55 protein-coding genes (2 of these 55 only partly in view) are annotated in these 57,671 nt (G+C 49.6%); 27 read left to right on the top strand and 28 right to left on the bottom strand.

Annotated elements, in window-relative coordinates:
• The 5 genes from HRM2_RS04960 to HRM2_RS04940 all read right to left on the bottom strand — a co-directional run.
• Positions 1–912, bottom strand: the 5' portion of a protein-coding gene (locus HRM2_RS04960) for a M24 family metallopeptidase (RefSeq protein ID WP_015902907.1). The gene continues 288 nt to the left of window position 1, outside the view; only the first 912 of its 1,200 coding nucleotides appear in the window; its start codon is at positions 910–912; its stop codon lies off the left edge, out of view.
• A 26-nt stretch (positions 913–938) separates the two neighbouring features.
• Positions 939–1,787 carry a 3-hydroxybutyryl-CoA dehydrogenase gene (locus HRM2_RS04955; protein WP_015902906.1) on the bottom strand — a complete coding sequence of 283 codons (849 nt, stop codon included), beginning with the start codon at positions 1,785–1,787 and terminating at the stop codon, positions 939–941.
• 510 nt (positions 1,788–2,297) lie between these two features.
• The gene (locus tag HRM2_RS04950; RefSeq protein WP_015902905.1) at positions 2,298–3,473 is read right to left on the bottom strand and encodes an acetyl-CoA C-acetyltransferase; all 1,176 of its coding nucleotides are present in this window, start codon (positions 3,471–3,473) and stop codon (positions 2,298–2,300) included.
• Between the two features lie 82 nt (positions 3,474–3,555).
• Entirely contained in the window at positions 3,556–6,831 is a 3,276-nt protein-coding gene (icmF, locus tag HRM2_RS04945; protein WP_015902904.1) for a fused isobutyryl-CoA mutase/GTPase IcmF, read from the bottom strand.
• Positions 6,832–6,908: 77 nt separating this feature from the next.
• Entirely contained in the window at positions 6,909–7,562 is a 654-nt protein-coding gene (locus HRM2_RS04940) for a TetR/AcrR family transcriptional regulator (protein ID WP_015902903.1), read from the bottom strand.
• 258 nt (positions 7,563–7,820) lie between these two features.
• Between HRM2_RS04940 and HRM2_RS04935 the strand changes: the two genes are divergently transcribed.
• From HRM2_RS04935 to HRM2_RS04900, 8 genes are all read left to right on the top strand, one after another.
• Positions 7,821–8,969, top strand: a complete 1,149-nt coding sequence (locus tag HRM2_RS04935) for an acyl-CoA dehydrogenase family protein (RefSeq protein ID WP_015902902.1) — start codon at positions 7,821–7,823, stop codon at positions 8,967–8,969.
• 29 nt (positions 8,970–8,998) lie between these two features.
• Positions 8,999–10,669 carry an AMP-binding protein gene (locus HRM2_RS04930; RefSeq protein ID WP_015902901.1) on the top strand — a complete coding sequence of 557 codons (1,671 nt, stop codon included), beginning with the start codon at positions 8,999–9,001 and terminating at the stop codon, positions 10,667–10,669.
• Positions 10,670–10,716: 47 nt separating this feature from the next.
• Positions 10,717–11,481, top strand: coding sequence for an enoyl-CoA hydratase-related protein (locus HRM2_RS04925; protein ID WP_332306307.1), 765 nt, complete (start codon positions 10,717–10,719; stop codon positions 11,479–11,481).
• A gap of 3 nt (positions 11,482–11,484) precedes the next feature.
• Positions 11,485–13,074 carry an acyl-CoA carboxylase subunit beta gene (locus HRM2_RS04920; RefSeq protein ID WP_015902899.1) on the top strand — a complete coding sequence of 530 codons (1,590 nt, stop codon included), beginning with the start codon at positions 11,485–11,487 and terminating at the stop codon, positions 13,072–13,074.
• A gap of 92 nt (positions 13,075–13,166) precedes the next feature.
• Positions 13,167–14,300, top strand: coding sequence for a beta/alpha barrel domain-containing protein (locus tag HRM2_RS04915; RefSeq protein WP_015902898.1), 1,134 nt, complete (start codon positions 13,167–13,169; stop codon positions 14,298–14,300).
• A gap of 103 nt (positions 14,301–14,403) precedes the next feature.
• Positions 14,404–15,039 carry a helix-turn-helix domain-containing protein gene (locus HRM2_RS04910; RefSeq protein ID WP_015902897.1) on the top strand — a complete coding sequence of 212 codons (636 nt, stop codon included), beginning with the start codon at positions 14,404–14,406 and terminating at the stop codon, positions 15,037–15,039.
• 213 nt (positions 15,040–15,252) lie between these two features.
• Entirely contained in the window at positions 15,253–17,202 is a 1,950-nt protein-coding gene (locus HRM2_RS04905; RefSeq protein WP_015902896.1) for an acetoacetate--CoA ligase, read from the top strand.
• A 72-nt stretch (positions 17,203–17,274) separates the two neighbouring features.
• On the top strand, positions 17,275–18,054 hold the full coding sequence (locus HRM2_RS04900) for an enoyl-CoA hydratase/isomerase family protein (RefSeq protein ID WP_015902895.1): 780 nt from the start codon (positions 17,275–17,277) through the stop codon (positions 18,052–18,054).
• 272 nt (positions 18,055–18,326) lie between these two features.
• Here the strand turns inward: HRM2_RS04900 and HRM2_RS04895 are convergent, their stop codons facing one another.
• Together HRM2_RS04895 and HRM2_RS04890 are read right to left on the bottom strand one after the other, a co-directional pair.
• Positions 18,327–19,112: a hypothetical protein gene (locus HRM2_RS04895; protein WP_015902894.1), complete on the bottom strand. Its 786-nt coding sequence runs from the start codon at positions 19,110–19,112 to the stop codon at positions 18,327–18,329.
• 203 nt (positions 19,113–19,315) lie between these two features.
• Positions 19,316–19,549, bottom strand: a complete 234-nt coding sequence (locus HRM2_RS04890; RefSeq protein WP_015902893.1) for a hypothetical protein — start codon at positions 19,547–19,549, stop codon at positions 19,316–19,318.
• Positions 19,550–19,951: 402 nt separating this feature from the next.
• Here HRM2_RS04890 and HRM2_RS04885 point away from each other — a divergent pair, with 402 nt between their 5' ends.
• Positions 19,952–20,143 carry a hypothetical protein gene (locus HRM2_RS04885; protein WP_041273054.1) on the top strand — a complete coding sequence of 64 codons (192 nt, stop codon included), beginning with the start codon at positions 19,952–19,954 and terminating at the stop codon, positions 20,141–20,143.
• Between the two features lie 89 nt (positions 20,144–20,232).
• Here the strand turns inward: HRM2_RS04885 and HRM2_RS26925 are convergent, their stop codons facing one another.
• The 3 genes from HRM2_RS26925 to HRM2_RS04875 form a co-directional block, all read right to left on the bottom strand.
• Complete coding sequence (locus tag HRM2_RS26925; protein WP_187149333.1) at positions 20,233–20,409, bottom strand: hypothetical protein; 177 nt, start codon at positions 20,407–20,409, stop codon at positions 20,233–20,235.
• Positions 20,410–20,598: 189 nt separating this feature from the next.
• Positions 20,599–22,464 (bottom strand): sodium:proton antiporter NhaD, encoded by a 1,866-nt coding sequence (nhaD, locus tag HRM2_RS04880; RefSeq protein ID WP_015902892.1) that lies wholly within the window; start codon positions 22,462–22,464, stop codon positions 20,599–20,601.
• A gap of 398 nt (positions 22,465–22,862) precedes the next feature.
• Positions 22,863–24,257 (bottom strand): sigma-54 interaction domain-containing protein, encoded by a 1,395-nt coding sequence (locus HRM2_RS04875; RefSeq protein WP_015902891.1) that lies wholly within the window; start codon positions 24,255–24,257, stop codon positions 22,863–22,865.
• 257 nt (positions 24,258–24,514) lie between these two features.
• On the opposite strand from HRM2_RS04875, the gene HRM2_RS04870 reads away from it, so the two are divergent.
• Positions 24,515–25,873 carry an FAD-dependent oxidoreductase gene (locus HRM2_RS04870; RefSeq protein ID WP_015902890.1) on the top strand — a complete coding sequence of 453 codons (1,359 nt, stop codon included), beginning with the start codon at positions 24,515–24,517 and terminating at the stop codon, positions 25,871–25,873.
• 31 nt (positions 25,874–25,904) lie between these two features.
• Here HRM2_RS04870 and HRM2_RS04865 read toward each other — a convergent pair whose 3' ends face one another.
• From HRM2_RS04865 to HRM2_RS04845, 5 genes are all read right to left on the bottom strand, one after another.
• Positions 25,905–26,366, bottom strand: coding sequence for a GNAT family N-acetyltransferase (locus HRM2_RS04865; RefSeq protein ID WP_015902889.1), 462 nt, complete (start codon positions 26,364–26,366; stop codon positions 25,905–25,907).
• Positions 26,367–26,413: 47 nt separating this feature from the next.
• Complete coding sequence (gene modC, locus HRM2_RS04860) at positions 26,414–27,502, bottom strand: molybdenum ABC transporter ATP-binding protein (RefSeq protein WP_041273053.1); 1,089 nt, start codon at positions 27,500–27,502, stop codon at positions 26,414–26,416.
• On the bottom strand, positions 27,489–28,211 hold the full coding sequence (gene modB / locus HRM2_RS04855; protein ID WP_015902887.1) for a molybdate ABC transporter permease subunit: 723 nt from the start codon (positions 28,209–28,211) through the stop codon (positions 27,489–27,491). The genes modC and modB overlap by 14 nt, the downstream gene beginning before the upstream one ends.
• On the bottom strand, positions 28,211–29,002 hold the full coding sequence (modA, locus tag HRM2_RS04850; protein ID WP_015902886.1) for a molybdate ABC transporter substrate-binding protein: 792 nt from the start codon (positions 29,000–29,002) through the stop codon (positions 28,211–28,213). The genes modB and modA overlap by 1 nt, the downstream gene beginning before the upstream one ends.
• Before the next feature lie 366 nt (positions 29,003–29,368).
• Positions 29,369–29,614, bottom strand: coding sequence for a Nif11-like leader peptide family natural product precursor (locus HRM2_RS04845; RefSeq protein WP_015902885.1), 246 nt, complete (start codon positions 29,612–29,614; stop codon positions 29,369–29,371).
• 456 nt (positions 29,615–30,070) lie between these two features.
• Here HRM2_RS04845 and HRM2_RS04840 point away from each other — a divergent pair, with 456 nt between their 5' ends.
• From HRM2_RS04840 to HRM2_RS04830, 3 genes are all read left to right on the top strand, one after another.
• Entirely contained in the window at positions 30,071–30,949 is an 879-nt protein-coding gene (locus HRM2_RS04840; protein WP_015902884.1) for an NAD(+)--dinitrogen-reductase ADP-D-ribosyltransferase, read from the top strand.
• A gap of 20 nt (positions 30,950–30,969) precedes the next feature.
• Positions 30,970–31,896, top strand: coding sequence for an ADP-ribosyl-[dinitrogen reductase] hydrolase (gene draG, locus HRM2_RS04835; protein ID WP_015902883.1), 927 nt, complete (start codon positions 30,970–30,972; stop codon positions 31,894–31,896).
• A 74-nt stretch (positions 31,897–31,970) separates the two neighbouring features.
• Entirely contained in the window at positions 31,971–33,044 is a 1,074-nt protein-coding gene (locus tag HRM2_RS04830) for a galactose-1-phosphate uridylyltransferase (protein ID WP_015902882.1), read from the top strand.
• 124 nt (positions 33,045–33,168) lie between these two features.
• On the opposite strand, the gene HRM2_RS04825 is transcribed toward HRM2_RS04830, so the two are convergent.
• A complete protein-coding gene (locus HRM2_RS04825; protein ID WP_015902881.1) occupies positions 33,169–33,765 on the bottom strand; it encodes a LysE/ArgO family amino acid transporter in 597 nt (198 codons plus the stop codon).
• A gap of 108 nt (positions 33,766–33,873) precedes the next feature.
• Here HRM2_RS04825 and HRM2_RS04820 point away from each other — a divergent pair, with 108 nt between their 5' ends.
• From HRM2_RS04820 to HRM2_RS27545, 4 genes are read left to right on the top strand one after another with little or no spacing between them, the layout of a single operon-like run.
• Entirely contained in the window at positions 33,874–34,770 is an 897-nt protein-coding gene (locus HRM2_RS04820) for a LysR family transcriptional regulator ArgP (RefSeq protein ID WP_015902880.1), read from the top strand.
• Positions 34,771–34,799: 29 nt separating this feature from the next.
• Positions 34,800–35,141: a ribbon-helix-helix domain-containing protein gene (locus HRM2_RS04815; RefSeq protein ID WP_232364200.1), complete on the top strand. Its 342-nt coding sequence runs from the start codon at positions 34,800–34,802 to the stop codon at positions 35,139–35,141.
• Positions 35,141–35,464, top strand: a complete 324-nt coding sequence (locus HRM2_RS04810) for a type II toxin-antitoxin system RelE/ParE family toxin (protein WP_015902878.1) — start codon at positions 35,141–35,143, stop codon at positions 35,462–35,464. Before HRM2_RS04815 ends, HRM2_RS04810 begins: the two co-directional genes overlap by 1 nt.
• 38 nt (positions 35,465–35,502) lie before the next feature.
• Positions 35,503–35,652 carry a hypothetical protein gene (locus HRM2_RS27545; RefSeq protein WP_232364199.1) on the top strand — a complete coding sequence of 50 codons (150 nt, stop codon included), beginning with the start codon at positions 35,503–35,505 and terminating at the stop codon, positions 35,650–35,652.
• 22 nt (positions 35,653–35,674) lie between these two features.
• On the opposite strand, the gene HRM2_RS04805 is transcribed toward HRM2_RS27545, so the two are convergent.
• From HRM2_RS04805 to nifH, 10 genes are all read right to left on the bottom strand, one after another.
• A complete protein-coding gene (locus HRM2_RS04805; protein ID WP_015902877.1) occupies positions 35,675–36,829 on the bottom strand; it encodes a homocitrate synthase/isopropylmalate synthase family protein in 1,155 nt (384 codons plus the stop codon).
• A 197-nt stretch (positions 36,830–37,026) separates the two neighbouring features.
• Positions 37,027–37,353: a (2Fe-2S) ferredoxin domain-containing protein gene (locus tag HRM2_RS04800; protein ID WP_015902876.1), complete on the bottom strand. Its 327-nt coding sequence runs from the start codon at positions 37,351–37,353 to the stop codon at positions 37,027–37,029.
• 52 nt (positions 37,354–37,405) lie between these two features.
• On the bottom strand, positions 37,406–38,680 hold the full coding sequence (locus HRM2_RS04795; RefSeq protein ID WP_015902875.1) for a radical SAM protein: 1,275 nt from the start codon (positions 38,678–38,680) through the stop codon (positions 37,406–37,408).
• Positions 38,681–38,756: 76 nt separating this feature from the next.
• Positions 38,757–40,175 carry a nitrogenase component 1 gene (locus tag HRM2_RS04790; protein WP_015902874.1) on the bottom strand — a complete coding sequence of 473 codons (1,419 nt, stop codon included), beginning with the start codon at positions 40,173–40,175 and terminating at the stop codon, positions 38,757–38,759.
• A 6-nt stretch (positions 40,176–40,181) separates the two neighbouring features.
• Entirely contained in the window at positions 40,182–41,558 is a 1,377-nt protein-coding gene (gene nifE / locus HRM2_RS04785) for a nitrogenase iron-molybdenum cofactor biosynthesis protein NifE (RefSeq protein WP_015902873.1), read from the bottom strand.
• Between the two features lie 95 nt (positions 41,559–41,653).
• Positions 41,654–43,036, bottom strand: coding sequence for a nitrogenase molybdenum-iron protein subunit beta (nifK, locus tag HRM2_RS04780; RefSeq protein ID WP_015902872.1), 1,383 nt, complete (start codon positions 43,034–43,036; stop codon positions 41,654–41,656).
• Between the two features lie 68 nt (positions 43,037–43,104).
• On the bottom strand, positions 43,105–44,769 hold the full coding sequence (locus HRM2_RS04775; RefSeq protein ID WP_015902871.1) for a nitrogenase component I subunit alpha: 1,665 nt from the start codon (positions 44,767–44,769) through the stop codon (positions 43,105–43,107).
• A gap of 27 nt (positions 44,770–44,796) precedes the next feature.
• On the bottom strand, positions 44,797–45,177 hold the full coding sequence (locus HRM2_RS04770; protein WP_015902870.1) for a P-II family nitrogen regulator: 381 nt from the start codon (positions 45,175–45,177) through the stop codon (positions 44,797–44,799).
• The gene (locus tag HRM2_RS04765; protein WP_015902869.1) at positions 45,174–45,524 is read right to left on the bottom strand and encodes a P-II family nitrogen regulator; all 351 of its coding nucleotides are present in this window, start codon (positions 45,522–45,524) and stop codon (positions 45,174–45,176) included. Before HRM2_RS04765 ends, HRM2_RS04770 begins: the two co-directional genes overlap by 4 nt.
• 28 nt (positions 45,525–45,552) lie before the next feature.
• A complete protein-coding gene (nifH, locus tag HRM2_RS04760; protein ID WP_015902868.1) occupies positions 45,553–46,374 on the bottom strand; it encodes a nitrogenase iron protein in 822 nt (273 codons plus the stop codon).
• 413 nt (positions 46,375–46,787) lie between these two features.
• Here nifH and HRM2_RS28285 point away from each other — a divergent pair, with 413 nt between their 5' ends.
• The gene (locus tag HRM2_RS28285; protein WP_202944689.1) at positions 46,788–47,024 is read left to right on the top strand and encodes a putative zinc-binding metallopeptidase; all 237 of its coding nucleotides are present in this window, start codon (positions 46,788–46,790) and stop codon (positions 47,022–47,024) included.
• A gap of 25 nt (positions 47,025–47,049) precedes the next feature.
• Here the strand turns inward: HRM2_RS28285 and HRM2_RS04755 are convergent, their stop codons facing one another.
• The gene (locus HRM2_RS04755) at positions 47,050–48,108 is read right to left on the bottom strand and encodes a DMT family transporter (RefSeq protein WP_015902867.1); all 1,059 of its coding nucleotides are present in this window, start codon (positions 48,106–48,108) and stop codon (positions 47,050–47,052) included.
• Positions 48,109–48,355: 247 nt separating this feature from the next.
• On the opposite strand from HRM2_RS04755, the gene nadN reads away from it, so the two are divergent.
• The 6 genes from nadN to HRM2_RS04730 all read left to right on the top strand — a co-directional run bounded on the left by nadN (position 48,356) and on the right by HRM2_RS04730 (position 52,478).
• On the top strand, positions 48,356–50,173 hold the full coding sequence (nadN, locus tag HRM2_RS04750; RefSeq protein WP_015902866.1) for an NAD nucleotidase: 1,818 nt from the start codon (positions 48,356–48,358) through the stop codon (positions 50,171–50,173).
• Positions 50,174–50,250: 77 nt separating this feature from the next.
• Positions 50,251–50,475 (top strand): hypothetical protein, encoded by a 225-nt coding sequence (locus HRM2_RS04745; RefSeq protein WP_041273052.1) that lies wholly within the window; start codon positions 50,251–50,253, stop codon positions 50,473–50,475.
• A 1-nt stretch (position 50,476) separates the two neighbouring features.
• On the top strand, positions 50,477–50,962 hold the full coding sequence (locus HRM2_RS27350) for a chromate transporter (protein ID WP_015902864.1): 486 nt from the start codon (positions 50,477–50,479) through the stop codon (positions 50,960–50,962).
• Positions 50,959–51,348 (top strand): chromate transporter, encoded by a 390-nt coding sequence (locus HRM2_RS27345; RefSeq protein WP_202944688.1) that lies wholly within the window; start codon positions 50,959–50,961, stop codon positions 51,346–51,348. Before HRM2_RS27350 ends, HRM2_RS27345 begins: the two co-directional genes overlap by 4 nt.
• A 16-nt stretch (positions 51,349–51,364) precedes the next feature.
• The gene (locus HRM2_RS26920; protein WP_187149332.1) at positions 51,365–51,514 is read left to right on the top strand and encodes a hypothetical protein; all 150 of its coding nucleotides are present in this window, start codon (positions 51,365–51,367) and stop codon (positions 51,512–51,514) included.
• A 7-nt stretch (positions 51,515–51,521) separates the two neighbouring features.
• Positions 51,522–52,478, top strand: a complete 957-nt coding sequence (locus HRM2_RS04730) for a DMT family transporter (RefSeq protein ID WP_015902862.1) — start codon at positions 51,522–51,524, stop codon at positions 52,476–52,478.
• A gap of 84 nt (positions 52,479–52,562) precedes the next feature.
• On the opposite strand, the gene HRM2_RS04725 is transcribed toward HRM2_RS04730, so the two are convergent.
• Positions 52,563–53,033, bottom strand: a complete 471-nt coding sequence (locus tag HRM2_RS04725) for a MarR family winged helix-turn-helix transcriptional regulator (RefSeq protein ID WP_015902861.1) — start codon at positions 53,031–53,033, stop codon at positions 52,563–52,565.
• 274 nt (positions 53,034–53,307) lie between these two features.
• On the opposite strand from HRM2_RS04725, the gene lon reads away from it, so the two are divergent.
• The 3 genes from lon to HRM2_RS04710 form a co-directional block, all read left to right on the top strand.
• On the top strand, positions 53,308–55,704 hold the full coding sequence (gene lon / locus HRM2_RS04720; RefSeq protein WP_015902860.1) for an endopeptidase La: 2,397 nt from the start codon (positions 53,308–53,310) through the stop codon (positions 55,702–55,704).
• A gap of 296 nt (positions 55,705–56,000) precedes the next feature.
• A complete protein-coding gene (locus tag HRM2_RS04715; protein ID WP_015902859.1) occupies positions 56,001–57,347 on the top strand; it encodes a class II 3-deoxy-7-phosphoheptulonate synthase in 1,347 nt (448 codons plus the stop codon).
• A 200-nt stretch (positions 57,348–57,547) separates the two neighbouring features.
• A protein-coding gene (locus HRM2_RS04710) for an HAD-IIA family hydrolase (RefSeq protein ID WP_015902858.1) crosses the window boundary here: on the top strand, positions 57,548–57,671 show its start. Its footprint extends 734 nt past the window's final position; only the first 124 of its 858 coding nucleotides appear in the window; its start codon is at positions 57,548–57,550; its stop codon lies beyond the right edge, outside the window.

The following is a 57,671-nucleotide window of genomic DNA, read 5'->3' as shown; positions in this document are numbered from 1 at the left end:
ATACAACTCTCCTGCCTGGATACCCGGAATTCCCCGACATTTGGCAACATCCTGGACTTCAAGCATGGCATTGTGGGCCTTGAGCATGTCGTCGGGAAGTTTACCAATGGAGAAAATCCTGGCATGGTCCGACAGATAACCATCCAGGGCAAACACATAATCCACAAGGATGGGTTCGTTGCGACCGAGCCTTCGATGACCTGCCCCCTGGCCCGTTGCAGGTGAGGTACCACTTCCCCCGGTGGGCGAAGCCAGATAGCTTGGAACACCGCCTGAAGGCCCGCTCAACAAATGGCCGTAGAAAAGCTCGCTGCCCCAGAGCCTCATCTTGACAAGGCCCTGGTGCCCCAGACTCCTGGCATAGGCTTCAAGCTCTCCTGCCAGGGTGATCTCCGTCTTTCCAGGTTCAAGCAGTTCAGGCACCCGGGCTGCAAGCTTGTCAGACAGTGCTGCGGCACGGCGAATCATGGCGATCTCATAGGGAGATTTCACGGCCCTGAGCATTCGGATATCAATGGAGATGTCAACAATCCGGGCCGTGTCAAAGATCGAACGGTACTGAAAGAAAAGATTAGTTGGAAGGACATCCAGCTCCATTCCAAGGATTTTGGGCTTTGGATAACCCAGGGTTTCAAGGACCCCGGGGATCTTCTTTGGGCTGACAAGGTCAACTATTCTCTCCAAGGCAGATTCAGCCTTTGCCCTGACAAATTCCTTGAATATCATCAAGAGGGGCTGGCCTTCCCTGGGGACATAGAGCCAGCCCTGTTGATTGGTTCCGGTGAGATAGAAGAAATCAGACTTTTGAACGATGATTGCGGCATCAACCCCCCTCTTGTGGAGGAGCGCCTGGAAGGCTTGGATTCTGGGTTTGAGCTCCGCAACTGGAACGCCCCTTGTGTATTCCGTCATGATCATCTCCCCTATGCCCCTTGCCCCTAATAGTCGTAAAATCCCTTGCCTGTCTTTCTGCCAAGCCAACCTGCCTCAACGTACTTTCTCAGCAGGGGACAGGGTCGATATTTGGAATCCTTGAATCCATCGTACAGGGTTTCCATGATGGCAAGACAGGTGTCAAGCCCGATGAGATCTGCCAAGGCCAAAGGTCCCATGGGGTGGTTCATGCCAAGCTTCATGACCGTGTCAATATCCTCGACTTTGCCAACACTCTGGTAAACGCAGAAAACAGCCTCGTTGATCATGGGCATGAGAATTCTATTGGCAATGAACCCGGGGAAATCGTTGGCCTCGGCCGGGGTTTTACCAAATTTTTGGGACAGAGACCAGGTCGTCTGAAAGGTCTCTTCGGATGTGGGCAGCCCCTTGATTACCTCCACAAGCTTCATCACGGGCACAGGGTTCATGAAGTGCATGCCAATCACCTTGTCGGGCCGTTTTGTCCTGGCCGCGATTCTGCCGATGGGAATGGACGAGGTGTTGGTTGAAAGAATGGTGTGGGGCTTGCAGAACCGGTCAAGATCCTCAAAAATCTTAAATTTAAGGTCTTCCCTTTCAACGGCCGCTTCGACCACAAAATCCACCGCTTCCATGGCACCCAGATCGGTTGTGGTTGTGATCCTTCCAAGGATGGCGTCACGCTCGGCAGGTTCAAGTTTTCCCTTTGACACGCTCCGGTCAAGGTTCTTTGTGATGGTGGCCATACCTTTGTCGCAGAACTCCTGCTTGATATCGCTCATGAGAACCTTGAGGCCGCTTGTTGCAGCCACCTGGGCAATGCCGTTGCCCATCTGCCCTGACCCAATGACGCCAAATCCTTCAATTTCCATGATTTCTCCTTTTTTTTTTATATGAAACACTCACCGAAGCATTGTAACAGAGGCGTTTCATCATTCGTTGTAGCCGGTGAAGATACCTCGCTCCGGCCGTGCCGGTTATATGAAACACTCACCAAAGCATTGCAAACAGAGGCGTTTCATCATTCGTTGTGGCCGGTGAAGATACCTCACTCCGGCCGTGCCGGTTATAAGAAATTCCTGTCGAAACATCATTATGAAAACCTCGACTTTCGAGCCCTCTTTGGTTTCCCTGACCGGAACATTGTAAACCAAAGGGGGGTAGAAATTTTGCCCTTCCAGACGTTAAGAAGCGCAGGCTGTTTGAGGACTTTAACCCGCAGTTCCTGCGCTTTAGTCTGGAAGGGCAAAATCCCCCCCGACGTTTACCGTTCCGGTCAGGGTAACCAAAGGGGGGCGGAATGGTACTATCGCCTGCCCGGTATCATCGTGTTTCATCATTCGTTGTGGCCGAGAGCAAATACTTCGCTCCGGCCGTGCCGGTTATCGGTTGACTACCATTGCCACAGCCTCTCCACCGCCAAGGCAGAGAGAAGCTAGACCCGTCTTTAAATCCCGACGCTGCATTTCATAGAGCAAAGTGGTAAGCACCCTTGCCCCGCTTGCACCAATGGGATGGCCCAGTGCCACGGACCCGCCGTTGACGTTCACCTTTTCAGGATCAAGCTCAAGCACCTTGTTGATACCAGTGGAACTGCCGCTGAATGCCTCGTTGATCTCAAACAAATCCACATCCTGGAGGGTAATGCCTTCCTTGTCAAGCACTTTTGGGATGGCGTAAATCGGTGCCATGAGCACGTACTTCATATCAATCCCAAAGGATGCCTGGGCACCGATTTCAGCCAGTATGGTGCAACCAAGGGCCTTTGCCCGTTCCTGACTCATTACCACAACGGCTGCGGCCCCGTCGCTGATAATGGAGGCGTTACCGGCCGTTCCCATGCCGTCCTTCTTAAAGGCGGATTTCATCCTGGAAAGGGCCTCAAAACTCGTCTCCTGGGGACATTCATCCGTGTCAAAAATTTTTGGATCGCCCTTTCGCTGGGCAATTGTAACTGGAGAAATCTGATCCGCAAACCGACCCATTTTAATGGCCTCACACGCCCTGCGATAGGATTTTGCTGCAAACCGGTCCTGATCTTCCCGGGAAACATCCCACCGCTCGCAGCAAAGCTCGTTGGACATGCCCATGTGGAAATCATTGACAATATCCCACAGCCCGTCATGGACCATGTGGTCCTGGATGGTACCCGGCCCCATGCGATGCCCCCACCTGGCCTTTTCCATGTAGTAGGGTGCCATGCTCATGGTTTCCATGCCCCCTGCAACCACCACATCGGCATCCCCGCACTGGATGGCCTGGGCTGCAAGCATCACGGCCTTGAGGGAAGACCCGCACACCTTGTTGATGGTGATGGCTTCAACCGCCCAGGGAAGCCCCGCCTTGACGGCGGCCTGTTTGCCTGGATTCTGGCCGTATCCGCAGGGCAGAACCAGGCCCATAATGCACTCGTCAATGATCTCTTTATCGATGCCGGCCCGCTCAATGGCCGCATTAATGGCATGGGCACCCAAATCTGTGGCACCTGTCGTGCTCAAACTGCCGCCAAAGCTGCCCAGGGGAGTCCTTGCCGCACTGACTATTACTGCCTTTTTCATGTTTTCTCCTTGTGTGGGTCAGGCAGATCCCATTGCTTGAAACTCAAACCTTGCCCCGGTAATCTGCCCTTAGTTTATTCAGTTACATGTTCCGCCGGTACTTGCCGCCCACATCGTAAAGGGCCTGGGTAATGGTTCCAAGGGAACAATGCTTTACCGTCTCCATGAGTTCAGCAAACACGTTGCCGCCGTCAAGGGCTGTCTGCTGGAGCTTAACAACGGCGTCCAAGGCCTCTTGTCCATGGCGTTCCTTAAAATCGGCAAGACGCTTGAGCTGATCGTCCTTCTGCTCGGTTGTGCCCCGGGAAAGCTCAATGCAGGACATGATCTCGTCATAGTTGGCTTCCGGGTCCTGGAAGGTGTTGACTCCCACAATGGGTAGATCTCCAGAATGCTTCCTAAGCTCATAGTACATGGATTCTTCCTGGATCTTGCCCCGCTGGTAGCCGGACTCCATGGCGCCGAGGACACCGCCCCTTTCTGTGATGCTGTCAAACGCCTTGAGCACGGCCTCTTCCACAAGGTCGGTGAGCTCGTCCACGATAAAACTGCCCTGGAGGGGATTTTCGTTCTTGGCAAGGCCCCACTCCCGGTTGAGGATGAGCTGGATGGCAAGGGCCCGACGGACCGATTCGCCCGACGGGGTGGTAATGGCTTCGTCAAAGGCGTTGGTGTGAAGGCTGTTGCAGTTGTCATACACGGCGCACAATGCCTGGAGGGTGGTCCGGATATCGTTGAACTGGATATCCTGAGCGTGGAGCGATCGGCCCGAGGTCTGGATATGATACTTGAGTTTCTGGGAACCTTCCTTGCCCTTGTACAGGTAACGCATGGCAACGGACCAGATCCTTCTCGCCACCCGTCCCATGACAGTATATTCGGGCTCCATGCCGTTGGAAAAGAAAAACGACAGGGACGGGGCAAAACTGTCAATGGCCATGCCCCTGGAAAGATAGTACTCCACATAGGTGAACCCGTTGGCCAGGGTCAGGGCGAGCTGGGTAATGGGGTTGGCACCGGCCTCTGCAATGTGGTAACCCGAGATGGAAACCGAATAAAAATTTCTGACGGCGTTGTCAATAAAGTACTGCTGGATATCGCCCATCATCTTTAATGCAAACTCAATGGAGAAGATGCAGGTATTCTGTCCCTGATCCTCCTTGAGGATATCGGCCTGAACCGTTCCCCTGACCGTTGAAACGGCATACTGACGAATCTCGGCAGCCTCGGATGCCGAAGGTTCCCTGCCCTTTTCGCTGCGAAACTTGTCCATCTGCTGGTCAATGGCCGTATTCATGAACATGGCCAGCATCATGGGGGCCGGGCCGTTAATGGTCATGGAAACCGAGGTATTCGGGGCGCACAGATCAAACCCGCTGTAGAGCACTTTGACATCATCCAGGGTACAGATGCTCACCCCGGAGGTGCCGATTTTACCGTAGATGTCCGGCCGGGTGTCAGGATCCTGGCCGTAGAGGGTTACGGAATCAAACGCCGTTGAGAGTCTCTTTGCAGGATAGCTTGACGATAGAAACCTGAACCGCTTATTGGTGTCGGCAGGACCGCCTTCGCCGGCAAACATTCGGGTGGGATCCTCATCCACCCTTTTCAGGGGAAAAACACCCGCCGTGTATGGAAAACTGCCCGGTACATTCTCTTTTCTCATCCACTTGAACAATTCACCCGGATCCTTGTATTTGGGGATACACACCTTGGGAATCTTGGAGTGGCAAAGGGAGACGGTTGAAAGGGGCAAACGTATATCTTTGTCCCTGACCGTATAAACAAGTTCATCCTGATGGTATGCTTCGTTGATTCCATCCCACTGGGCGAGAAGATCGTCCGTTTCACCGTCAATTTTGTCGTTGGCTTCGTTGATCGATCGCTTAAAGGTCTCAAGCATTGCTCCGATATCATCGGACAGGGTCTCTTTAAGCTCTTTTTCCGTTTCCGTCAGATGCCATCGTTTTCGCAGGGCATCGGCCTGTTCGTCGGTTTTTTTATGATAGTCCCTGACCGTATCGGCGATCTCGGAAAGATAGCGGGTCCGCTCGGACGGAATAATAATGGTTTTTGAGCTAGACGTCTTGGTGCTGGTCCGTCCAAGACCTGACTCATACACCACCCCTTTATTCCGGGCAAGCAGGTCCAGAATCCCGTGGTAGAAGGCCGTGACCCCGTCGTCGTTGAACTTGGAGGCGATGGTGCCGTAAACAGGAAGGTCGGCAGCATCGATGTCCCAGGCCTTTCTGTTTCTCTGGACCTGTTTTCTCACATCCCGCAGGGCGTCTTCGCTGCCCCGTTTTTCAAACTTGTTGATCACCACGATATCTGCGTAGTCGAGCATGTCAATCTTTTCAAGCTGGGAGGGGGCACCGAATTCCGCTGTCATCACGTACACGGAGAGATCCACAAGATCAATGATCCTGGAATCACCCTGGCCAATGCCTGCGGTCTCGGCCAGAATGATGTCATATCCTGCGGCCTTGACCACCTCAATGGCCTCGGCAAGGGATGCCGGAAGCTCGGACTGGGCTTCCCTTGTGGCAAGGGATCGCATGTAGACCCTTCCGTTTTCAATGGAGTTCAAGCGGATTCTGTCGCCAAGAAGGGCGCCCCCGGTCTTTCTTCTCGAGGGATCGCAGCTCAAAATGGCGATGTTCACATCCTTTAAATCCATGAGCATCCGGAGGATCAGTTCGTCGGTCAACGACGATTTGCCTGCCCCACCCGTTCCCGTAAGACCAATGACCGGCGGGTTTTTATCGTTCCTGATCTTTGCAAGTCCGGCCAGTATGGTCGCAAGGGAACCGTCGTTCCGCTCTTTGGCGTTCTGGACCGCAGTGATGAAATTTGCCGTTACATACTTCTCGTCAACATTAAGCCGTCCATAGTCAAGGCGCTCAAAATCCACCGTGGAAAAATCCATGGTTTTGATCTGGTCGTTGATAATCCCCTGAAGTCCGATCCTGGCGCCATCGTCCGGCGAATAGATCCGGGTGACGCCATAGGCGTGGAGTTCCTTCATCTCCTCCGGAACAATGACACCGCCACCGCCACCAAACACATGGATGTGGGAGGCGTTATTCTCCCTCAACAGATCGACCATGTACTTGAAATACTCAACATGGCCGCCCTGATAACTTGAAACGGCAATACCCTGGGCATCCTCTTCAATGGCCGCCTCAACTACTTCCCTGGCCGACCGGTTATGACCAATGTGAATCACCTCGGCACCCGAGTCCTGAAGCATCCGTCGCATAATGTTGATGGATGCATCGTGACCATCAAAAAGGGCGGTGGCTGTAACGACCCGCACGGCATTTTCAGCCCTGTAAATGTCTGCTATCTGCTCCATTTTATCTCCTTTTTGCATATCTGCGGGCTGAACCTCCTTGCCCCCCATTTATCTTTTATAGTTTTTGGATCGGATCTTCAGGCAATCAACCGTCCAAGAACAAAATCGGTCTGATACTCTATATATTCATCTATGGTAAAATGTCGTGCAAGATCCCAGCGCCTGAAGGCCCACATATGGCCAAGCACCGAAATATTGTGGGCAAGCATGGTAACGGTCTTTTCCTCGACCAACGGGAAATCGACCTTGCCCGAAAGTTTATTGATCACCTGGACAAAAATATCTGTAATTCTTAACTCATTTTCAAGGGCCCGGATCTGCCATTTTTTGGGAAGGAACTGGGTTACCTGGTACATCAAAAGCACATGGTCAGACATGCTGTCGCATACGTGAAAATACTCCCGAATCACCTCAGCCAGGGTCTCTTTTCCCCTGACTTCGCCGGAAAGTGTCGCTTCCACAGCCCTTTCCACCTCGGCATGGATGGCCTCACACACGAGGTAAAGCACATCCTCCTTTGACCCCACATACTCATACAGGCTTCCAATGGAAAACCCTGCAGCCTTTGCGATCATCCGGGTGGTGGTCTTGTGGTAACCATGCTCCACAAAAAGATGCACGGTTGAATCCACAATCTGCCGCCTTCTTTCAACCACAAGTTCAGGATTTTTTATCTGGGTTGGAACTTCGCTTTGATCTTTCCTTATTTCTTTCAACTCACCTTTTTTCAAACTCCAGGTCTCTCCCTTTTAATTATTTACCGCCAATGCCCAGCCCAATTGAACGAGCGCTCGGTCATATGTTTTCTGATACATGAGCAAACCCATGTTGTCAAGGTTTCAAAAAAACATTTGACAAATTTCAATCAACAAATATAGTATCATTCATAAATAGACTGAGCGCTCGTTCGCCCAGGACTGAAATCTAAGATTATCACACCTGGGACTGCTAAAACAAACGATTAACCACAAAAATAAGGAGGAGGCAGGGTGAATTTTGACCTTACGAAAGAGCAGCAGATGATCCGAAAGGAGGTTAGAAAATTTGCCCAGAAAGAGATTGCCCCCATCGCAGGGGAGCTTGACGAAAACGAAGAATTTTCCGTTGAGCTGACTCAAAAAATGGGAGAAATCGGTCTTTTTGGCATGTTTGTATCCGAGGCGTATGAGGGACAGGGCATGGATTACCTTTCCTATATCATTGCAGTGGAGGAAGTCGCAAGGATAGACGGCTCCCAGGCCGCAACCATTGCCGCAGGTAACTCCCTCGGCATCGGCCCCCTCTACTATTTTGGTACTGAAGAGCAGAAGCAACGCTACCTGCCCCCCCTGTGCCGCGGTGAAAAAGTGTGGGGATTCGGACTAACTGAACCCACGGCAGGTTCTGATGCCGGCGGTTCGAGGACAACGGCCGTACAAGACGGCGATGACTGGGTAATCAACGGATCAAAAATCTTCATCACCAATGCGGCCTGCGACATGACCCTGGGTGTCACGGTACAGGCCAAAACCGGAATCAGAGACAATGGAAAGCCAGAATACACATGTTTCATCGTCGAGGCAGACACTCCAGGGTTCAAAGCCGTTCCCATGCACAAAAAAATGATGTGGCGGGCATCCAACACGGCAGAACTCTACTTTGACGATGTCAGAGTACCCAAGGAAAACATCCTGGGAAAAAGGGGCGACGGGTTTCACCAGATGCTCAAGACCCTGGATGGGGGACGGCTCTCCATCGGTGCCATGGGACTTGGCGGGGCCCAGGGGGCCTACGACCTTGCCCTTGCCTATGCAAAGGAAAGACAACAGTTTAACCAACCCATCTCAAAATTCCAGGCCATTGCCTTTAAACTTGCAGACTGCGCCATGGAGATTGAATGTGCTCGAAACCTCATGTACAAGGCGTGCTGGCTGAGAAGCGAAAACAGGCCCTTTGAGCGCGAAGCCGCCATGGCAAAACTCTACTGCTCGGAACTCATGGGCCGGGTTGCCAACCACGCCGTCCAGATCCACGGGGGATACGGCCTGATGAAAGAGTACAATGTGGAACGGTTTTACCGGGACCAAAAACTTCTGGACATTGGAGAAGGAACCTCTGAAGTCCAAAGACTGGTCATTTCAAGATATATCGGGTGTTAACCATTAATTTTTTTGGGGGGGACAAAGAAATGCAGAAACCGGAGATCAAGGTCGGCGAAACTACCATCGGTAACATCGTGGATATTCTGGCGGAAAACATTGGTGACAACAGCGGGCTTGAGTACAACTCCCTTGGCATAAAATACACCTTCAAGGAGTTCAGGGGAGTCTGCGACAAAGTTGCCAAGGGCCTCATGGCCCTCGGCATCCAGCGGGGTGAGAAAATCGCCATCTGGGCCAATAATGTTCCCGAATGGGTCTACACCCAGTATGGCAGTGCACGCATGGGAGCCGTCCTTGTAACGGTCAACACAAGCTACAAGAGTGCCGAACTTGAATATCTGCTCGAACAGTCTGACTCAACCACCCTGATCCTCATGGGCGGGGTAAGAACCCCCGACGAATACATAAAAACCATCAACAAGGTATGCCCGGAGCTCAAGGACTCTGAACCGGGTAAAACCAAGTGCAAAAAACTCCCCTTTCTAAAAAACCTCATCTATCTTGGTAAGGACAAGATCCCGGGCATGTACAATTGGGACGAAATCATGGAAATGGGCAAGGCCGTATCAGACGATGATCTTCAAAAAAGGCTGGCAAGCCTTGAACCCGACGATGTAATCAACATGCAGTACACCTCTGGAACCACGGGTTTTCCCAAGGGGGTCATGCTCTCCCACACCAACCTCATCGGCAACGCAAAAAGCATGGCCGAATGCATGAACCTCACCCCGGACGATGCCATGTGCATTCCCGTTCCCTTTTTCCACTGTTTTGGCTGTGTCATCGGCACCTTGTGCTGCATGGTATCGGGCGCCACCATGGCCCCGGTGGTGGCATTTAACCCTGTGGATACGCTTAAAACAGTGGAATCGTCCAAGTGTAACGCCCTCCTGGGTGTTCCCACCATGTTTATTGCAGAATTTGAAGAGATGGACAAACACAGCTATGACACCTCCAGTTTGAGAACAGGGGTCATGGCAGGCTCCACCTGCCCCGTGGAAGTGATGAAACGGGTGATCAAGGACATGGGCGCAAAGGAGATGACCATTGTTTACGGCCAGACCGAAGCATCCCCCGGCATCACCCAGACCCGTGACCACGACAGTCTGGAGATCAAAACATCCACGGTGGGATGTGCCCTTCCCAATGTTGAGGTAAAAATCGTCGATCCCGTCACAGGCGATGAAATGCCCAGGGGCAAGCAGGGCGAACTGTGCTCCCGGGGCTACCATGTGATGAAGGGCTACTATAAGATGGAAGAGGCAACAAAGAATACCATTGACAAGGACGGCTGGCTCCACACAGGCGATCTTGCCGAAATGGATGAGAACGGTTACTGCAAGATCACGGGCCGCATCAAGGACATGATCATCCGGGGCGGTGAAAACATCTACCCAAGGGAGATCGAAGAGTTCCTTTATACCCATCCCAAGGTCAAGGATGTCCAGGTGGTCGGTATTCCCAGCGAGAAATACGGTGAGGAAGTTGCCGCATTCATCCAGGTCCGGCCCGGTGACAAATCAACAGCTGAAGAGATCAAGGAGTTCTGCAAGGATCAAATTTCCTATCACAAGATACCCAAACACATCTTTTTCGTTGACGAATACCCCACCACTGCCAGCGGTAAAATTCAGAAATATAAACTCAGGGATTCGGCAACAAAGGAGCTTAAAAAGTCGGGGGAAGTCCTCATTTAACTGACACGGAGTAAAAAAATACGCTTATGACTATCAACGACCTATTATTGACACAAGAAAAACCCGGTGTTGTAATCCTCACACTCAACCGGCCGGCAGCAATGAATTCGCTTAACTTTGCCATGCTCAACCAGGTTCGGGACGCCTTGGATGACCTCCAGTACCGGGATGATATCCGTTGCCTGATTATCACAGGTGCAGGAGAGCGGGCCTTTTGCGCAGGTGCAGACCTGAAAGAACGGGCCACCCTGTCCCAGAACGAAGTAAAGCGGTTTATTTTCACCATCCGGAACCTCTTGACCTCGATCCAGAACCTGAGTAAACCCGTTATCGCAGCCGTCAACGGCATCGCCCTTGGCGGCGGAACCGAACTTGCCCTTGCAGCGGATATCAGGATTGCTTCAACAACGGCCGTTATGGGACTCACGGAAACAAGGCTTGCCATTATTCCGGGCGGCGGCGGCACCCAGCGACTACCACGGATCATCGGGGTTGCAAAGGCAAAGGAGCTTATATTCACGGGTCGCAGGGTTACTGCTGCCGAGGCCCTTGAAATCGGCCTTGTCAACCAGACCTGTGCGCCTGAAGAACTCCTTGACCATTGCCTTTCCATGGCAGAAATGATCAAAGAGACCGGGCCCATTGCCGTTGAAATGGCAAAGTACGCCATCAACCAGGGCATTGAAACCGATCTTGCAACGGGTCTTGCCATTGAGTCCAATGCCTACCGGGTGACCATCCCAACGGAAGACAGGATCGAAGGGCTGACCGCTTTCAGGGAAAAACGCAAGCCTGTCTATAAGGGGAGATAAGTCATGGGCGAAAACAGAACACACTGGGCGAACGAAGAACTCAAACTGGACGAACGCCTTTACGAAGCCACCTGGCCCGGGGGTCAGAAGGCCGTTGACAAGCTTTCAAAAAACAACAAGCGGCCGGTCCGCGAACTCATCAACGAACTCATTGATCCGGGCACCCAGTTTTTTGAACTCTCAATGCTGGCTGGCTTTGGTATGAATTATCCGGGAGTGCCTGATGTCCCCTGTGGCGGCATCGTCACAGGGGTCGGCAAAATCCACGGCAACTGGACCATGGTCATCGGCAACGACTCCAGGGTCAAGGCAGGCACTTATTTTCCCATCACCCTAAAAAAGCATATGCGGGCCCAGGCCATTGCCGACACCTGCGGTTTAAACTGTGTCTACATTGCCGATTCCGGCGGGGCTTTTCTGCCCATGCAAATCGATGTATTTCCCGACGACCAGCACTTTGGCTCACTTTTTTACAACATGGCCAAGATGTCGGCCAAGGGTCTGAAGCAGATCACCCTGAGCACCGGGGGCAACACGGCCGGCGGTGCCTATATCGTGTTCATGGCCTGCCAGTCCATCATGATCGACAAACAGAGTTTTTCCTTCCTGGGTGGCCCTCCCCTGGTGAAAATGGCCCTTGGCGAAACCATTACGGCGGAGGAGCTTGGAGGAGCCAGAACCCACACCGAAATATCAGGCGGGGCCGACCACTTGTGCAGCGATCAGTCCGAAGCCGTTGCCAGGGTCAGGGATATCCTCTCCATGGAAAAACCCCAGGCCATAAACCTCCACCAGTACCAGGAGCAGCCCCCTGCCGTGGAACAGGACAGCATCTACGACCTCATGCCCGTCACAGGAACCCAGGGCATTGATGTCAAAAGCATTATCCATACCCTTGCCGATGCAAGCTTTTTCCAGGAGTACAAGGAAAACTATGCACCCGGCAGGGGAGACAACATTGTCACGGGCAAGATCCGCATCAAGGGCCTGCCCGTGGGGGTCATTGCTTCCAACAAGGTAGGCATCATCTTTTACGAGGCAGCCCGCAAGGCAACCGAATTCATCGTCCGCTGCTCCCAGGAGAAAATCCCCCTGCTCTTTATCCAGAACGCACCCGGATTCATGGTCGGATCAGATTCAGAGCACATGGGCATCGGCAAATACGGATCGGACATGGTAAGGGCTGTTTCCTGCGCCCAGGTGCCCAAGATTCAGCTGGTGATCGGACCGGATAACGGGGCTGCTAACTATGGCATGTGCGGCAGGGCCTACAAGCCCCACTTCCTGTTTTCCACCATGCGGGCAAGGACTTCGGTCATGAGCGGCAAGAGTGCAGGCGGGGTGCTTCTCTCCATTGAAGAGGCCAAGAGCAAACGTTCGGGCAAACCCATGTCAGAGGAGGAAAAGGAGGCGTTCCGCCAGAAAATGATTGACAAGTATGACGGCGAGGCCCACCCCTTTTACTGCGGCGCACGGCTGTTGACCGACAGGGTATTAAAATTTTCTGAAATCAGGGAGTGGCTGGCCATGGGATTTGAGGTGAGTATGCTCAAACCCGTGGGAGAACCATCCTTTGGGAACTTCAGGTTCTAGGCCGTTGGCCTGAATCAAACCCTTTACACCCGACATTTTGTGCCCCTGTATCGGACGACTGAACAAAAGACAACCAATGGGAGACAACGACCATGACAGAATATGATTACTGGAAAATCTTTCCAAAAATGCCTAAAAAAGTAACCATCGGAGACATCACCGTACGGGACGGATTCCAGCACGAGGAGAAATTCATCTCAACGGAGGCTAAAAAGTTCTACCTGGAAGAACTGATCTTTGCCGGTTGCCGGCACATTGAGGTAACCAACCTTGGCAATCCCTATCTCATGCCCCAGTTCAGAGATGCAGAGGAATTGTTGACCTACCTAAAGGGGGATCTGTTCAAGAAAAAATGCACTAAACGGGGAATCGACACCAACGACATCTCACTCACCTGCATCACCATCAGGGAGCCTGCCGTTGACAGGGCCATTGAACTCAAGAAACAGGGTATCGGACCCGACCGTATCCTCATGATGGTCTCCACCGAAGAACAGCACCATTTTGCCAATTCAGGCACCACCCTTCCCAACTACTGGAAGGAGGCAGAACGCAGCATCAAGAAATGCAACGATGCAGGAATTAAGATGTGCGGCACTGTGAGCACCATCTGGGGCAGTCCCATTGGCGGTGCAACAGACATGCGGGACGCCGTAAAATTTGCCAAGCGCTGGCTTGACATCGGTGCCCATGACGTTGAACATGCCGACCACGATGGCAGCGCCTCCGCAGCCCAGGTGTACCGCTATTTCTCCATGGTGCTCGATGCCCTTCCCGACCCCAGACTTCACATTGCCCATTTCCACGAGACCAAACGCATGGCATCGGCCTCAATTCTTGCCTGTCTCCAGGCCGGCATCATCAATTTTGAGGCAACCCTTGGCGGCCTTGGGGGCCAACCTGCAAACTTCCTTGACGACTGCCCCATCAAGGGCACGGGCGACTACTACTATGACGATCCAAGGTATGTGGGTCTTGTCTGCCTGGAAGACACCCTGGTGCAGGTTGACGAAATGGGCATTGACCATGGCTGGGATGTTGACCGGGTACTGTGGCTGGGTAAACAGCTGGAAAGAACCGTGGGCAGACGTCTCAGGAGCGAAGCTGTTCTGAACGGCAGAACCCTCAAGGAGGGCCACATGCAGTTTGCAAGACCCGGCCTTGCAAAGCTCAAGGAGAAACTTGGCGAAAAACCGAACCAACTGCTGCCTGAGGGTTGGGAATAAAACCAATTGACCTGGGATGGTTAGACCTGTAACCATCCCTGTAACAGATCCAACAAAAAGAGGAATGGATAAATCTTCAACCAGACAAGGCCCAGGAGAGACCATGGAAAAAGATAAAAATTTGCCCCACATAAATGTAGACTATTTTGAAAATCTCACCGGAGAAATCAAACCCACAGCCCCGGGTGAAGTAGATGAAGTGGGGCTGCGCATTAAGAATCTGAGGGAGAAGAAAGGGCTCTCCATCAAAGAGGTTGCAAACCTTACCGGCTTTGACAGCCAGCGGCTCGAGGACATCGAGAATGGAAAAATTCAGCCCCAGTTGGGAACGGTGATGAAATTGTCCAGGGCCCTTGACTCTGCCCTGGGCCGACTTGTTTCAGGCGTTGGTTCCCAGCTCTATTCCATCACCCGGAAAAATGAGAGAAAAAAAATCTCCCGGTCCACCTCCCAGAAGGAACAGAAAAACCTCTACTCATACATGAGTCTTGCCCCGGAGGTCCAGGGCCGCCACATGGAGGCCCTCATCGTTCAACTCGAGGAGAACCCGGACAAAGAAATCTCCGTTCACAACGGAGAGGAGTTCATCTATGTACTGGAAGGGGTGGCTGAACTCTCCATTGGTGGCAAGACCTATGACCTGGAGCCAGGGGACTCGGTCTACTACCTTTCAACCACCCCCCATCTGATCATGGGTAAAAACGGCAGGGCCACCATACTTGCCGTACTCTACGAATAACCGGCATGGCCGGAGCAGGATATCTGCCCTGGCCTCAACGAACAATGAAACGCCTCTGATGGTGATGCCTCGGCAACTGCTTCAGACAAATAACCCAATCGGGGTCAGACTTACCTTGTTGTCATTATTAATAGCCCATTAGAGGTCAGGCTGGTCTTGTTCTCGTTACCAACGACAACAAGGCAAGCCTGACCCCATACACAGGAGAAAGCAATGGCAAAGCTTTTATGGACACCGTCAAAAGAACGGATCGAAAGAACCAATATTTACCGGTTCATGCAGGAGGTCAACAAGTCCCAGGGCACAACGTTCAAGACCTATGACGATCTTTACCAGTGGTCCGTTGAAAATCTTGAGCTGTTCTGGGAAAAGGCATGGCAGTTTCTCGGCATAAAGTCATCAGTCCCCTATGACAGGGTAATTGATGACCCCAAAAAAATGCCGGGGGCCGACTGGTTTTCTGGAGCCCGCCTCAACTTTGCCGAGAACCTGCTACGGAACCGCAACGATCGCACGGCCCTGATCTTTCGAGGCGAAGACCGGATTCGCCGCACCCTGTCCTACAACGAACTCTACCTTGAGACGGCGGCCGTTGCATCGGCCCTGAAAAAAGCCGGTGTAAAGCCCGGTGATCGGGTTGTCGGTTTTATTCCCAACATGCCTGAAGCAATCATTGCCATGCTTGGGGCAACGAGCCTCGGCGCCACCTGGTCCTCATGCTCGCCTGATTTTGGAATCAAGGGAGTTCTTGACCGGTTTGGCCAGACCCGCCCCAGGGTATTGTTCACAGCAGACGGTTACATCTTCAAGGGAAAACCCCTGGACAGTCTTGAAAAAATTGCCGGTATTTTAAAGGAACTGCCCTCCATTGAAAAGGTGGTGGTCGTCCCCTATGTCAACGAAACCCCTGACATTTCAAAGATTGGCAACGCTGTCCTGTACGATGATTTCAAGGACAAGACTGCCGTTGACATCACCTTTGAACAGCTCCCCTTTGACCATCCATTGTACATCATGTACTCGTCGGGTACCACGGGGCTTCCTAAATGCATGGTCCAAAGCGCCGGCGGGGTGCTCCTACACCAGTTAAAGGAACTTGTGCTGCACACGGATCTTAAGGCCGATGACACCATCTTTTACTTCACCACCTGCGGATGGATGATGTGGAACTGGCTCACGGCCTCCCTATCCACGGGGGCAACCCTGGTACTCTTTGACGGTAACCCCTTCCATCCTGCCCCTGACGCCCTGTGGCAGATGGCCCAGGACGAGCGGGTGACGGTCTTCGGCACAAGTGCCGGCTATATTGCAGCCCTTAAAAACGCAGGCGTAAAGCCGGGTAAGCGCTTTGATCTTTCAGCCTTAAAAGCAGTGCTCTCCACCGGTTCCCCCTTGTCTAAAGAAGATTTTCAGTTCATCTACGACGAGGTTAAATCAGACATCCAGCTTGCCTCAATTTCAGGCGGATCTGATCTTAACGGCTGCTTTGCCCTTGGCAACCCCATGGGACCGGTATATGCCGGCGAACTCCAATGCCGGGGCCTTGCCATGAAAGTATTTTCCTATGACGAAAACGGTCAGCCCGTGGTGGGCAAGCAGGGCGAACTTGTATGCACAGCCCCCTTCCCCTCAATGCCCATCAGCTTCTGGAACGATGATGACGGCTCCAGATACCAGGCCGCCTACTTCATGGATTATCCCGGCATCTGGGCCCACGGTGACTTTATCGAAGTCACGGAACGGGGCGGGGTAATCATGTACGGCCGATCCGACGCCACCTTGAATCCCGGGGGAGTCCGCATCGGCACGGCTGAAATATATCGCCGCCTTGAGCAGATGCCGGAGTTGGAAGACAGCGTGGTAATCGGACAGAACTGGAACAATGATGTGCGGGTAATCCTGTTTGTCAAGCTTGCCCAGGGCATTGAACTTACGGAAGATCTGGTTAAAAAAATCAAGACTGATATCAGACAGAATGCCTCCCCCCGCCATGTACCGGCCAAGGTCATCGCCGTTCCAGACATTCCCTATACCCTGAACATGAAAAAGGTGGAGCTTGCCGTACGAAAAGTTGTCCACGGCCAGGAGGTAAAGAACAAGGACGCCCTGAAAAACCCTGCGGCCCTTGACTTTTTCGCTAACATGGCAGAACTTCAATCCTGATCAGACAATATGGCCCGGGCATGCCCGTCTGCATGCCCCCCCTGGAAAATCATAACAGCTTAAAGGAGTCCCATGACTGACAAACAATCGGTTCTCATGGAAAAGGACAACGGCATTGGAACGATCACCCTGAACCGGCCGGAACAGAAAAACACCTTTACCCTCGGGTTTGCCACCCTTTTGAATCACCATCTCAAAGCCCTTGATGAGGACGACGAAGTAAGAGTGGTGGTAATCAAGGCAACAGGGAAACATTTTTCAACAGGGATCGATCTTGCAGAATTCAAGGACAAATCACCAGGTGAATTAAGGGCCATGATCGGCAAAATGGACCAGCACAACCACACCATTGCCCAGATGAAAAAACCGGTGATCGCATCGGTCAGGGGATATGCCATTGCCAACGGTGCAGGCCTTGTGTTTGCCTCAGACCTTGCCGTTGTCTCTGAGAATGCCAGGTTCGGCACAACGGCTATCAATGTAGGACTTATCTGCCTGGGCCCTGCCGTCCCCCTCTCCCGACTCGTATCAAGGAAAAAACTGCTGGAGATGGTCCTTGGGGGTGACATCCTCCAGGCAGAAGAGGCCGAGGGTCTTGGTCTGGTCAACAAAGTGGTTCCCGACGAAGAGCTGGAATCAGCCACCATGGCCCTTGCAGAAAAACTTTCCCAGAAGAGTCCCCTTGCCGTGGAGTGCGGGAAAAAAGGCATCTATGGCATGTCCGACCTCCCCTACCACCAGTCCCTGGACTACATGGGTGAAATGTTCACCCAACTTTGCACCACCAATGATGCGCAGGAAGGCCTTGCAGCCTTTCAGGAGCAAAGAAAACCCAATTGGACAAGGACTTAGAGAGTCACCAGGGATCAGACGATCCTGAGCTATAAACAAGGGCGGCCCTTGGGCTTGCAGGCAAAGACCCGGACCGCCTTAAACTAAAGGACATCTCGATCAATGACCTGCTCCACACGTGAGGTCATCTGGCAACCCAGGCCTGGATCAACGATGTGGCCTTATATCAACGGACAAGATCCTTGCAGAAGACTAAAAAGCGTCACCACGCCCCATGGGTCTTGTGGAGGTGATGCTGGTCAAAACCTGATGAAAAAGCCCATGGGCTCCATTCAAAGGCGCTGCATCCTCTGCCTGAAATCCGTAATCATCTCATATTTAAGAGCATCTGTTTTATCCGACCCCTGGTCAGAGTTAAGTACCGATCTGTTAAAGGATTTCAAGTGCTCGGTAAAAAGCTGATCAACGGGTTGGCGTGACTTTTTCTGAGTTTCCTCACCTGCCTCTTCCATCAACCCCATCATTTTCTCCACATACTTTTCAATCTGGCTGGAATCCGGTAAAGACATGGCAGGGGTAACTCCCTGACTTCCGGCATAGACTTCCCGGGAAACCGCCGTTTCCAGTGTGTAGGATCGTTCCATGCTAAGGTCTGCCGAATAAGAGGCTACCGTATCATAATCGGTCATGCCAAGGGCTGTTTCAACGGCCCCGCCCATGTCACCGGATACCATTTTTCCCAACACATTATCCAGGCTGCCTAAAAGCTGTTCAATGTCGTCAAGCTCCTGGTCGCTGAGGTCTCCGTTCACGGAAAAGGTAAAACTGGATCCCGTTTCAAGGGTCATGGTCCGGGAACTGTATGCAGATGTGGACGAAGCACCACCATTGGCCATTTGTCCGGTTTGATCATAGGTAAAGGCGTCCAATTCAGAAAACGAAGCGACATTGATGGTGACCTGATCCCCTTCACGGGTTTTAAGGGAAAGATCAAGGTTTTGACTCCTGGATGCGTTAACCGCCTTCTGTTCATAGGATTTTGCCCCGGTCTGTTCCATGGAGCCGTTTCCATTTCCATAAACTGCCGGTGGCCGGGAAAGGGAAGATATGGTGTTCATGATAAAAACTCCTTTTAAATCAACGATAAGTCTTTGCAGGGTTTTCACTCTGCCTGTCTATCCTTATCGGCCCTTTCCCACCAAACTAAAGCGCAGGTACTGCGGGCTAAAGTCCTCAAACAGCCTGCGCTTCTTATCACCCGGCCGGTCGAAGCGAGTTACATATAAAAAACAGCCAGGACCGAAGGAAGGTCTCTGCAGTCCTAATCTTTAATCTGGCTTACTTCAAGACCCAGGCTGACACACTGTTTGCCCTGCATACACTTATTCAGGTCTTCTTCTTCAAGAAAATGCTTAATTTTACGATCCCCCTTTTTAAGATATAATACCCATAATTTCTGGTCTTCATCATATTCGACATCCAGGTCTATTCCACACTGGCCGATATCCGGGTAAATCATTCTGATCTTTTCGCACAATTGATTTTTATCGTACATGGGAAACCTCCTTTGTAATTGATATCTTTATAACCGGCACGGCCGGGGCGAGAGATGGCTCTATGCCACAACGAAATTTTAAACGCATCCACTGGTGATGCTTCAGTGGAAGTTAGAAAAAAATAAGACAGATCAACACTGAGGTCAATGGCATCGCGCCCAGGCCAATTGGGTAATCAATGATGAAAAAACAAATCGGCTGTTTACAAAAATCTGTTATTTTAAAAACACTCCTATCTTGACCCAGTCCAGGCGAATCGCCATGGATACCGTTTTCCAGATCGATTTTATCGTCGGCAAGGACCGTTTCTATCAGCGACAGCATTTATAGGTTGAAAAAAACTGGGTAATTGCATAAAGCTTTGTCATTCAATTAAAATTTGTACCCAGGGAGAAAGTTCAATGAAAGAACATTCGTGTGAAAAATGCGGTTTCAGGGCAAAATTCGATAACAATCCATCCTCATTTATGGGCAGATTATGGCGGTGGCATACCACCTGGTGCCCTGGCTGGAAAAGATATGTGGAATCCATGCCGGAAGACGACCAGATGGCCATCGTTGACAAGTATGGAGAAAAAAGATTTTATAAATAAAAAAACCGGAAAAAGGAAGCTGTCCAAACCAGGCCCCCTTTTTCCGGCATATTGTATATATCGTTCATGTGACAGCGATACGCTGCATACTACATCCTCATGCAGCTCTTTGAACGAAGCCCGGCATCCCTGGCTACCGCTTTATAACATTCGCTTCGTTCCTCCCTGCTGGTTGTACAATAATCGCATGCCCTGAGGGCGTCCGACATCCTCTTTTTTCCTATGGCACAGCACATGGCTGCTTTTTCTTTCCTGTATGATTTCATATGAACCTCCCAAGATACTGATTCCCATGGCAACAAGTCTGACGTTATTTCTGTCATGCCATGTTGAAAGAATATAAGACCGAACCGACATAAATCAATGACTGATTCAGCATCAGGTACAATATCAGCACGCAAAGAGAGCTATCAGGAAGATTCTTTCCCCCCTGAAGTCCCCTTTCCATCCTTTGGCTACATCAGGCGTGAATTAATGAAGAGATGAACCAGAATACTGGCCCCATAGCCAAGTGCTATCACCGGCATCCATTTTAAATGGGCGCCAAAGGTATAGATCCCCCGGGCACTTCCCATCAGGGCAACACCTGCCGCAGATCCAATGGAGAGAAGACTCCCCCCCACACCTGCCGTCAAGGTCACCAGGAGCCACTGCCCATGGGACATGGCAGGATTCATCTTGAGCACGGCAAACATCACCGGGATATTATCAACAACAGCCGACAGGACCCCCACAAGGGTATTTGCGGCTGTGGCACCGAGATCTCCGTACATGAAGGTAGAGACCAGGCCAAGATAACCAAACTGGCCAAGACCGCCAACACAGAGGGTCACCCCGTAAAAGAAAAGCAGTGTGTCCCACTCGGCCCGGGAGATACTCTCCATGATATCAAAAAAGGTCCTTGTCTCCTGGTCCTCGTTCATATCCTCGATAATTTCAATAACCCCTGACACATGGCCGTTTTCATCTTTGAGGGGTGCTGACGCAAAATAGACCCATTTCCCCTTTTCTCCAAGGGACGGCTCAAAATCTGACACCTCATAGGCAGAGTCAATGTATTTGTTGAGTCTGCTTTTCCCATGGTAAAACTTGTTGACCAGTTTTTTTGAACCGCCTTCCAGAACCATGTCTGCAAGCAGGGGCCGCACTTGCGGATAAAAGGATTTCCACTGATCTTTTGTTCCAATTTTATCCTTGGCAGAAATCCCGGTCAAAGCTGCCATGGCAGGGTTCCAATGGGTGATGACATGATCCTTGTTCAGGAGAAAGGCAGGGGTTGGCAGGTCGTCAATAACCTGGGCGACCTCGCCATGGGTTTTGTCTTGAAGCATGGACATGGAGCGCTTGATCGTGTTCTTATTCCTGGCGCCCAGGATGTTGTCATAATAAAACATCCTCCCCTCTCTGCGCTTGATGTGATAACTGAAAAAACCCAAATACCCGAGGCCCAGCATCATGCCGGCTGCAGGGGGAAGGTTGAGAAAATTATGAAAGCTGACGGCCGTGATAATGGTCAATATAAAGAGCCCAATCATAACCTGGGCACCGTATTTCATTTCAACCTTTTCATCCAGCACCTTGGGAGAGGCATTGCCAATGGCAAGGCTCATGCATACGGCAGGTACCAGCCAATTGACCAGGGAAGGAATAAAAAGGTCAAAGAACTGGGAAAAAGCCACCTTGCCATTCTGCCAGACCATCAGGGTCGTAATATCTCCAAACGGCGAATAAGCACCACCGGCATTGGCCCCGATAACGATATTAATACATGACAGGGCAACAAATTTTTTATTGTCACCACCAACAGACATGACTACCGCACCCATGAGAAGGGCGGTGGTAAGGTTGTCGGCCACAGGAGAAATCACAAAAGCCAGCAATCCCGTAATCCAGAACAGAACCCGAAGGGAAAACCCCTTGGACACCAGAAATGCCCTCAGGGCCTGAAAGACCTTCCGTTCCTCCATGGCGTTGATGTAGGTCATGGCCGCCAGCAAAAAAAGGAACAATTCTCCATACTCGAGCAAACTGTCCTTGATCGCTTCATGGGCTGAATGGGTATCCCCTATCCCCATATAGGCAAGGGCTACCAAAATCCAGATAATACCTGCGGCAAGGAGCACAGGTTTGCTCTTGCGAAGATGAATAATATTCTCAAGGGGCACCAGACAATAAGCGGCCACAAAAAGTCCGATACCCAGATAGCCATAAATGGTTCGTGTAAAATCGACCAGCTCAGATGTGCCAGGCGTTGGGGACGAGGCAAGTGCCAGAACCGGAACAGCCAGAAAGGCAGTCAACAGGCAAAGTACTTTTTTCATATTCAGATTTCCTTTTCAATTCCAGCTCCCCTGGTAAATCAGCGGGGGGACAAAGGCCACCTCAATATCATGGAAGGGGGAGGTCTACATCCTGAACCAGATCCAGGGGCACAGGGAATAATTTAAAAAACAGTTGTATTACTTAATCCGTATTTTACCAAAAAGCAAAGTTTTTAGTTCAGTACCTGTCTTTTCACACCATTAAATAAGGGGCTCAAATCTATCACCTCAAAAGATATGACAACGGCCGCAGGAAGATGGTCTTGATTGGAATTACTGTTTCCAATCTTTAACAAGGAGAAGTCGTTACCAGAAATTGAAAGAAACAGTTGTGCAGATAGCAAGGTCCGATTCTGATAGTAGATGATGAACACCATGTCAGACAAAGTTTTTGTGACTTATTTGGCTTCACCAACACGCTCTTTCCGGTTAAGGTCAATATCGTATTTTTTCATCCGGTTCCAGACGGTCACACGGGAGACACCCAGCATGCGGGCTGCCATGGACTGATTTCCCCCGGACTGGTCCAGGGCTCTCAGAAGTTGCTGTTTCTGGGTTTCATCCTTGTGGGGCAATTGATTGTCTGTTGTTGGGCTTGACGTCCCGGACAAGAACACCTGCAGCGGCAGGTGTTCCCTGCGAATAACCGTACCATGGCAGGTGACAAAGGCATACTCAAAGGCACTTTTTAATTCACGGACATTGCCTGGCCAGGGATAGGCCATAAGGCTTTGCATGGCCCTGTTACTGACGCCCTGAATAGCGCTCTGGGTCTTGAGGCGATTACGCAGCAAAAATGAGTCCACCAGCACGGGAATATCTTCTGCCCGTTCCCTTAAGGGCGGTATCTGGATGGGAATGACATTAATCCGGTAAAATAGATCCTCCCGAAATTTACCCGTGCGAACATCCTCCTTGAGAGACCGATTGGTTGCCGTGATGATTCGTGTATTAACGGGTGTGGGGGTGTTGTCGCCCACCCGTTCAATTATATTTTCCTCAAGCACCCGCAAGAGTTTGACCTGGCAGTAAAAGGGTAAATCGCCAATTTCATCAAGGAAAAGGTCACCGTCCTTGGCAGCTTCAAACCGCCCCTTCCGATCCTTGACAGCTCCCGTAAATGCGCCTTTGACATGTCCGAAAAGTTCACTCTCGAGTATGGATTCATTAAGGGCCGCACAGTTGACCTTAACAAAAGGTTGTTCCAGGCGGGGGCCAATATCATGAATGCACTGGGCGACCAGTTCCTTGCCCGTACCGCTCTCCCCCTGGATCAATACAGGAGCATCAGACCTTGCAGCATTGCGAATCAGTTCAAAAACCTGGTGCATGGCCCGGGATGTGCCCAACAGATTATGAAAACCATTTTCCTGCTGCAGCTGTCTTCGAAAGGCTTCGATCTGATGATCCTTTTCAACGATATCACTGATATCTGTCAGCGTCTCCACGGCACCCACCACATTTCCCAAAGCATCCTTGAGCAGAGAGGCATTTTTTAATACCTGTACCCTGCCTTTGTTCTTGTGGGTCAGGGTACATCTTTTCATGTCAATACACCCGACTTTGAAAAGATCACACCAGTTTTCCCCCGTGAGACAGCGCGCTTTTTCACAGGTATCACATTGCAGAAGGTGACAGGATTTACCTTGGGCTTCCTGTCTGGAATAGCCTGTGATCTTTTCAAATGACCCATTCACAAAAACAATGCGCCCGTTTTTGTTGACAATCATCACCCCTTCCTGAATGGTATCCACAACTGTTTTCCAGTATTGATCAATCACCTGTTCAAGCATTACACCCCCTGTTAAAATTTTTAACACCTGTTAATTTGCACTTTAACATCCAGGTTAGCAAGTTAAAAATTTAACAAATTTAAGCATGCTTCAATCTACTTGTAATTTATCCTTATTTTTCAAATAGTTATATTTTAAAAAACCATTTTAATATTTTTATAAAAACCATGGCCCTTCTTTTGCTCTGTGTACTTGTCCTGGTTAAAAGATAAAGACTTGAATCTATTTTCTGCACCCATAAAAGGAGAGGTAAAAAAATGAAAAGCGACGTCGTTATTATCGGGGGATCTGCAGCCGGACTGATGGCAGCCCTGACATTAAAAAAAAGAGCACCTGAGAAGACCGTTACAATCATCAGAAATGTCATTAATACACCCATTCCCTGCGGGATTCCTTATATTTACGGCATCATGGGCCAGGTTAATAAAAACCTCATCCCGGATCAGGGTTTTATTGATCAGGGCATTGAGATCCTGCAAAGGGAGGTTGAAGATATTGATCGTGCCGACAAAGCGGTTGTCTTTTCCGATGGTGACCGTATCAGCTATGACAAACTCATTATCAGCACGGGTTCCAAGCCCTTTGTGCCCCCACTTGCCGGTATTGACAAAACCAATGTATTCACCGTCAAAAAGGATCCTGTTTATCTTCAAAAAGTCTATACAGCACTGACTCCTGCCCGGAACGTTGTTGTCATTGGCGGCGGCTTCATCGGGGTTGAAATGGCCGAACAGATTGCCCTGATGGGGCAAAAGGCAGGGATTGAAAAAAAAGTGACCGTTCTGGAAATGATGCCCCGTTGCCTGATGCTGGCCTGTGAAGAGGAATTCTGTCTTGAAATAGAGGAAGAGCTTAAGAAAGTAGGGGTCATGGTCAAGACAAATTGCCAGGCAGAGGAATTGATCGGCAACGGGGGAATAAAAGGGGTAAAGCTTGCCAACGGGGAAATCATCACCGCCGATGCCGTTGTCATCGGGATTGGCGCCCAGGCCAATATTGACCTGGCCATAAAATGTGGCCTTGAGGCCGATCCTCGTAATGGAATCAAGGTTGACAAATACATGCAGACCGATGACGCAGATATTTATGCCGCTGGTGACTGTGCCAGTAAATTCTCCTGTATCACGGGCAAACCCAGTGGCATTCGCCTGGCATCCGTTGCCGCCAGTGAAGGGATGATTGCAGCCTCAAATCTTTGCAAAGGCCGTAGTCGTGTGACCATGGGCGCCCTGGGAGCCTTCAGCACCAAGGTTGGAAACAGATCCGTCGCCGCCGCAGGCATGACCAGCCGAAGCGCAACAGAAGAGGGCATCGAATTTGTCGTGGGTGAGGTCACAACGCCCAACCGTCATCCCGGTCATCTGCCGGGTTCTGTTTCAGACATGAAGATCAAGCTTCTTTTTCGACGGGACAACGATCAGGTAATCGGTGGTCACGTGAGCGGAGGCGATGCAGCTTCTGACATGGTCAACATCATTGCCACGGCAATTCAGGCCAATCTCACGGCTGAACAGCTGGCCGTCATGCAGTATGCCACACATCCGCTGATGACGGCATCTCCATTAAGCTACCATGTCATGCTGGCAGCCGAAAACGCCGCAGTCAAACTGCGTTAGAAACCCATAAAAAGATCAGGCCCGGAAGACTTTAAATCTCCCGGGTCAGACAAACCAGGTCCGTCTGCTGCCATTTCAAGTGCTTGTAAAAGGTCATGGCGGGTCCATTGTTTTTATCGGCCAGGAGCTGGAGATGGGTGATACCCCGCTGTTGGGCCCATTGTTCGATGGCATGCAACAAACTTTTTCCAATTGCCCTGCCCCGGTGATCGGCATCCACCACCAGATCCTCAAGAACTGCCGTGATGCGCCCTGTTGCAGTGGATATCCGGGTCTGGGCCGTACACATGCCCACAATTTCAGTGTTGTGCACAGCCACTTTAACAGCCCGGTGTTTGCCGCATCCATCCAACATCAAAGCCATACCCCGGCGATTCTTTTCCCCATCAAAGTTAAAGTCCTTTTCAATTAAAAACAATTGTTTCAAAAGACCAACAAGGACGTCCAGATCCTCTGTATCGGCATTTCGAACCATGATCGGGTTTTCATCCATATGTATTTCTCCTGTTACTGGTTCTGTTTCTGGAAACGCTTCGCCCGTCAGGTTGCAACGTATCCCAGGGAGACGGATACGCTTTTAATCATGGCATGCACCCGGGTTCCCGGCTTTAAATCCAGTTCCTGCCGGGCCCGGGGGGTAATGGTGGCCATGAGGGGAATGCCGATGTCCAGGGAAACGTTCACCAGGGATCCGTTACAGGGATCGTTGATCCCTGTAACTATTCCCTGGAAGATATTCTGAAAACTGGTGCGAGGAAAGGCTTCCAGGGCAAGGCCCACATTCCGGGGATGAATTCTGGCACGCACAGTCCCATTGACCGGAAGGTCTACCAGGGGAACACTCAACATCCCTCCTGGAAATTCAAGCCGGGTCAGACCGGCCCCGGGGTCATGGGAATCAACCCGGGTTGAGACCACAACAGCGGCCTCCATACCGCCTGTGAGACGTTGAAAATCATCCCTGGCCGAAACCGTTTCCACACTGCCCACAGCCAGTGTTTTTCCGTTGGAAAGAAAAACCAGGGTGTCTGCCAGGTTTAAAATTTCATCAACGGAATGGGTAACGTAAAGAATGGGAACCCTGAGTTCCCTGGGTAGCCGGGCAATAAAGGGAAGCACTTCGCTTTTACGTGCCTGGTCCAGGGACGCAAGGGGTTCGTCCATAATCAACAGAACAGGACTTGTGAGCAGGGAACGTCCAATGGCGACCCGCTGTTTTTCACCACCTGACAACGTGGCAGGATGGCGTTTTAGCAGATGGCTGATGCCAAGGAGATCCACCACTTGGTCAAACTCAATATACCTGGCCCCCGGGGGCACCCGCTTCATTCCGTAGACAAGGTTGTTGCGCACAGACAGATGGGGGAAAAGACGGCCATCCTGGAACACATAACCGAAACGCCGACCTTCAGGCGGAATATGGACATTTTTTTCACCGTCAAACACGCAATGATCATTGACCACGATATGGCCTGCATCCGGGCGTGAAAGTCCTGCAATCATATTGATAATCGAGGTTTTCCCAGCCCCTGAATGACCGAACATGGCTGTGACGCCGGCGCCCTTGGCAACAAAAGCCGCTTCAACGGTAAAGTCGCCCTGTACTTTTTTAAGATCAATGTCCAACATGGGATCTATTTTTTCCTCGCATGCGCCGTTCCATACGGCCAGCCAAAAGTTCTGAAACAACCAGGGCCGCCAGGGCAACAACAACAGAAATGATACAAAGCCGCAGGGCCCCGGCTTCCCCATCCGGTACCTGGGTCAGGGTATAAAGGGCTAAAGGAAGCGTCTGGGTCTGCCCTGGTATATTGGAGACAAAGGTAATGGTGGCCCCGAATTCGCTCAGGCTTCGGGCAAAGGCAAGGATAATGCCGGTGATGATGCCCGGAAATATCAGGGGCAGGGTCACGGTAAAGAACAGATCAATGGGGCCGGCACCCAGGGTTCGTGCAGCCTGTTCCAGCCCCTGGTCCACGTTTTCAATGGAGAGTCGGACCGCCCTTACCAGCAGGGGGAATGCCATGACCCCGGATGCCAGGGCCGCCCCTTTCCAGTTAAACGCAAACACAATACCTGTGAGATCATACAGCCATTTTCCCAGAATTCCCCTCCGGCCCATGAGCAGCAGCAGGGTATACCCTGTGACCACTGGCGGAACCACCAGGGGCAGATGCACCAACCCGTCCAGCAGGACCTTGCCGGGGAACTGCTTCCTGGCAAGGACCCATGCAACCAGAATCCCAGGTACCAGACTGCCGAGAACAGCCCACCCAGAGATCCAAAGGCTCAGACGCAGGGCTTCCAGTTCAACGGATGTCAGCTTCAGAAATTCCATTACCGCAGGGAAAAACCGTATTTTTCAAAAACAGCCCCTGACGCACTGGTTTTGAGAAATTCAAGAAAAGCACGGGCCCCAGGGGTCGCCTTTCCAGAAACCAGGGCTACAGGATAGGTAATGGCTGGGTGGCTGTTTTCAGGGAAAAAGGCCACAACTTTTACCTTTTTGGAAATGGCAGCATCCGTGGCATAGACAATCCCCAGGGGGGCTTCGCCCCGCTCCACCAGCATCAGGGCTGCCCGTACATCCTTTGCCCGTGCCACTTTAGAAGCCACGCTCTCCCACACGCCCAGGGTGGTCAGGGCTTGTTTCCCATAGATGCCCGCCGGCACATGGTCCGGGTCACCCATGGCCAGCTTTTCCTGTCCCAGAAGTCCTGCCAGGTTAAAACCAGAAGTAATTGTGACATCCATGCTGCTGTCCAGGGGGGCAATCAAGACCAGTCGATTACCGAGCAGATCAAACCGAGTGCCGGGTTCAATCATATTATTCTTCTCCAGAAAACCCATCCACTTGGGGTTGGCTGAGAGATACACATCAGCCGGTGCGCCCTGGTTGATCTGCTTGGCCAGGGTGGAAGAAGAGGCAAAGGAGGTGGTGACCCGCCCCTTGTTTTCTGCGGTAAACAGGGCGATAATATCGGTGATGGCGTTGGTGGTGGAGGCGGCTGCAAAAACGGTAATTTCCGGGGTGTCTGCTGCCCGTGCCGAAAAAGAGAACAGGGTGACACACAGGGTCAATACCAGAAATGGAATCAAAAGACGTTTTGATCGCGATGAATGTTTCATAGGTTGGATCCTTTTTTATGGGGTTGTCAGTGAATTAGGGACTTGCAGTTCAAAAAACAACAGAAATCACTTGTCTTTGAGCAATAGCTAACAAATGCTCATATGGTCGTAAAGTCTTTTATTTATCTGTGAAATGCCATCGGATGAACAACGGGATTTCCCGTGTACGACGAGACCACATGGGTTTTAATGATCTGCGCGGTTTCTATCATTCTGTGGATCACTTCAAAGGTCATCGTTTTTCTCTGCGCCGCATGCAGTTTTCAAACATTTTCTGCCGTATTCAAAAATAGCTTCGTATATGTGTCCCATTTTAGGTCTCCCTGTTGCATCCTGTTATGGACCGATTGCGTTCTGTTGTTGATTTCAGAACCGGTTGAGCATCTCCCACCACATTCTGAGTTCATTAAAATGATGGTGGTAATCCTCAGTCGGGGAGCTTGCGACTTCACGGGTCCATGCCTCAACAAACTCTGCGGAATCAAATTCAAACCCGTTTTCCCCAAGCAGTGTTTCAATCTGTTCAGGGCTTTGGCACTGATTCAGATCCTTCATGAATTCCGGACGCCCTGTAATCGATTTTAGAAATCTCTTTGCATCATTAACTGGCATTGCCCTGCACTCCTTTGCCCCTTAAGGCCTTTTTACTGATATGACATGGAAAGAATCGGGCTCGGTCGGTTGTTCTTCCATTTGCCGGTTGCAACCATTTCCCAATATTTTAGAGCATTGCATAGGAAGTGCCACCCAAGTAAAATACCCACAAAAAACTACAACATGCTGTAATTAAAACATATAAATATATTCACATTAAAACCAAAATAAACTTATAAAAAATTATATTTCATTTTTGTTAAAAATCTATGATTTGATTACAAATATGTAATATAAAATCAGATATAAAACGCTATCCGCCAGGAAGGTTTCCAGACCTTCCCACCCCATGGCAGCCTGGAATCAACCTTGACCGGGCTTTGAGCCATAAAAATCGATCCCTGGTCCAATTGTTGCTTTTGTTCAGGGCGGCGGCAATGGCAAAAGTTTGGGTAAAAGGAGAAAAGACGGACAGTGAGAAAAATTGCGGATCCCGGCGGTTTAAAAACCTGGAAAGACCGAAAAAAAACAGACCTTCAAGGGACTCAAACTGAAAACAATCCCGGCAATTGTCAATTCAGCCTGTGCAGTTTAACGCCCTGGATCATTGGTTCCCGTGACTTTAATGACAACCCAATGCCCCTGAGTATCCAGGGGGTCCGGGCCACCCATTCCCATTTTTTCAAGCTCCTGGATAAATCGACAACCTGGGAGCAGCGGGCCCGTACTTTCCAGGATTACATGGAGGTCGCCTTTCATCTTCACCAATGGCGAAAAACAGGTGATCCCGACGGGCAGGTCAACCTGAAACACAGCTATCTGAGATTTCTCCGGGGGTGGTTGTTTAATGCAAGTTCTGTTGAAGGGGCTGTGATGAAAGGATGGGTGGAGAGCAGGATGGGGCTTGTGCCCACCTATCACTGCGGCCGCATCCAGGGCAAAGAAAGCAATGAATACCTCGCCTACCTCAAGGACCGCATGGGAGGTGCATCCCGAACCAATGCCATCTTTTCCCAGCTGGACCTTCTCTATGAATTTGTTCAGTATGAAATCCAACGTCGTGATCCCCAGGTCACCCATATCACCCTGTTCCGAGGCATTTACGATTTTTCAGAACATGAAATCCTTGCCCGGACAGACAACCAGCGGGCCGTGGTCCGGCTCAACAACCTCAATTCGTTTACCCACGATTTTGAACGGGCATGGGAATTTGGAACCTTTGTCATGGAAGTCAGGGTGCCTGTTTCAAAAATATTTTTTGATGGTTCCTTTCTCCGAGCAGGTATTCTAAGGGGAGAAGAGGAAGTTCTGGTCATTGGCGGAGAGTATGACATCACCAGACGTCTGGTGTAAAAAATCAACAGGGGGTATGGATGGACAGGTTTCAGAAATTGGATTGGCCTATAATTAAAGACAGGGCCAGGGCTGCATTCATCGGCGTTGCCCTGGGCGATGCCCTGGGAGCCACCACAGAATTCATGACTCCCCGGGAGATCAAGGTTCAATTCGGGGTGCACAACCAGATCATCGGGAAAGGATGGCTGTATCTGAAACCGGGTCAGGTAACCGATGATACAGAAATGTCCATCTTCCTAGGCCGGGCCATTCGAGATTCCAGGGGGTGGGATCTTTCCGCCATTGCAGACAGTTTTGCCGACTGGATGAAAAGCCGGCCCATTGACATCGGTTCCACCTGTTCCAGGGGGATCAGGAACTATATTGTTCACAAAACCCTTGAAGTGCCGCCGAGCCGCTGGGATGCCGGCAACGGCGCCCTGATGCGCATGGTTCCAGTTACACTCTATACCCTGGGGGATGGAGAAACCCTTGCCCGCCACGCCGTGGAGCAGGCCCATATCACCCACAACAACCCCCTGTCCGATGCGGCCTGTATCTTTTTTGGCCACTTGGTTCACAGGGCCATCATGGGTGATACCCTTGACGATCTGCGCACCCTTACCCGCGATTTTGTGATCCAGTACCCGGTTTTCGGGTATCAGCCCTACCCAGGCAATAGTTCCGCCTATGTGGTGGATACGGTCCAGACCGTGTTTCATTTTTTATTTTCAACCAACACCTTTGAAGAATGCCTTGTCAATACGGTGAACCAGGGGGGGGACGCAGACACCACCGGCGCCATAGCCGGCATGGTTGCAGGCGCCCTTTACGGTTTTTCATCGTTGCCCAAACGCTGGATAAAACGTCTGGATTCCAAAATTTATTCCGAGGTTCTTGAACTGTCTGACCACCTGGTCGACCACTCTCCTTTGTCCCATATTTCAGAAAAATTTCATTTTTAAACACATTTTTTTGAACATTTTCCTGTATGATATTTTCACTGGAATTTATAACTACAAAATGAAGGTGAAAATGAATGGTTGATCAAAAAATTCGTGAAATCCGCATCAATCCGATTATTCCGGCAGAATCTGTTCTAATTGCCACGGAAAGAGGAAACCGGCCTGAAAAGAAACCAGGTTCTGCAAGTTTTGACTCGCGGTCGCTGGTATCTGAGTGCCCGTTTTGCAGGGGAAATGAAAATCAGACCCCTGGAGAAATTCTGCGCGTTCCAGGGGATGGAAACTGGCAGATACGGGTCGTTCAAAATCTTTACCCGGTATTTGGTGATGATCACCTCCTGTCAGACCTGAATCTGGGGGTTCACCATGTCATTGACGGATACGGTCAGCATGAAGTTGTCATTGATCACGCCAATCACGGAATTCAGTTATACCAGATGGAGCAATCCCATATATCCCGTATTTTCAGCCTGTATCGGGATCGAATGAAACAGCTTTACACGGCAAATGAAAACCACCGCTATGTCCTGGTGTTTAAAAATTTCGGCCCGGCGGCAGGCGGCAGTATCGCCCATACCCACAGTCAGATTATTGCCATGCCGGTTGTTCCCGCCAATGTTGAGATGGAAATTGACAACAGCCGGAAATATTTCCAGAATCAGGGAAAATGTATTTTCTGCACCTTGATGGATGAATCCCTGACCTATGAAGGAACGGTCTATGATCGGTTTTCAGGGGAACAAAAAAAACGTATTGAGGTCGAAAAGTATATTGTGGAAAAAGGGGACTATTTTGTCGCGATCAAACCCTTTGCCAGCCGATTCCCCTGGGAAGTCCATATCCTGCCGCGGCAGCATTGCCATGATTACTGCAGCATCTCAGATACTGAATGCCTGGATCTGGCCGGGGTACTGCGTCGCGTTATGCTGCGGCTTCACGCAGTTCTTGGCTTTGTGGAATATAATTATTTTCTACATTCTGCGCCCGCGGTCCTCAAAACACCGGAAGATGAATCAAGCTTTCACTGGCACCTGGAACTTTGTCCACGGACAACCATTCCAAATGGTTTTGAACTGGGCTCGGGTCTGGCGATCAATACGGTCAGCCCAGAGAGGGCCGTGGAGCAGCTTCGTGCCGTTCAAATATAATTTTTGGCTGCAGCAGAGTTGCTGGAGAGAAACAATTTACCCCAGGTCACCATCGGCCTGGTTGTTACAAGGGAGGGTATCGATGGCTCGATGCTGGGCCTTGCCGCGACATGAAGAAACAAACTCATACCAGAGAAGCGGCAATCCCCCACATGGTCAGACAGACAAGGCTGTCGAGGATTCGCCAGGCGATCTGCTGCCGGAAGAGCGGTGCCAGCAATCGAGCACCAAAGCTGAGGCTTAGAAACCAGAGTATTGAGGCAGCAATTGATCCGGCCCAGAAACTCATCCGGTTTTGACCCTGGAACCGGCTGCTGATTCCGCCCAGAAGAACAACCGTATCCAGATAAAAATGTGGATTGAGCAAAGTGACGGCCAGGGTTGTCGTTACAGCAGCCTTCACGGATAATGCAGCCTGGCCGTCGGCATCCAGGCTTCCCCCGGTAATTGCAGAGCGAAGGGAGCCTGCACCGTAAAAAAACAAAAAAGCGGCGCCGCCCCATGCGACCCATTGGGAAAGCAAAGGGTTTGAGGCAACGGCAGTCCCAAAACCTGCAATGCCGGCTGTGATAAAAACCGCATCACACACAATGCAGGTCAATGCGATAATCAGGGGATGATTTTTCCGGACACCCTGGGAAAGGACAAAGGCATTCTGGGCGCCAATGGCCACGATCAATCCCCCCCCGGTTCCAAACCCCTGCATAAATGGCAACATCATTTTCATCTCCTTGTGGTGTTTCAATATACCGGGTGAAGATAGCCCTGGAATGATTAAAAGTAAAATTAATTATTTTAATTAATCATCAGATATGCTAATAATTATGCCATGCTGGATTATAAACTCATTGAAGCACTGGCCATGGTGGTCCGGGAAGGTGGATTCGAAAAGGGTGCGAAGGCCCTTCACATATCCCAGTCTGCCGTTTCCCAGCGGATTCGTCTGCTCGAGGAGCAGATGGGACAGGTCCTGCTGACACGCACAACGCCGCCCCGGCCGACGTCCGGCGGTCAAAAGATACTCAAACATTACCTCCAGGTCAACCATCTGGAACAGGATCTGGTTGCCTGCGCCGAAGAAGGAACAGATCCTTTTTTTTCTACCATGTCAGTGGGCGTTAATGCGGATTCCCTTGCCACCTGGTTTTTGAACGCCATTCATTCGTTTTTGATAGAAGAACAGGTTCTGCTGGATATCCGGGTGGATGATCAGGAACAGACCCATCAACTTTTAAGGGACGGGGAAGTCATGGGCTGCATCACCACCCTTGAGCAGCCCATGCAGGGATGCCGAATTGACCCCATCGGCCGGATGACCTACCGCATGGTGGCCACTCCCGGGTTTGCCGACCGCTGGTTTCCAAACGGCATCACTATGGAGGCCGCTTCCAGGGCACCGGCAGTCACCTTCAATCGGAAGGACACCCTGCATCAACAGCTTTTGACCCAGGCCTTTGAAAAATGTCCAAAGTATATGCCCATTCACTATGTGCCGTCTGCAGAAAAATTTGCCGATTTCATTGCATCCGGCCTGGCCTACGGCATGCTGCCGGAACAGCAGATCATGCCGCTGGCTGAATCCGGCGGAATCATTGATCTTACGCCGGGTTACAGTGTGGCCGTGAACCTTTACTGGCAATGCTGGAATTTAAACGCCACCCTGTTGAAAAAATTATCAGAACAACTGATCCAGCGTGGCAGACTGCTGCTGGCGCCAACGACATAACCAGAATAGAAATTTATTTTTTGAAGAGCATGTTGACCATCTCCTTTCAAAAAGGTATGATTAAATCATACTTTAATGGAGGATCATCTATGCAACAAGCAAAAGCCGAAAGAATTACAATCACTTTACCGCCAGATATGCTGGCTTCTATCAAAAAAGAAGTTAGCTCCGGCTCCTATGGTTCAACGAGTGAGTTAATAAGGGAAGCCATGAGAATGTGGCAGAAAAGAGAAGAAGAGTACAAAGCAAGAATTTCTTTAATCCGTGAACGTTTGGCACATTCAGAGCAAAGCGGTGAACCAGTGCCGTTAAACACAGCCTTTAAAACCATTAAGAAGTTACATCAAAAACAGGCAAAAAAAGAAGTTTAATGAAAACATATAAAGTCTATTTGATGCCGGATGCAATCAAAGACCTTGAACATATCTATGAATATATTTCAACGAAAAGTGGCTTTCCTGAAAGAGCTTGGGCATTCATTGAAAAGCTTAGGCTCAAATGTCAGAAATTGGAAACGGCACCTCTAAGAGGGCAGCAACGCAATGACTTAATGAAAAATTTAAGAATTTATCCTCTCAATAAAAAAACTGTTGTCGCTTTTGTCGTTGATGAAGAGCAACAGGCGGTAAGAATTTTGAACATATTCTATGGGGGTAGAGATTATGAAGCTATTATGTCAACCCCAAAGGCATAACATTAGTCAGTGAAGAATTCATCAAAAACTATATTGATATGCCCGATAAGCTTGTTGATTTACTTATACGATTTCTTTCCCAAAACGATGGGATGCTTTCAAAACGTGCAAGAAGAAGGGAATTTGAAAAGTTGACTGATGATGAAATTCGGATGATTGAAAAAAAATACGTAGAAATTTTCGAATAAATATTCGACCTATTCATTACAATCATACCGGGCAACTCAATTTCCAAAACTGGTGATAAAGTTCCGCAAGTTCCAGGGGGGTAAGCAACCTTTTTTGTCTGCGCGCCTTTTGCCTTACCAGGGGAATCAGTCTTCTGGCCGCTGCTTTATCAATGAAAACCCCCTGTTTTTCCAGTACATGGCAGATGGCAGCCGACCCTGAATGATACCCGATAACGTATTCGCACGCTTCTTTACCCACCCTTTCGGGTTGAAACAGCTGGTATGAAGCGGCATCCTTTAAAAGGCCTGAACAGTGAATGCCCGATTCATGACAAAAAACGTTTTTTCCAACAATGGGTTTTGACCCAGGGATTTCCCGGCCGGAAGCCTTTGCAACCAGACAGCAGAGATCAGTCATCTGGGAAAAATCAAGGGTGGCACCATACCCGCCCACCTCAAAAAGAGCCATGGCAACCTCTTCCAGGGGGGCATTGCCAGCCCTTTCACCCAGACCGTTGACCGTGACGCTCAGGGACGACGCCCCGGCATCCACAGCGGTAACGGCGTTGGCCGTGGCCATGCCAAGGTCATTGTGGCCGTGGAACTCAATATCAAGATCCGGCACCTGACAAACAAGATCCGTCATGGTTTTCATCACCATCAGGGGACTGATCATTCCCACGGTATCTGCGATGCGCAGGCGGTCTGCCCCAGCCTCAAAGGCAAGACGGGCAAACCCGTATAAAAAATCCCGCCGGGTCCGGGTGGCGTCCTGGGCCCCCACTGAAACCCGGTCAAAATACTTTCTGGCAACCCCGACAAGACGTTCAAGGGAGTCCATCACCCAGGCTTCATCCTTGTCAAAGGTTTTCAAAAGAAGGGACGAGGTGGGAAAGCTGATATGAACGCCGGCAGTATTACAGGCGGCAGCCGCTTCAATATCCTCCCTTGCAGCCCTGCACCAGGAAGAGAGGATACACGACAAATTCATCTGGACAATCCCTCTGATATCCTGGCAGGCCCCATCCCCCATGGCCGGAATGCCCACCTCGATCTCATCGATGCCGATGCGGTCAAGGGCCCTTGCAATTTCACGTTTTTCATGGGTATGAAACACAACCCCGGGGGCCTGTTCTCCGTCCCGTAATGTGGTGTCCACCATCCATATTTTTCTTTTATCGTTTAAATTAACCATGGCGAACTCCTTTGATGTTCCAATCATTTTTTGGCCTTGATTATCGTTCTTGCAATTTTTTGGGGCCCATCAATTGACGGATGGCTGAAACGATGATCAAGTCCCAATTTCCAGATATTAAAGTCCCCGGGTAAAAAGAATCCAGCAAAACAGTCCAGGAGAGACAAACTTGTGAATTTATTTTACCCGGGAAACGATCACGCCTCGCAGGTCGAGTCGGAAAGAAGGTATTCCTTTGCGATGCCCCCGTCTTCAAGGGCGTCCAGAATTTCGTCAATGGCATCCTCGGACGTTACATTGCCATACCAGATGTTTTCCGGATAAATGACCAGGATCGGTCCTTCATCACAGAGTTTAAGGCAGCAGGTGGATGAGACAATCACTCCTTCAAGCCCCCGGTCAATGATTTCGTTTTCAATGTAGGGGAGAAAATCCATGGAATTTTTCCTGTGACATTTTCCCTTGGGCTCTCCGCTGGGTCTGAAACTTGCGCAGACCAGTATGTGATGTTTGGGTTTTTCCATTTTTTTTCCTTTTTGGGGGACAGATTTCAAATCTGTCCCCATGGTTTTAGGTTTACATACATCCCATTCCGCCACCTGAACATTCTGCCCTGCAATCCAGGGGGGCTCTTTTAACCAGATGACTTATGTTCTGTTTATTTTTAACGGCATCAACAACTTCCTGGATCAGGCCGTTGACCTCCAGGATTTCAAATCCCTCGTTCGTGAGCAACGCCTTAGGCGTTTCCCCGACACCGCTCACCAGGATAAGATGACAATCCTTGAGCTGGTCAGCCACTACCTGCCACCTGGAACTGCCGTCACCCGGTCTGGGCATCTCCCTTTGTTCCACAAGGACCACTTCTTCCCGGCTGATGTCATAGATGGCAAGTTCTGTGGCCTCTCCCAGGTGCTGGTTCACCAGAACCCCCTCCCGGGTGGCCACGGCAACATGGGGGCGGGCAGGATCTTCCATCTCAATTTCAGGCGTCTCTTCCATGGATGCACAGGTTTTAAGACTCTCCATCAATACCTTGTCCGGTTCTTCACCCAGTATGCCCACAGCATCGGCCCGGCAACGTTTGCAGTGCTTCATCTGGGGGAGATATTTCTGGGCGTCTGCCTGGATTTTCGCAATCTCTTCCCTGGACGGTTCCCTGAGGTGAGCGAAGTTGGATCCCTCATTGGGATAATAGGGCATACAGTTGAGCAGATCCACACCCATTTTTGCCATTTCTTTGGCAATATCGGTCACATGGTGATCGTTGATACCGGGCAGCACAATGGTATTGACCTTTACGATGATTCCCCTTTCTTTCAGTCCTGCCACGGACGCCAGCTGTTTTTCCAGAAGCAGTTTCACTCCCTGCCCGGGGGCCAGGGATTTTTTGCCGAACCGCACCCAGGAATAAATTTTTTCACTGATTGCAAGGTCAATGGCGTTGATGGTGATACTCACATGGCTGACATTGAACCTTGCAATATCATCCAGATATTCCGGCAGGTTGAGCCCGTTACTTGCAAGACACAACAGCATGTCCGGATATTTTTTACTGATCATCTCAATGGTCGTCAGGGTCTGTTCAGGGTTGGCAAAGGGGTCGCCTGGGCCTGCAATACCCACCACTGAGATATTTTTCTTCCGGTTCACGACCTGTTTAAGATATTCCATGGCCTGGAAAGGGGAAAGAATACTGCTGCATACACCGGGCCGGCTCTCGTTGACACAGTCAAATTTTCGATTACAAAAGTTGCACTGGATATTACACCGGGGTGCAACGGGAAGATGGACCCGGCCCCAACTTTTACAGGCATTTGCATTAAAACAGGGGTGATTTTCAATATTCATTTTTCTATCCTTTGTCTTTCCTCGTTTCTATGGCCTGGTTATTCGGCCTCTATTTTTACAGGCCCATTGTGCCTTGCTACATATAGGCGTAACCGATTTTAGACGTCGTCTGATTATGGTGGAGAAGCGTGTTGACAATGGCATCAAACAGCGCCTGGGCACCCTTGTAACCGATGTGAAGAATACGCTGGCCACCGATCCGGTCATGGATGGGGAATCCCACCCTGACCAGGGGAACTTTAAGGTGCCGGGACATGGTGTATCCCTTGCTATTTCCGATCATAAAATCAGGGTCAAGCGCTCCTGCTGCCTGCTCCATCCGGGTAAAATCCATACCCTGGTGAACAGTCACCTGTTTGAAAATCTTCGGGGTGAGGGTCTTTTCCAAGGCTTTTTCCAATAATCCGCTCTTCCCGCCAGAAGCACACAGCACCGGGATAATGCCCACCTCGGCCAGGAATCCTGCAATGGCAACCACAAAATCTTCTTCTCCGTAGACAACGGCCCTTTGTCCGGATACATATTTGTTTCCATCCACATAGGCGTCAATCAATCGTCCACGCTGTTCTTTGTAACGTTCAGGCATGGGTTTTAATGTCAGCGCTTCCAGCCGCTCAAAGAAAAGATCCGTGGCCTTTACCCCCACGGGAAAACCGAGGGAAACAAGGGGAATGTCAAACCGCTCCTTTAAAAGGGATCCGGCACTTTCTGTACCCTGGTCAACCGAGGCTGCCAGGATAGCTCCAAACTCCACGCTGGCCGTGGCACGGTTCATCTCCTGGATCTGGCGGATGGGGGTTCCCCCCTTTTGAATGACCTGGTAATCATCCCACGAAGGTCCTTCCAGTCGTTCTGAATAATCCGGCAGAATCGTAAATTCAATGTCAAGGTCCGTGAAGATCTCCTTGAGATGTCGAATATCTTCATTGGAGAGCATGCCCGGAAAAACATTTATATTCTGACGGGGCTTAACGGCCTGTTCCGGTTTGCAGCCTAAAGGATTACAACGCTCAACAACGGCATGAACCGCCCCGTGGAATCCGTCCACATGGGTACCCGTATAACTTGGGGTTGACACATGGACCAGGATGGTATCGTCCAGGGCCTTGTCCATGCCGTTTAAAATCATGGGAACATCATCGCCAATGGTTTCCGAAAGGCAGGTGGTGGCAATGCCGATCATCTTGGGGGTGTATTGACGGGCTACATTTTCAATGGCAAGCATGAGGTTGGCACCACCACCGAAAATGGCCGTATCCTCGGTAAAATTTGATGAGGCAATATCTACGGGCTCCCTGAAATGACTGATCAGGTATCTTCGCATATAGGTGGAGCATCCCTGGGAGCCGTGCAAAAGGGGGATGGTCCCTTCGATTCCGTGGAAAACCATGGTGGCGCCCAGAGGGGTGCACATTTTACAGGCATTGCGGGTGGCTGTATAGGGCTTTTTATCGATCTTTTTCTTGATCTTTTTGGGTATCATGTTGGAAATCATGGGGTATCATCCTTTGTTTGAAATGGCCCGGTTAAACGCTTTTCTCGGAACAAGGTCCCAGATGGGACTTGTCACTGTTGCATGGACTTCCTTTGCAAAATTGACCATGCCCTCATACCCCACCAAAGGAATCTTTCGTTCATGGTTGTGGTCACAAAAGCCGATCCCCAGTTTGTAGGCAATGGGTCTTTCCTTGACCCCACCGATGAAGAGGTGGGCATCCTTTTCCATGACATACTTGGCAAGCTCCAGGGGGTTGGCATCATCCAGTATCACCGTGTCTGGATCACACATCTCTCGTAACAATGCGTAATCTTCCTTGTTTCCGGTCTGGGACCCCACAAGAACCTCGCTCATGCCCAGATGTTTCAGGGCCTTGATCAGGGAAAAGGCCTTAAACGCCCCGCCCACATAAATGGCGGCCCGTTTTCCCACAAGATCTTTTTTTAATGCTGCAAGTTCAGGAAGAATGGCGCAAACCTCCTCCTGGACCAGAGCCTTTGTCCGTTCCATGATCTGTGGGGCATCCTTAAAAAACGAGGCCACATCATAAAGGGCATCCGAGGTGTCTTCGATGCCAAAATACGAAACACGGATAAAGGGGATGCCATAGGCTTGTTCCATGTCTCGCGCAAGATGGGTCAACGATCCTGAACACTGAACCACATTCAAACAGGCCCTGTGTGCCGACTGAACATCCTTGACCCTGCCGTCGCCGGTCATCACGGAAACGACCTCGACGCCCATCCGCCGGTAATACTCTTTGATGATCCAGGTCTCTCCACCGATATTAAACTCACCAAGGATATTGATGCTCAGGGGAATCTGTTTTTCAGGTTTACGATTCAGATCAATGAGTTTAAACAGGGCATCACAGGCAGCCTTGTATCCATCTTTTTTTGTGCCCTTGAACCCCTCAGAATGAACCGCCAGCACGGGGATGCCAACCTTGGCTGCGACCTTTTTACACACGGCCTCCACATCATCCCCTATGATGCCCACAATACAGGTACAATAAACAAAAGCAGCTTTGGGTTCATATTCTGCAACGAGTTCAAGCAGGGCTTTCTCAAGTTTTTTCTCACCGCCGAAAACCACATCCGTCTCGGAAAGATCCGTGGAGAAACTCATCCGGTGAAGTTCCGGGCCCGATGACAGGGCCCCCCGGATATCCCAGGTGTAGGAGGCACAACCAATGGGTCCGTGGATGAGGTGAAGGGCATCGGCAATGGGGTAGAGAACCACCCTGGATCCGCAGAAGACGCATGCCCGCTGGCTCACTGCCCCTGCCAGGCTCTTTTTTTCACAGGCCATTTCAAAGGTGTCCCGGCCTTTCTGGGAAATCTGGTTTTTCCTGTCTTCTAATACGGATATGGTTTCCATTTTCAATTTTCCTTAAATTGAGCGTTTCTCTTTGATTTTTTTGCTGATTTAACAAATCAATCGAAGATAAAGTTCAGTTTCTAACCGGATCGGTTTTACATCACCAGTTCAAAGGTTTCTTCAAGGGAATCCCTGTCAATTCGATCCAGCAGCAGATCCAGAATTTTCTCCAGAAGTCGCATCCCGCCCTTGTAGCAGACCGAAGGGAAATAAGAATGCCCTACCCTGTCCACTATGGGAAACCCGTATCGCATGAAGGGAATATCCTCGTCCCTTGCGATATATTTCCCATAGGTGTTGGAGATCAACAGATCCACGGGCTCATTTTTGATCCACTGGTGGAGCAGATACATGTCAGCACCGCCACCGGCCTTGACATTGACCTTGTAGGGAAGATCTGCCGTCAGCGCCTCAATGCGTTTGACAAAGTCTTTTCCCGGGGTTCCCGTGACGATATGAACCGGCATCATGTCAATACTGATGAGAAATTCCACCAGGGGAATCAATTGATCTGGATCACCTGCCAGGGCCACCTTTTTATGGTAAAGATAGGCTTGCATATCCGTGATGATGTCCAGAAGCTGGCCCCGCTCCAGGTCAATGCTTGCCGGCACGTTTACCCCGGCAACCGTTCTCAAGGTATTAATGAATCGATCCGTTGCAGCAAGCCCAATGGGTAGGTCCAGCACCTGGCAGGGGACCTTGCAGCGGGTATCAAGGGCCCTTGCCGCATCGGCTGAAGCCGTGTTGCCAAGGGCAATGGTGCCGATGCTGTCCCCGGCGCTGGTCAACTCTTCGATGGTAACCCCCCCGTCGGGATACATTTTATATTTACCGGTCTGGGGACCGTTCAGCACATTTGAGGTGTCCGGGAAAAGGATGGGTTTGATACCCATCTCCTTGACCACCCGCTTGATTTCAGTCATGTCCGAGGGTTCAACATAACCGGGAATAATATTGAACTTGCCGTTGGAAACCCCCGTGGACTTTGAAAAGGCCGTGGCCATGGCCTTTGTCATGTTGGAAAATCCCGTAACATGGGAGCCCACATAGCTTGGGGTACTGGTATGGATGACATATTTACCCTTGGGCACTTTACCATCCTTCACCGCCTTGATGGCGATCTGGTTCACATCATCACCAATGGTTTCCGACAGACAGGTGGTGTGAACGGCAATGACATCCGGCTCATAGGTGGTGAAAATAGTATCAATGGCCTGGATCAGGTTGGACTGCCCCCCGAACACAGATGATCCTTCCGTAAAAGAGCTGGTGGCAGCCATTACCGGTTCCCGGAAATGGCGGGTCAGGGCACTTCTGTGATAGGCGCAGCAGCCCTGGGAGCCGTGACTGTGTGGCAGGCAGTTGTGAATGCCAAGGGATGCATACATGGCACCGATGGGCTGGCAGGTTTTAGCTGGATTAACGGTCAGCGATTCCCTGGGTTTTATCTCTTTATTGGTATGTCTGAGCAACATTTGTGCACGTCTCCTGTGTTAAGCGTAATTTTTATCGTGGTATGAATTTAATGGAATATGGGTATGATTTATTCCCATCCATATTTGGCAGACAGTTCAGGACTTCCCTGCCAGGGGGCTTGAATATAGCCCCAGACCTTGGAATTAACCATGCGGTCGATCTCTTTGTAAAAATTGATTGCCCCCTTGAATCCGGCATAGGGACCGCCGGAGTCGTAGGAATGGAGCTGCTTCATGGGAATACCGCTTTTTTGAACCGCATATTTTTCTTTAATACCGGCACAATAGAGATCCGGCTTATAGATTTCAATGAGTTTTTCTGTCTCATACTGGCTGATATCATCAATTACAAGGGCGTTTGGGTCCATATCCGCCATCATGCCGTTGTATTCTTTAAAGGCTACCCCTTTTTCTGCAAGTTCCGCCATCTCAGCCTCTGTTTTCCTCGGGTTGTACCGGGTCTCATCCCTCGTGATCTCAAGTTCTTGAATATTTCGAGAATCCGCATCCACCTTGATATCATCAATCACCCTTCGGCCCTCGTAATCATCCCTGTGGGCAAATTCATAACCGGCTGAAATTGTTCTCATGCCGATCTCCTTAAAAATACCCTGGTAACTGTGGGCCCTGGAACCACCAACAAACATCATGGCAAGTTTACCCTCACATCTTTGCTTGACTTCCTCCTTGACCCGTTCAATTTCAGGCAACTCAGCTGCGATAACCGCTTCCACCCGTTCAATCAGTTCTGGTTCATCAAAATACTGGGCTATTTTCCTTAAGGATTTAGCCGTGGCCTGGGCACCGATAAAATTAATCTTGATCCATGGGATGCCGTATCTTATTTCCAGCATGTCTGCCACATAATTGATGGACCGATGGCACATCACGGCATTCAAATCCGCCGTATGACAGTTGGCAAACTGGTCATAGCTGGAATTTCCACTAAAGGTGGAAACAAGGGAGATTCCACAGAGTCCAAGAATACGATCGATCTCAAAGGCGTCACCGCCGATGTTGTACTCTCCCAGCAGGTTGATCTTGTAATCCGCATCCATGATGGTATCGTTCTCGCCCACCACATGGGTAAAGATCCCATTGTTTGCGATGTGATGACCGGCAGACTGACTCACGCCCTTATATCCCTCACAGGAGAAACCAAAAACATTGATCCCCAGTTTTTCCTTCATCTCCCTGGCAACGGCATGCACATCATCGCCGATGAGCCCCACGGGACAGGTTGAAAAGATACTGATGGCCTTGGGTTTAAAATTATCATAGGCTTCCTGGATGGCGGCTTTGAGCTTTTTTTCACCGCCAAACACAATATCGTTGTCCTGCATGTCCGTGGAAAAGCAGTAGGTCATATAGTTGTCATCCTGGTCCGTGGGTGGCCGGGTCTGGTTCCGACGGGTCAGCCAGGCGTAAAAACTGCACCCAATGGGCCCATGGACGAGATTGACGATATCCCGTGTGGGTCCCATGATTACCCCTTTACAGCCGGCATAGCAGCAGCCCCTCTGGGTGATGATGCCGGGAACGGTCCTGACATTGGCACCCATGACTGTAGGATTGCCGCATTCATCCGTTGTATTGGGCATGATCTGTTTTGATCGTTTCCTGGCCACCTTGGTGGGATATTTGGCTATCAGCTCTTTTTTCACCATTTCCGGATCAGGGATCTCGGTTCGACCGGTTGTCGTCTCAATTTGGTCTTTCGTCTTAAGGCTCATCTTTATCTTTCCATTCTTAAAGTTGGGTTAAATTTCATCCAGCACTTTGTCACCACTCTCGCCGGTTCTAACGCTCAGGGACTCAAGAACCGGCATCACCCATACCACCCCGTCCCCTGATTTGCCTGTCTGGTTGACTCCAATAATGGTCTTCACCGTTTTAGAGACCAGCTTGTTCGGAACAACGATGGAAATGGCTCTTTTGGGGATCAGACGACCGGACTCACCCAGCTGGGCAATGGCTTCTTCATATCCCTGTTCAGCACCCTTTAAGAGTGTCATGTCCACAAGCCCCTTTCCCCGGCCCAAGGCATCCATGGCTGTCATGGAGGATATTCCCGCGTCAATCAGGGCCAGTTTGGTCTTGTTGATTTTGTTCATGCGGATGACGGCCATTATCTCTTTCATGCGGGCACCTCTTCTTTGGAAGATTCCATGATCCCGGAACTGATGGTGTAAATCTCCTCCACGGGGCTGACAAAAATCTTGCCGTCTCCAAAGGCGCCTTTTTCACTGGTTTTGGCTGTTTTCATGATGATATTAAGGACAAACTCTTTAGCCTTTTCATCCACCACTGTGATGAGCATCTCCTTGGGTATCTCATCATAGGTGATTTCACCGATTTTGATGCCCCGCTGTTTTCCTCGCCCTGCAACGCTCATTCGGGTTACGGCGGGGAATCCTGCTTCCATCAGTGCAGCCATGACATCATGGGTTTTCTCCGGTCTGATAATTGATCTGATCATTATTTTCATTGTTGTTCATTTCCTTTAAAAAATGGTTTCAGGATGCAATGCCGTAGGTGACCAGAAGTTCTTCCAGCTCTTCAATTTCAATGGGTGTTGGAATGACATACTTCTCGTTTTCATTAATTTTTTTTGCAAGCATGCGGTATTCATCTGCCTGGGAATGTTCAGGCTCATATTCAATTACGGTTTTCCTGTTAATTTCAGCCCGCTGTACAACATTTTCCCTGGGGATAAAGTGAATCATCTGGGTACCGAGTTTTTCGGCAAGTGCCTCTATCATATCCTTCTCAAAATCCACAGCCCTTGAATTACAGATCAGTCCACCCAGGCGGATCCCCCCTGATTCTGCAAATTTCACGATTCCCTTACAGATATTGTTGGCCGCATACATGGCCATCATTTCGCCGGAGACCACAATATAGATCTCCTGGGCCTTGCCTTCACGCATGGGCATGGCAAAACCACCGCAGACCACGTCCCCCAGGACATCATAAAACACATAGTCCAGCTCTTCATTTTCATAGGCCCCCAGCTGCTCCAAAAGGTTGATGGAGGTAATGATTCCCCTTCCGGCACACCCCACGCCAGGCTCGGGTCCGCCGGATTCCGTACACATGGTTCCGCCGTACCCCAATTTCAGGACATCTTCCAGAACGACATCTTCTCCCTCTTCCCTGAGGGTGTCCAAAACGGTTTTCTGGGCAAGGCCGTTGAGCAGAAGTCTTGTGGAATCAGCCTTTGGGTCACAACCCACCACCATGATTTTATGCCCTGCCTCCACAAGTCCTGCCACAGTATTCTGGGTTGTTGTTGATTTGCCGATTCCGCCTTTTCCGTAAATGGCTATTTTTCTCATTTTCCTTGTCCTTTTTTCTTAGATCAATGTAATAAACACTCTCGCCCGATTGCTTGACAGGTTAAGATTGCAACTAAAAGGCCACCCCATAAAAAAACGACATATATCTTGATATTTTATTTTCAACACACTGATATTCAAAGACAAAAAAGGTTCCATAGAATGCTGTAGAAACAAACAAGACTCAAATAAAAATCACAATTATGTATTTTTACGTAAAATGAGATACATTTTTGTGATTTATGGGTATTTAGTATACTCTTTTGTGATATAGTTGTTTAATGTGTTTTTTATCGTTCGAGAGAGGTTTATTTCTTTACCCGACTTTTTCGGGTAACCGTCAAACACAGAGCAGAGGGATAAGCTTTCGTTCAAACACTAAATATGTTTATGAACTGTATTGATCTGGCAAATTGTCAATATGTGTCTGGTCACCGGGGCTAAAACCCCATGGCAACTCAACACCCATTGCCAATATTTTAGATGCCTGGATGGATTTCTCCGTGATCTTCGATTCATTAAATCGCAGCATGGGTTTGGATGACGCCTATCCATTTGTGTTAACACAATCAGTACGCACAAAGTTATCGTTTATTCATCATGCCATTCATAATAGATTAAGTCCGTTGCCTGCATTGGTGAAAGAATGAACCAACGTTTACATTTTGATCTCCGTCACGGTTCTTTTTTATGATCATGGCGATGGTGCAGATCCGGCCAGTGTTTGTGGGTATGTTCTTCCGGGGCATGATCGTGCCAGTGCACATGGCTCTCTTTCGGATCGAAGCCTTCATGCCCATGGTTGTGGTGGAGCCCATCGTGGCTGTGGCTATGCTGATGGGACATGGCAATGTGGCGATGGTTATGCACATGCTGCTCACTGAAAAGGACAAAGAGAGAAACCACAATCAGGAGTGCAGCAACGGCCTGGACATGGGTGAACGTCTCACCGAGAACAGTCACTGACAGCAGCAAACCAAAAAACGGCGCAACCGAAAAGACCATCTGGCTGCGAACGGCTCCCAATCCCTGGGCAGCCATGACATAGAGTGTGATACTGCACCCATAGGAGACCACCCCGACCAGTAAAGCCATAATAACAACGCCCGGGCTACCGATGCCACCGGCAACAGCCCCCCCAAGAACCAGGTTGAACACACCGGCAACACTTCCCTTCCACAGGGTGGTCTGGGCCGGAGATATCCCGTCGATAAGCGCAGTAAAATGATTGTCAAACCCCCAGCAGATGCATCCCAGAAAGACCAATAGACCGGGGAAAAAACCACCGGCATCGTTCCCCGCCAGCAGCATTGCAGCAATCAATGTTCCCCCTGCCGCAACCCATGCCCGCCGGGAAAGATTCTCCTGGAACACAAAATGTCCAAGAAGAACTGTGGCCACAAGCTCCAGATTGAGCCAGAGGGAGACAGACCCTGAGCTGGCGATTTTCAATCCCAGCAAAAGCAGGAACGGCCCAAGAATCCCTCCCAGTAAAATGGCGCCTGCGAGGAGCAAAAACGTGTTCCGACCGGCGTGCCAGGGCCACTGGAAAGCCCGTTCCCCCATGACCACGGGCAGCACCCCCAGGGCAGCGCCAAGGTATAGCAATCCTGCAAGGGCCTGGGGCTCAACACCCCCCAGCAAAGCCTTGCCGGCAGGTGTGGCCCCGCCAAAAAGCAGGGCTGAAACCATCCCGATTATTATGAATTTTCCCTGCCGACCGGGTAATTCCATCCCTCTTTACCCCAAACTTTAAAACAACCAAAAAATAACAAAGAGCCTACCCTAATATCGTACTTTTATCAATCACGGGAGGCCATGGGTCAACCATTGAAGATCCTGGGAATTGAAATGACATTTGTGTTATGGTTAAATACGGATTCATTTGGAAGCCATCCATATGCACCAAAAATGCACCAAAAACCATGGCAAGGCGTGAACTCCATATGGGTCCATCCGCTTAATTTGTAAGGAGAGAGATATGAAATATAACAAATTAAAAAATGCTGCACAGCCCATCATCTTTTTATTGCTCACCCTTACATTGCTGGCTGCGCCAGGGTGCAATACCGGCGGTGACAAGTCAAAGCTGGCCCTTAAAATCCTCCACGTCAACGATGTCCACTCACACCTGGACCCGTCTGAAATTGACCTGACCCTTGGTGGTGTGAAAACCACATGTGAAATCGGCGGCATGGCAAGGGTGGCATCCAAAATAAATGAACTTGCCGAAACGAACAAAAATCACCTGGTGCTGCATGCCGGTGATGCGGTACAGGGAACCCTTTACTATACCTTGTTCAATGGTCAGGCGGATGCCGATATTATGAATGCCATGGGGTTCGATGCCATGGCCATCGGCAATCACGAATTCGACAACGGTGATCAATGGCTGGCAAATTTCATCGCCATGGTTGATGCACCCCTGGTCAGCACCAATATTGAGGTGATCTCGGGAAATGTTCTGGATGGGCTCTATTCTCCCTATGTCATCACCCAGGTGGACGGCGAACCCATCGGTATCATCGGGTTGACCATTGCCGGAAAAACCAGGGATTCATCCAGGCCCAGTAATGAGGTCACCTTTAACGAGGAGGTTGCCGCCACCCAGGCAGCCGTGGATGAGCTCAAGGAGCAAGGCATCCGGAAGATCCTCCTGCTCAGCCATTGCGGGTACAAAAATATGAAGGCCCTGGCCCCCCTGGTCACAGATATCGACATTATCGTTGACGGTGATTCCCACACATTGCTGGGAGATTTCACGGTCTATGGCCTGGACAGTCTGGGGGACTATCCGACCAGGGTTCGAAACCGGGACGGGGAAACAGTCTGTGTGGTCCAGGCCTGGGAATACGGCAAAGTGCTCGGTGAACTCGACGTATACTTCAACGGTGATGAACTGGAAAGCTGCTCTGGAACGCCCCACCTGATCCTGGGCAAATCCTTTGTTCGTAAAGACAGTCAGGGAGCACCCTACGTCCTGGAAACCGGTGAACTGACTTCGGTTCTGTCCGTCATTGACGCAGATAGCAAACTCGATACCGTTGCCGAGGATGAATACGTGGCAGATATTATCTCCACATACTCCACCCAGGTGGATGCCCTGGGTAAAACCGTCATTGGCAGGGCAGATGAAGCCCTGCCCCACAGCAGGGTGCCGGGCCATGATTACAGCGGCAGAATCCTGCCCCTGGGCAGCCACATCGCACCGGTTGTCGCCAGGGCGTTCTACCAACTGGACGGTAACGCTGATATCTGCATCCAGAACGCCGGAGGTGTTCGAATCAGTATCATGCAGGGGGAGATCACCTATGACACCGCCTATACCTTGCTGCCCTTCTCCAATACCTTGTATGAAATTAAAATGTATGGCTCTGAAATCAAGGCAGTACTGGAAGATGCCATAGATAATATCGCCCAGGGCGGTTCCACTGGTTCCTTCCCCTACAGCTATCCCCTTAAATATGATGTGGATGCCAACCAGCCATTTGGAAGCCGCGTATCCAATCTTGAGGTCAAGGACCGGCACACAGACACCTATTCCAGCCTGCAGAACGATACCCTGTACGTGGTGGTTACCAATAATTACACTGCAAAAGGCCGTGACGGTTATACCACCTTTGCCACGGTACAGGCGCAACGGGGTGAGGGAACAGACACCTACCTCGACTATGCCCTCTCCTTTGTTAATTATGTAAAGGGACTTGCAGCAAAGGGAGAGGACCTGGTACCGATTCCCGCCGGGGACCACTGCATTAAAAGCTACATCGCCACCGTGGACGAAACCGATAATTTGTAATCAGACGACTGCCCGGCCGTAAGGAGTAAATCACGGATCAAAGGCAGGAATTTGAACCGACCCGGAAGTCTTTGATCATGGACCTGGCACCGGACCATTGCAAGTCCGGCATGTTCGGTCTTTATTATCTTATCCGGGATATCGTTGTATCGGTTGCGGCCCTGGGCGGGGCATTTTTATGGCAAATCAGTCCCCGGGCAAACCTCGTAACAGCCTTTGTGTTCGCCGTGATCGGCACCCTGGGATTTGCTGTTTTCGGCAAAGACATATCAATACACGATCCATCAAGGAGACCTGATTAAAATGAAGGCTTCAGAGATTCCGTTCAAGGACGCATTGAAATTCTGGACCAAGCTGCGGTTCATCAGCTTTGGGGGTCCGGCAGGCCAGATTGCCATCATGCACCCGGAAGTGGTGGTACGCCAAAACTGGGTCAGCGAGAACCAGTTTTTACGGGCCCTCAATTTCTGCATGCTGTTGCCCGGGGCCGAGGCCCAGCAACTGGCAACCTATATCGGCTGGCGGATGCACAGCACCCTTGGCGGCATTCCCGCTGGCACCCTGTTTGTCATCCCCTCCATATTTGTCATGCTTTTTCTCAGTTACCTTGCCGTAGCCCACATTGATATCCCGGCAGTGGCCGCAGCGTTTTATGGCATCCAGCCGGTGGTGGTAGCGGTTGTCATCGAGGCAGTATTGCGCATCGGGAAAAAGGCGCTCAAGCATGCATTGCTTTATGGGTTTGCAGAATCAACCCCGGGACCGCTGATCATGGTCATCAGTATGTGAATTTTATCGGGGCATGGAGTCTGCCAGGGGGGCTTACGCCTTTGACCGCTGGTATTCTGGGTGCCCTGATAACGACCTATATGACTTTTCTACCCTGTTTTTTCTTTATCTTTGCAGGTGCCCCGTTTATCGAAGCCATGGGGGGAAATAAGCGTCTCCAGGCAGCCTTGACCGGAGTAACCGCAGCGGTTGTCGGCGTGGTGCTCAACCTTGCGGTCTGGTTTGGCTACAAGGTGATTTTACCCAATGGCCAGGGGTTTGATTTCTTTGCCCTGATATCTGCTGCCATCTCGTTGTTACTGCTGCAGAAGTATCACTTTCCCCTTCAGTATATGGTACCATTGGGCGCAGTTGCAGGGATAGTCTGGCAACTGTTTATTTTATAGGACAGAAAGGAGAATCATGGACAAAATCATGTATGAGATCAAGCCAGGGGCGATACAACCGGACCAAGGGGGATGGAGGCGGGTTTCAGACGCCTTGAACAGCGAACCCTCAAGATCTATCGCCCTTCCCTTCTCATGGAAAAAGGTGTACATTTATAAAATTTAAGGGCACCATGACAATACAATCAGCCGCAAAAAATAGCGACCGCGGTTCATCAAACCCATCGATATTAAACTATTCCACCCGTGAACTAACGGGCATCCTGATGATATTCGGGTCCGCCATCTGCTTCTACCTGGCCACCTTTGTGATCAGGATAGCTAAAACAGAAACGATCATCACCCCTGAAGAATTCCTCTTCGGAAGACTACTGCTGGGCTTTGCAATCGTTGTGACCATCATGGGGGTGAAGAAAAAAAAACCGCTCCCCAAAAACTGGCACTTTCTTTTCGGGAGGGTCGTGGCTAACCTGTTTGCGGTACTCTGCTTTTACACTGCCGTCGAAAAAACCGGTGCTTCAACAGCCAATGTCCTGAACATGACCTACCCCATTTTCATCGCCATTATCTCATGGTTTATGATCAGGGACCAGCGGGATCCCATGGCTATTATCATCTCAGTCGTCTCATTTGCCGGGGTCTGGATGATCCTGTCCGGCAACGGTTTCACCATTGACATACAGAACCTGTGGGGATTGATGTCCGGGATTTGGGCATCTGTGGCCATTATCTACCTTAATCTGCTCAGGCGGGACCACGATTCCGACACCATCCTTTTTTTCGTATTCGGAGCAGGCACATTCTTTACCTACACCCTCTTCCATGGAAAAATCACCATGCCCGATGGAAACCAATTTTATTACCTCTTTATCTGTTCCATATTGGGGGTGGCCGGACAATACCTCCTCACCATCGGGAACAAATACGTGACCGCATTGGAAAGCGGCATTATCTCGTCCACAAGAATTTTGATGGCTGCGGTTCTGGGAATTTTTCTCCCCTATGATCTGCCCCTCTCACCATTGGGATGGGTGGGGGCTTTTCTGATCTTTGGCGCCAACATTTACCTGACCATCCGAAAGGTAAAAAAGCCCCAGGGATTATGTGCAAGGGTCAAGAATAGAGATTAGGGCCATGATTGGAATAAATCTTTCCGGAATAAGGCTTAAAAAACAAGGCCTGTGGGGGGATATTCTGATTGGAAGTTTTTATTTTCATAATTTGTTTATTAATTTAATAAAGGTGACAACCTCTTCCTCGTTAAAGTTACTTAAAATGATATCAACCACTCGTTGCTCAGACAAGTATTGTAACTGTGCGATATTACGACCTTTTTCAGTGAGCCTGATATAAAAAATACGTTTATCCCTAGGGCATTGCATTTTTTCAACACAATCCAATTTAATCAGTTTATTAACAATCTCAGTAACAGATGGTTTTGTTACGTTTAAAATATCAGCAAATTTTCCAAAGGTTATATCAATTGTTCTGTCAATTATCTTCAAATAGTGCAGTTGATTTAATTGAAGCTTGGACATTCCAAGTTTATCTGAGAGTTGTAAATTACACTCATGTCCCAGGCTGTTGAACTTTCTAACGGATTCGTAGATTAATTCTCTTTTCAAAATAAACCCAATCTCATCTGTAATAGTTTGTTCATTACTTACTAATTTATTTAAATGCATTTGTCAATATAAAGCCTTCTATTTCGAGGTTTTTAAGGGTCTTAAAACAGATATTCCTGATTTTATTGGAACGTATTTTTTAGAATCCAAAACATTTTATTGTTAGTTTGCATTGAACTAAATTAAATAGTGCCTATCATATAATAATCCAACTGGATTTGGATTGATATAACCGGCACGTCTGGAGCATGGTCTCGGATCTCGGCTACAGCGAATGATACACGCCTCTGTTTGCAACGCTTCGGTGAGCGCTTCATATAAAAAGGAGAACAAAATGGATTCAACATATGTAACCCCTGAACTGATTGTCATACCGTTGACACAAACCGTATTATTTCCAGAAACACAAGCCCAGATCAGTGTCAGCAAGAATCTGGGTAAAATATTAAACACTCGAATGGATCAGGGAAACGACAGGGCCATTGCAATTTCTGTGAAAGAAGGATTTAAGAAGGATAGTCCAGACAGGGAAATGTTCTTTTCCATGGGTACAGAGATTCAATTAAAATCCCGAACATCCAGGGACGATCATGACCTTTTCGATGTAAAGGTGCTTAACAGAGTCACCATTGAATCCATCAGAATGACAAACGGTAAAGTCCTAGCGGTGTATGTCCAGGCACCGGACCAGATTGATATGGATTCAAAAAGCCAGGAACAGATGATGGAGTACATCAAAAAAATCGCCTATGAATTAAGCACCCATTTTAAAGGATCCGAGCCCTATATCAAAGAGATCAAACAAATGGATAGGATTCCGCAACTAATGGGATACATTCTTCCGTTTATAAACATTTCACTAAAAGAGAAACAGCAACTTCTGGAAATTGACTCGTTAAAGGAGAGGGGCATTCTATTCATGGACATTCTCCTCCAACACAAAGAGTCCGTAATACTTCAGATCGAAATGGCACAAAAGTTCTCAGATCAGGCCAATAAGAACTACAGAAAATCGTTTTTAAAAGAACAGTTGAAAAACATCCGTAAGGAACTAGGCGAGGACGCCCCCAAATCTGCTGGAAAAAAAGATTATGCCCAGCTGATTGAAGATGCAGATATGCCCGAAGAAATTGAGCAGGTTGCTTTGGACGAACTTTCAAAATTAAATGAACAGGGACAGGGAAGTCACGAGACAGGCACCATAAAAAATTATCTTGACCTTCTTGTGGCGCTTCCATGGGGCATTACAACTCAAAAAGATATTGATATTGAAAAAGCGTCCCAGTTACTTGAGACCCATCATTATGGACAGAAAAAAATAAAAGAACGTATCATCCAACACCTGTCCGTGATGAAACTGAAAAAAGAAAAACAAGGCTCCATTCTGCTGCTTGTAGGCCCTCCGGGAACAGGGAAAACCAGTCTTGGAAAGAGTATTTCAGAGGCCTTGAACAGAAAATATGTCCGTATCAGTCTTGGTGGGGTCAGGGATGAAGCCGAAATAAGAGGGCACAGAAGAACCTATGTCGGTGCCCTTCCAGGAAGAATTATTCAGGGAATTAAAAAAGCCGGTGAAAGAAATCCAGTTTTTGTCCTGGATGAAGTAGACAAACTTGTTTCAGCATTCCAAGGAGATCCATCCAGTGCATTGTTGGAAGTTCTTGATCCGGAGCAGAATAATACATTCTCTGATCACTACCTTGAGGTTCCCTATGATCTTTCAGATGTGTTTTTTGTTGCCACAGCAAACAGCAGAAGGGGAATTCCAGGCCCGCTTTTAGACAGAATGGAAGTAATTGAACTGACTGGTTATACCGAAAATGAAAAATTTCATATTGGAAAAGATCACCTGATGAAACTTGTTCTTGAAGAACATGGAATTAAGAATTCCCAGCTTGAAATTGATGATGATGCACTAAAGGCAATCATTGACAAATATACGGTTGAAGCCGGCGTTCGAGGTCTTCGGAATCAACTGGCCAAGGTGGCCCGGGTTGTCTCTGAAAAAATTGTATCAGGAACAACACAACTGCCCTACAAGGTGACCCAGGATTCACTTGAAGAAATTCTGGGCAATCCTGTAATAAGACACGATGTGGCACAAATGGATAACCCTCCGGGGGTTGTTACCGGACTTGCCTGGACCCCCATGGGCGGCGAAATCCTTTTCATTGAGGCAACGCATATGCCCGGAAACGGTAAGCTTACATTAACCGGTCAACTGGGTGATGTGATGAAAGAATCGGCCACAATATCACTGAGTTTATTCAGATCCAGGTTGGCTTTTGCATTACCGGATTTTGACTTTGAGAAAAAAGATCTTCACATACACGTACCGGCAGGTGCAATGCCTAAAGACGGTCCATCAGCTGGCGTCGTCATGTTTACATCAATCGCTTCGCTCATAATGGGCCGGAAAATTAATCCAAAGCTCGCCATGACCGGAGAAATCACCCTGAGAGGTCGAGTTTTGCCCATCGGTGGCATCAAGGAAAAAGTTCTGGCAGCCCATCGTGCGGGGATCAAGAAAATCCTATTGCCGGAGGAGAACGAGAAAGATCTTAATGATATCCCTGAAGATGTAAAGGAGCAGTTGACATTTGTAACGATTCACACTGTAGAGGACCTTATCAAGGAGACCTTGGGACTTAATCTTCCAAAACCCGAAACACTGACAATCGGCATTTTTCCCGGAGACAAAACACTCGATAACGCAACATTAACCAATTAATTAATTTTGACACAAACGGCATGCCAGTGCATGGCATGCCGTTTAATTAGGACCGCAGATGAAACAATTTGACCCGGAATAGCCGAATTTTAATCCATCCATAAGGCGTATTAAAGGTTCAATAGCTGTAATGCCTTGCTGTAGGGGGACAAAAGGCATCCAATTTCATCCAAGTTATAAAACTTCCAGCCCCTGACTTTAACAGACAGGGAATCCAGGCCTTTACTGGAATCATGGTCCATGATAAACTTAAGTATTTAACCGCTAATTTAAGAGAACAGAAGAGAATATAAAAAATGGTGAATACCAAAGAATGGACAAAATCAAGCTGGAAAAATCATACAGCGCTTCAACAACCCAACTGGCCAGACAAAAAAAAGCTGGACAAAGTCATCGACGACCTGACGTTAATGCCACCACTGGTTTTTGCAGGAGAAATAAGAGCATTAAAAGAGATGCTGGGCAAAGCATCAAAAGGAGAGGCATTTCTGCTTCAGGGCGGTGATTGTTCAGAAGATTTTTCCCAGGTTACTGCCCCCAATATCAGGGAGAGCTTAAAAGTATTGCTGCAGATGGCCGTGGTAATGACCTATGCCGGCGGAAAACCCACCATCAAAGTCGGCCGGATTGCCGGACAATTTGCCAAACCTCGATCATCCGATACTGAAATGGTAAATGGCGTTGAACTGCCGTCCTATCGTGGAGACATGGTCAACAAGGTAACCCCCACCATCAAAGACCGAACCCCGAATCCCAAATTCATGCTCAAAGGTTATTATATGGCAGCGGCGACCTTAAACCTGCTGCGGGCATTTACCCGGGGCGGGTATGCAGCCCTGCACAGGGTGCAATCATGGAATCATGAATTTGTGGTTCAATCGCCCATGGGCCGGTCCTATGACCGCCTGGCCAGACAGATTGACAAGGCCATCAAGTTCATGAACACGATTGGTATTCCCACGGATATTCCCCAGGTCAATCAGACCCAGTTTTTCACATCCCATGAAGCCCTGTTATTGCCCTATGAAGAGGCATTAACCCGGATAGATTCCACCACCGGGGGATGGTATGACTGTTCGGCACACATGCTCTGGATTGGAGAGAGGACCCGGCAGGTGGATGGTGCCCACGTGGCGTTTTTAAAAGGGGTGCTCAATCCCATCGGGGTTAAAATAGGGCCAAATTATGACATGGATAATGTCAAACAACTCATTGAAACACTTAATCCTGAAAACGAAGCCGGTCGATTGACCCTGATCACCAGAATGGGGTGTAACAATATTGAAAAAAAACTGGCTCCCCTGCTTCGTGAAACCAAAAAACAGGGGTATCATATCGTGTGGAACTGCGACCCCATGCATGCCAATACATATACATCGGAATCCGGACACAAAACCCGGGATTTTAATGATATTTTAAAAGAAATCACCCGGTTTTTTGAAATTCACTGGGCAGAAGGCACAATTCCAGGAGGGGTCCATCTTGAAATGACTGGTAAGAACGTAACCGAATGTGTGGGTGGGGCCAGAAATATTGTCAGCGAAGAACTTCATAATCGCTATGATACCACCTGTGATCCACGGTTGAATGCCGAGCAGAGTCTGGAAGTAGCATTTCAGATCGCTGATATGATAAAACACTGATAACAGCAGCCCTGAAAAGTCATACCTTCTGCCATACAGGCGGTATGACTTTTTGCTGGGGTCATATTTCAGACACCTAATAATTTTTCATACTTTTCTTGACAAAGAGCGTCTTCCGATCCCAGGATCCAGATGGGACTCGCGAAAGCCGCAAAAGGTTTCGACCAGATCTTTAAGCAACCCAAGAGAAAGGGTTTGATATGCAGAATCAAAAAAGTTATCAAAAATCATTCATAATGGATATGGATGGCGTCGTGTATACCGGTGATAAATTGATTCCCGGCGCAAAGGCATTTATCAACCGCCTGATACAGAATAATTACA

Source organism: Desulforapulum autotrophicum HRM2, from assembly GCF_000020365.1.
GTDB lineage: Bacteria > Desulfobacterota > Desulfobacteria > Desulfobacterales > Desulfobacteraceae > Desulforapulum > Desulforapulum autotrophicum.
Note: the sequence above shows the minus strand (reverse complement) of the source record. Positions and strands in the feature narration are given on the sequence as shown.

Coding starts and splice junctions, on each gene's coding strand:
- HRM2_RS04955 (WP_015902906.1), bottom strand. CDS start 1,787: ATGGAAATTGAAGGATTTGGCGTCATTGGGTCAGGGCAGATGGGCAAC.
- HRM2_RS04950 (WP_015902905.1), bottom strand. CDS start 3,473: ATGAAAAAGGCAGTAATAGTCAGTGCGGCAAGGACTCCCCTGGGCAGC.
- icmF (WP_015902904.1), bottom strand. CDS start 6,831: ATGGAGCAGATAGCAGACATTTACAGGGCTGAAAATGCCGTGCGGGTC.
- HRM2_RS04930 (WP_015902901.1), top strand. CDS start 8,999: ATGCAGAAACCGGAGATCAAGGTCGGCGAAACTACCATCGGTAACATC.
- HRM2_RS04920 (WP_015902899.1), top strand. CDS start 11,485: ATGGGCGAAAACAGAACACACTGGGCGAACGAAGAACTCAAACTGGAC.
- HRM2_RS04915 (WP_015902898.1), top strand. CDS start 13,167: ATGACAGAATATGATTACTGGAAAATCTTTCCAAAAATGCCTAAAAAA.
- HRM2_RS04910 (WP_015902897.1), top strand. CDS start 14,404: ATGGAAAAAGATAAAAATTTGCCCCACATAAATGTAGACTATTTTGAA.
- HRM2_RS04905 (WP_015902896.1), top strand. CDS start 15,253: ATGGCAAAGCTTTTATGGACACCGTCAAAAGAACGGATCGAAAGAACC.
- HRM2_RS04900 (WP_015902895.1), top strand. CDS start 17,275: ATGACTGACAAACAATCGGTTCTCATGGAAAAGGACAACGGCATTGGA.
- HRM2_RS04895 (WP_015902894.1), bottom strand. CDS start 19,112: ATGAACACCATATCTTCCCTTTCCCGGCCACCGGCAGTTTATGGAAAT.
- HRM2_RS04890 (WP_015902893.1), bottom strand. CDS start 19,549: ATGTACGATAAAAATCAATTGTGCGAAAAGATCAGAATGATTTACCCG.
- HRM2_RS04885 (WP_041273054.1), top strand. CDS start 19,952: ATGAAAGAACATTCGTGTGAAAAATGCGGTTTCAGGGCAAAATTCGAT.
- HRM2_RS26925 (WP_187149333.1), bottom strand. CDS start 20,409: ATGAAATCATACAGGAAAGAAAAAGCAGCCATGTGCTGTGCCATAGGA.
- nhaD (WP_015902892.1), bottom strand. CDS start 22,464: ATGAAAAAAGTACTTTGCCTGTTGACTGCCTTTCTGGCTGTTCCGGTT.
- HRM2_RS04875 (WP_015902891.1), bottom strand. CDS start 24,257: ATGCTTGAACAGGTGATTGATCAATACTGGAAAACAGTTGTGGATACC.
- HRM2_RS04870 (WP_015902890.1), top strand. CDS start 24,515: ATGAAAAGCGACGTCGTTATTATCGGGGGATCTGCAGCCGGACTGATG.
- HRM2_RS04865 (WP_015902889.1), bottom strand. CDS start 26,366: ATGGATGAAAACCCGATCATGGTTCGAAATGCCGATACAGAGGATCTG.
- modC (WP_041273053.1), bottom strand. CDS start 27,502: ATGTTGGACATTGATCTTAAAAAAGTACAGGGCGACTTTACCGTTGAA.
- modB (WP_015902887.1), bottom strand. CDS start 28,211: ATGGAATTTCTGAAGCTGACATCCGTTGAACTGGAAGCCCTGCGTCTG.
- modA (WP_015902886.1), bottom strand. CDS start 29,002: ATGAAACATTCATCGCGATCAAAACGTCTTTTGATTCCATTTCTGGTA.
- HRM2_RS04845 (WP_015902885.1), bottom strand. CDS start 29,614: ATGCCAGTTAATGATGCAAAGAGATTTCTAAAATCGATTACAGGGCGT.
- draG (WP_015902883.1), top strand. CDS start 30,970: ATGGACAGGTTTCAGAAATTGGATTGGCCTATAATTAAAGACAGGGCC.
- HRM2_RS04830 (WP_015902882.1), top strand. CDS start 31,971: ATGGTTGATCAAAAAATTCGTGAAATCCGCATCAATCCGATTATTCCG.
- HRM2_RS04825 (WP_015902881.1), bottom strand. CDS start 33,765: ATGATGTTGCCATTTATGCAGGGGTTTGGAACCGGGGGGGGATTGATC.
- HRM2_RS04820 (WP_015902880.1), top strand. CDS start 33,874: ATGCTGGATTATAAACTCATTGAAGCACTGGCCATGGTGGTCCGGGAA.
- HRM2_RS04815 (WP_232364200.1), top strand. CDS start 34,800: ATGTTGACCATCTCCTTTCAAAAAGGTATGATTAAATCATACTTTAAT.
- HRM2_RS04810 (WP_015902878.1), top strand. CDS start 35,141: ATGAAAACATATAAAGTCTATTTGATGCCGGATGCAATCAAAGACCTT.
- HRM2_RS27545 (WP_232364199.1), top strand. CDS start 35,503: ATGCCCGATAAGCTTGTTGATTTACTTATACGATTTCTTTCCCAAAAC.
- HRM2_RS04805 (WP_015902877.1), bottom strand. CDS start 36,829: ATGGTTAATTTAAACGATAAAAGAAAAATATGGATGGTGGACACCACA.
- HRM2_RS04800 (WP_015902876.1), bottom strand. CDS start 37,353: ATGGAAAAACCCAAACATCACATACTGGTCTGCGCAAGTTTCAGACCC.
- HRM2_RS04795 (WP_015902875.1), bottom strand. CDS start 38,680: ATGAATATTGAAAATCACCCCTGTTTTAATGCAAATGCCTGTAAAAGT.
- HRM2_RS04790 (WP_015902874.1), bottom strand. CDS start 40,175: ATGATTTCCAACATGATACCCAAAAAGATCAAGAAAAAGATCGATAAA.
- nifE (WP_015902873.1), bottom strand. CDS start 41,558: ATGGAAACCATATCCGTATTAGAAGACAGGAAAAACCAGATTTCCCAG.
- nifK (WP_015902872.1), bottom strand. CDS start 43,036: ATGTTGCTCAGACATACCAATAAAGAGATAAAACCCAGGGAATCGCTG.
- HRM2_RS04775 (WP_015902871.1), bottom strand. CDS start 44,769: ATGAGCCTTAAGACGAAAGACCAAATTGAGACGACAACCGGTCGAACC.
- HRM2_RS04770 (WP_015902870.1), bottom strand. CDS start 45,177: ATGAAAGAGATAATGGCCGTCATCCGCATGAACAAAATCAACAAGACC.
- HRM2_RS04765 (WP_015902869.1), bottom strand. CDS start 45,524: ATGAAAATAATGATCAGATCAATTATCAGACCGGAGAAAACCCATGAT.
- nifH (WP_015902868.1), bottom strand. CDS start 46,374: ATGAGAAAAATAGCCATTTACGGAAAAGGCGGAATCGGCAAATCAACA.
- HRM2_RS04755 (WP_015902867.1), bottom strand. CDS start 48,108: ATGGAATTACCCGGTCGGCAGGGAAAATTCATAATAATCGGGATGGTT.
- nadN (WP_015902866.1), top strand. CDS start 48,356: ATGAAATATAACAAATTAAAAAATGCTGCACAGCCCATCATCTTTTTA.
- HRM2_RS04745 (WP_041273052.1), top strand. CDS start 50,251: ATGGACCTGGCACCGGACCATTGCAAGTCCGGCATGTTCGGTCTTTAT.
- HRM2_RS27350 (WP_015902864.1), top strand. CDS start 50,477: ATGAAGGCTTCAGAGATTCCGTTCAAGGACGCATTGAAATTCTGGACC.
- HRM2_RS26920 (WP_187149332.1), top strand. CDS start 51,365: ATGGACAAAATCATGTATGAGATCAAGCCAGGGGCGATACAACCGGAC.
- HRM2_RS04730 (WP_015902862.1), top strand. CDS start 51,522: ATGACAATACAATCAGCCGCAAAAAATAGCGACCGCGGTTCATCAAAC.
- HRM2_RS04725 (WP_015902861.1), bottom strand. CDS start 53,033: ATGCATTTAAATAAATTAGTAAGTAATGAACAAACTATTACAGATGAG.
- lon (WP_015902860.1), top strand. CDS start 53,308: ATGGATTCAACATATGTAACCCCTGAACTGATTGTCATACCGTTGACA.
- HRM2_RS04715 (WP_015902859.1), top strand. CDS start 56,001: ATGGTGAATACCAAAGAATGGACAAAATCAAGCTGGAAAAATCATACA.